Below are 52366 nucleotides of genomic sequence, written 5' to 3' on the forward strand. Positions count from 1 at the left end.
TCATTCACGTACAACTTGTTACTATTATTGTATAAAAAAATTGTCGAAATAACTATCACAATAGCTTACATTTTTATTACATTTTTGTAAGGCTCATTCTAAAGTTTTTTGTTCTCTATTTACTTATATCTATTAGCATTTAAAAACAAGCTAACAACTATATATCACGCGAAGGAAATCCATTAATATACATTTTTCATCCAGTTTTTAACACTCGAAAACCACCTTATTTTGTTCTCTATAAAAAACCACCACAAACTCATATGAACTTCATATTAGCTTCATATACGTATTGTAAGATTATATCGGAATTTGTTGAAAAATTTAGCTAATATATGACTAAACATTAAACTGAATAAATATAAGTCGCTTTTCGAAATTGAAAAAAGGGTGAATAAGAAATGGAAGCTTATAAAATGCACGATTTTATTAATACGAATGTTGAATCTCATCAAAATGAAACCGTTTTTAATTTACAAATATGTGAAACAAATGAATTTGACGTAAGTTTAACAAAATCTACAACGCTGTCTTTTATCGTTTCAAAAAAGAACATTAAGATCGTCACGAGAAAATGGGTTAATTCAAATCAAGAAAGCATGATTGGCAAAAGCTACATCATTCCAACGAAAGCTTTTCACTATTTCTTACCGATTATTTCTGAAACTGAAGATGAACTAAATATTCGAGTTCAAAGTTTTGGACTACATGGTGAGCTTTTATTAAATGAAAGATTACTTATTGATAAAAACAACAAATGTAATACAAAGATTACTACCTTCTTTGAAACATTAGATGAAAATGTCAATCAAGCATTACGAGGATTACAAATTCATTGTATGTAAGACTACTACAATAAATAAAAGGAGAATATAATGAAAAAACTATTATTAAGTGCGCTATTATCATTAGGATTTTTAACTCTTCCATTCACTACTGCAGAAGCAGCTACGACGAAAGATCAGCTTATCGTAAACACAAAAATAAATAAAATGGATTATTATCAAGATGGAAAATTCATAAAAAGTTTCACTGTCGCTACTGGAAAAGCAGCAACACCAACACCTAAGGGTACTTTTCAAATCGTAAATAAAATTAAAAACCGTCCTTACTATACAGGAAAAATTAAAGGCGGCGATCCACGTAATCCACTTGGGGACCGCTGGCTCGGATTAAATATGGCAGGAACTTACGGAACAACGTATGCGATTCATGGAACTAACAATAATCAAGCAATCGGGAAAGCAACAACACTTGGTTGTATTCGTATGTTTAACAATGATATTCACTGGTTATTTGAGCGCGTTCAGCAGCAAGCTACTGTCACTGTAAATTAGCCTAAGAACAAGATTTATGTGTAGCCAAGAATTTTATGTCTTGGCTTATTTTATTTATTCATTTACAGTAGCAAAACAACTGTATTTACATATATAATAAAAATAGATTGCATTCAACATCATCTTAACATTGATAAACATGGATATTAAAATTATACAGTTATAATATTTTATAAATTTTACAATACATACTATAATAGAACTACTGTAATACTGAACTATTCAGTGACACTAAACAATCCCCCTTGCTACTTTCATTACTATTTTATAGCGGGGGCTTATTATATGTATAAACAATCTGAGTCATCCGAAAAATGATGAATTCGAATATTGCAGTAAAAAGCGTTATTTAGGAGGTGTTACTATGACGCATATACTGGTGATTGAAGACAACCCAGATATACAAGAACTTATTCGTGAATTTCTAATGGCACAAAACTTTACTGTTGATGTAGTTGGTGCTGGAACAGAAGGCATTCTTCTTTTCCAAAAAAATTCATACGATCTTGTCCTCCTCGATGTAATGTTACCAGATATAGATGGCTATAGTATTTGCAAAATTATGCGAGGACAATCTGATGTACCAATCATTATGTTAACAGGCTTACATAATGAAGAAAGTGAAATTAAAGGATTTGAGTTAGGTATTGATGACTATATTACAAAACCGTTCCATTACACCGTATTTATAAAACGTGTAGAAGCTGTATTAAGAAGGGCAGCAACAAAGGAAGCAGAAGCTGCAACTATACTACAATTCCATGAATTGATGTTAAATTCTACAGCATATGCCGCTTATGTTCATGGTAATCAAATTGAATTGACTACAAAAGAATTTGAAATTATATATACTTTACTGCAAAATCGGGGAAAAGTACTATCAAGAAGTGATTTGTTGAATAAGGTATGGGGCTATGAACATTATGGTGATGTGAGGGTTATAGATACACATATTAAAAACTTACGAAAAAAATTAGAAATTCCTTATATTAAAACGGTGAAAGGCATTGGCTACAAAATCGAATCGTAGCAAAGACAACATCACCAAAAATATATTCATCAAAACCTTATTATTTTGTATTCTGTTATCACTTTGTCTTTATCAAATTATTTATTTTCTAGCCTCAAATTACGATAAAGATCGTTTGAAAGCTTCTGGAACGCAAACTGCGGAACAAGCGGAATCAGACAAACAAAACGACCAAAGTAAAACAAAGCAAAATAAAGCTGTGTCAGAGAGTAGCCTCTCTAATTTTCAATCTTCTCAAATAGACATGAAAACACTCTCTACAGCCATCAATCATCTTTTGCAGCCTAGCCAAACTGCAAAAGCAAACGAACATGCACAAAATATTCCGGGGAAAAGTAACACAACGTCTTCACTTACAGAAGCGGAAAAGCAAGTTACTAACAATGATGCCTTACATACACAAAATGCGGCAAGTAAAGCAAATGATACACATGATAATCCAAAGTTAACAGATGTGTTGCAGCAGTTAGCTCCACATATTGGGGCGACAATGCTTGCATTATCTCTGCTTGGATCTTTAATCTACGCAAAAATAATCGCCAAACCTTTCCGATATATGAGCGATGCTTTAAAAGATATTATGAATCTTGATTTCTCAGATAAAAAGCTACTTAACAAAAATACAGATCAAACAGATTTTAATTTGCAAGTAGCTGCCTCACAAGTACCTACTATTGTGAAAAATTTACATGAAAGCAATCAAGATTTAAGAAATGAACTCAAGAAGGAACAACAGTTAGAACAATCTCGTAAAGAATTTATGTCTATGATATCCCATGAATTAAAAACACCAATCGCAGCCGTTATGGGACAACTCGATGGCATGATTCACGGAATTGGCGCTTATAAAGATAGAGATAAATATTTAAAACGTTCATATGAGATGATGCAAGATATTAACATATTAACGGAAAAAGTGTCAGAATTATCCAAAATACAAAACCCTCAATTTAAACCAAATTTAAAAGTTATCTCATTAACTAATATTATTGAGGACGTTATAAAGAAAGTAGATTATTTTGTATCTGTAAAACAATTAAATGTTCAATCTAACATTAAACAAGATGCACAAATTTTAGCTGATCCTAAATTTATGCAAACTGCTATTTTTAACATTATTTCAAATGCAATTCATTATACAATTGACCATCAGCATGTATATATAAAACTTTATGAAAAGCCAAACGGTTACGCATTAGAAGTATTAAATACAGGTTCTCAAATTGATGAAGATAAACTTGCCCATTTATTTGAACCATTCTATCGCGCAAATCCTGACAAACATGGCTTAGTACAAGGTAGTGGTCTTGGGTTATATATTGTAAAACAAATATTAGATAAACATCAGTTTCCTTATGGAATACAAAACACACCTCAAGGTGTAAAATGCTCCATTGTATTCCCAAAAGCAATGTAAAACCTACTCTAATTTCATACCCCAAATTCATACTTCGTATGAATGGCGGAATTTTGTAGAGTATCTTACTCTGTTTCGTTCGCCCGTTATCCTTATTTGGATGGCGGGCGTTTTTTATTATTTAAAAGGAGGATTTTTATGGAGAAGTTTAAGTATTCATTACTAGTTTTATTCGGCGCTTGTAGCTACGGCGTACTTTCAACTATTTTTAAACTCGGATTCATCGACGGATTTTCCGCACACCAACTATTAGGAGGGCAATATGTCTTCGGATGGATTGGACTCCTTTTACTCGTTCTGTTCTTTTCACGTCATAAAGTATCAAAAAAACAATTCTTTTCGTTACTAACAGTCGGCACAACAATGAGTATGACAGGTATTTTCTATGCTATTTCCGTAGAAGAATTACCAGCCTCTATCGCTGTCGTTTTACTCTTTCAGTTCACTTGGATTGGTGTAGTCATCGAAGCGATTGCCAACCGGACATTCCCAAGCCGTGAGAAAGTTATATCTATTATTATTTTATTTACTGGTACATTGTTTGCTGGTGGAGTATTTGAAGGTCTTGGACAAAACTTTTCTACGAAAGGTATTATTTTCGGACTATTAGCTGCCGTCTCTTTCTCATTCTATGTATTTGTAAGCGGGCGCGTTGCTACAGATGTTCCGCCTTATACGAAAAGCTTTCTTATGACAACGAGTGCTACTCTTATTGTATGCTTATTTTTCCCGCCTACCTTTTTAACGGACGGCGCTTTACAAGCAGGCCTATGGAAATATGCTTTCTTCCTTGGACTGTTCGGGGTTATTATACCTGTCATTTGTTTTTCAATTGGGGTACCAAAAGTCGGAACGGGACTTGGTACAATATTAGGTGCAGCTGAATTACCAACAGCAATTATCGCTTCTATTACACTTGTTCATGAAGTTGTATCGCCAATGCAGTGGATTGGTATTGTGGTTATATTACTCGGTATTTTCACACCACAACTACTTACTGCTAGGAAAGAAAAAAAACATAATCGTGTTCATAGTGCGTGACAACATCAACTTGTATATAAATGTGAATAAAGTTACGATATGTTAAACTTTATTACTACCTTCAAAATAACATATGATATTGCGGCTATTATTCTCGTAATCCTTGCTGTGCTTTTCTTTTTGAAAGATAAGAAAGAGGGTTATACAGCATAACAAAAGACCTTTCATTTATTTGAAAGGTCTTTTCCTTATATTTCACTTTACCGCTCCATATAACTTCTCTACCTCATGTTCAATTTGTTTTACATCGATTCGCTCAAATAATGGCTGTACATTATCAATTCGGTTTGGCAACGTATTTTGAGGTTCCCAATTTACTTTAACACTCGATAATGTATTTCTAACTCTTTCACTTGAAAACGGTAAAAACGGTTCAAGCAGTTGTGCAAAGTTTGCTATTAGGTAAACACAATTATAAATTGTTTCCTCACATGAAACTGGGTCGTCTTCTCTTTGTTTCCAAGGCTGCTTTTCATCAAAGTATTTATTTGCAAAGCGTACTGCATCAAATATTGTTTCTAGTGCCACCTTAAATTTAGCTTGTTCAATCGCCTCTCCTACACTTTTATATAATCCTTCTACTTTATCTTTCAGCTCTACATCAATACTTCCCTTCGGTACAGTACCACCATAATATTTTTCAATAAACTTTAATGTCCGGTTCACAAAGTTCCCGTATGCACCTAACAATTCACTATTATGACTGTAAATGAATTCACGCCATGAAAAATCAGTATCACGATTTTCTGGTGCGTTAACTGTTAAAAAGTAACGAATAGAATCGGGATTGTAGCGTTCCAATATATCAGGTACCCATACTGCCCAGTTTTTACTTGTCGATAATTTTCTTTTTTCTACTGTTAAATACTCATTCGAAACGATATGACGCGGGATCGCTTCTTCTCCTATTCCAAGTAATACCGCTGGCCAAATGATTGAATGAAACGGAATATTATCCTTACCATGTACATAATATGTTTTCGCTTCTTTATCCCAAAACTCTTGATCATCTTTCCCTGTTTCTTCAGCCCAATTTTTACTCGCCGAATAATATCCTGTCACTGCTTCAATCCATACGTAAATTTTCTTATCTTCATATCCTGCCACCGGAATTGGTACCCCAATTGGTAAATCACGTGACACTGCCCTATCTTGTAATCCTTCCTTTAAATATCTCTCTGTTAATTGAATTGCATTGTCGCGCCATGTTCCTTTCTGCTTTGCAATTTCTACGGCCTCTTTAATTTGCTGCTGAAATTTATGCAATGCAAAATAGAAATGCTCTGTTTCCTGTACTGATGGCGTACTACCACATAACTTACATTTCTTTTCTAACAAATCGAGTGGATCTAAAATAGCGGAACAATCATCGCATTGATCGCCCCTTGCTGCTTCATGACAATGCGGACAAATACCTTCTACATATCGATCCGGTAAAAATTGCGTACACGTTTCGCAATAAGCTTGTTCAACTACTTTTTTATAAATATAACCTTCTTCTAATAGTCGCAAAAAGACTTTTTGAACAGTTTCATGATGATGCTCACTATCTGTACGTGTATAGCAATCATAAGTAAAACCAAGGCTACGAAAACATCGCTCAAACTCTTCGTGATACTTATCAGCAATTTCTTTCACCGTCACACCTTCTTGCTTTGCTCTAATTGCAATCGGTGTTCCATTACAATCACTTCCTGAAACATACAACACATGCTCACCTTTTGCCCTGTAATAACGTGCTAAAATATCTCCTGGTAACAAACTAGCAATGTGTCCAAGGTGTAACGAACCATTTGCATACGGCCAAGCGCCTCCAATAAAAATACTCATCTTATATTCCTCCTTTAAAATATAAAAAGCCCCGCCCTTATCTTAAAAAAGATAAGGGCGGGGCTGTATAAACAGTCGCGGTACCACCTTATTTCGTCAGTCATTCGCATAACTAACCTTAACAAGTACGGAGCTATATGCTCTTATACTGTGGTTTTGATAACGAGTACCAACTCTCGTCGCCGCCTACTATTATCATTTGATAAGTTCAGGACGAAGCTCAAAGGCCATTGTTCAAATGAATATTCTTGCTTCTTCTCAGCTACCGAAGCTCTCTGGAAAGAATGGTTCCATTCTACTTTTCCTTTTCAACGCTTTTATGTATAAAATGTATTTTACGACTTAACAACAGAAAAATCAAACTTTTATTCAAAAAAACAGGAAATCCTACTCATTCACCGAATAACTATACGTTCACAAAAGGAGTGATAAAATTGAATCAAAAACAACTAAGTACTATTAATGAAAAAAGCTGGAACGCAGCTGCTTATGAAGCTTGGACAAATCGCCACGGGGCGCCAGAGGATTATGCGAAAAAGCTCATGGAAGATCCCGTGCGCGAGGTAAATCATTATTTACCTTACATACAATCTCCAAAAGGAAAGCGTATTATTAATTTACTCGGATCAAAAGGAAATAAAGCAGTTGCTCTTGCTCTTTTAGGAGCCGATGTAACAGTTGTAGACATTTCAGCAAGTAATGAAAAATACGCAACCGAACTAGCCGAAGCTGCTGGTGTCTCTATCCAATACATCGTCTCTGATGTACTGGATGTAAATCTTTCCGAATCATTTGATGTCGTATTGCTGGAACTTGGTGTACTTCATTACTTTTTAGATTTAAAACCACTCTTTCATATAATCTCTCACTTACTAAAACAAGATGGGACCTTTATACTACGTGACTATCATCCCGTTTATACAAAATTATTAGGAGTAGATCATCCATCATTTCGAGCAAATGGAAATTATTTCGACGAGGAACTTATTGAAGATGACGTAGCTTATAGCACTCTCCTTACGGGATCACAGAAATACGCTTTACCGAGAACAAAAATTAGGCGCTGGACACTAGGAGAAATAATTACATCAATGGCAGAAACAAATTTCAAGGTTGAAAAATTGATTGAAGAACACGGATCTCATCAAAAGTGGGTTTTCCCTTCTACTGCACCAGAGGGAATTGAAGAGCGTATACCCGGTCTATATACATTAATTGCGACAACATGCAAAAAAGGATCCCTTCACGGATAGGATCCTTTTTTTGCATGCTTACGCATATAAGTTGAGGTTGGAGATTACCATAATTCTGTAGAATAGGACACAAGATATTTCAACATTCGTCTCTGACTTACGTCGTCAAAAAGGGGTATGACCAACATAACGAAGAGTAATGTTTAGTTGATAGTGATAATCGTTATCAACTAATTAGAAGTATACAGGATGTTATTTCAAATTACAATACCATTTCTGATTTTTATTTATGAATTTTTTGATATACAAATGTATACATTTTAAGAACATTTACTCACATTAATCTGCCATATTCCATTATCTGCTATAATTTTCATTGAACAGATTAATAACTTCTTAATTATGTTTTTATTAGTTTCGTTCTCAATATTTATAAATTACAATAAATAGTTTTTCAAAAAAAGGTAGGGGTAACAATGAAATATGTTAGCATTCGAAAAAAACTACTGTTCACACTCTTAAGCATTTCTTCCTTATTTAGTATTGCTCTTATTGTTATTCTTTCATTCGCGATGAATCAAGCAAGTGAAATCGAAACATTAAAGAATGATGTATCGAAAAGAGCAACGATTTTAAAAGAACGTGGCGATTGGTTCCAAGCGCAGGTCGCTGGTTTACAAGAATATTTACTATCACATGACCAAAAAGGATTGGATAAATTCAACCGGGAAGGAAAAAAACTAGCTGATACTAGGGAGAAAGTAACAAGTGATAAAAAACTCCCAGAAGGAATGAAAGAGGCCATTTTAATGGGAGCAAAATGGCGCAGCGTCGTAGATAATGAAGTCCTCCCTCTTGCACGGGAAGGAAAATGGGATGAAGCATCCAAAATTGCTCTTGCTCAAACAGATTATGTAAATGATCTTTTAAGTCGTTTTACTAAATATGCAAATGAAGAAAATGACAAACGGGACGTATTAATTGCTGACGTAGAGTCTTCTTCATCCCTTATTCAATATATTATTTTCTTCTCACTCATTACATGTACATTAACGTCTATTCTATTGGCATGGTGGTTCTCTGGTAAACTCGTTAAACCGATTCGACAAATTGATGCGAAGTTAAAAGAATTAACTTCTCAAGATGGCGATTTAACCGCTAGATTACACGTAACGAGTAAAGATGAAATTGGTGACATCGCAAATTCCTTTAATCAAATGCTTGCTAACTTACAGCGTATAATAAAGCAAGTTCAACAAACATCAACAAGTGTAAAAGAAGCTTCTGAAAATGTGTTTATCGAAACAACTGCTTCTATGGAAAATACCGCAAAAACTAAAGAGACTATGAATGCTCTTGAGCACAATATTCGTTCACAAGTTTCTAGCATTGAAGAAAGTTCAACCGCAATGGATGATATGGCAACGAGTGTTCAGCGCATTGCACAAGCTGCCTCTTCTGCCGCTAGCCTAGCTGTTACAACTTCTGAAAAAGCAGATGATGGAAATAAAGTCATTGAAAAATCTATTACACAAATGCATACAATTAACGAAGCTGTTAACGCTACATCACAAGTGGTAGAGCGACTCATTACACATACGAATCATATTGATACTGCACTTCAATCTATTTCTAATATTGCCGAGCAGACGAATTTGCTCGCTTTAAATGCTTCTATTGAAGCGGCCCGTGCTGGTGAACACGGAAAAGGATTCGCTGTTGTTGCCGATGAAGTACGAAAACTTGCTGAACAATCTCAGCTAGCAGCAAATGACATTAACCATTTACTTCATCAAATTCAAGCGGACACAAAAATAGCAAATGACATGATGACACAAGGTCAGTCAGAGGCTTCTGAAGGAATTACAGTCATTCGTACCGCTGGATCTTCATTCTCAGAAATTGTTAATCACATTAACAATTTCTCTACACAAATACAAGAAATGTCTGCAACTGCTGAAGAAATGGCCGCAAGTTCTGAAGAAATGAATGCAGCTTTAAATAATATCGCTTCTATTTCAAATGAAGTTGCTGCCGAAACATCGAAAACAGCAACTTCAGCTGGTGACCAAGTAAACAAAATGAGTGTCGTTGCTAAAAAATCATCAGAAATGAAAACAATTGTGCAAGAACTTGAAGTGCTCGTTTCTCATTTCAAAACAAATAGTTAAAATGAAAATTTCATTTATACTTCTACGAACTCTAAATTGTTAGAAAGAGCGATTTAGAGTCTCTCTTTTTTCACGCTAAAATATCTCTTTCTATCTCCCATTCTGTCTGCTATAATTCCTAAAGGAAAGAAGAAAGCTTTATTCCAGATGGAGTAAAGCTTTCTTTCAATTTTTTACATTAATTAATTAATTCTAATACTAAGATTTTACAAGGAGGATTTTTATCATATGAATTTTATTAGCATTCGAAAAAAACTAATGTTCATGATGGGAATGATTTGCGCTTTATTCGGCATCGCCTTAGCTTTTATTTTATTCTTTACCATGGATCAGTCTCATAAAGCTGAAACATTACAAAAAGAAATTTCTCCTCTTGCAACAGAATTGAAAGAGCGCGGAGACGCTTATCAAGTACAACTTTCTGCTTTAAGAGGTTATTTACTACAACATGATCAAGTCGAATTAGACAAGTTTAATGAGATGAGTAAACGTCTTGAAGATACAAAAGGGCAACTTCTTTCTAACCCTAACACTTCTCAGTCCGTGAAAAGCACAATGGAATTAGGATCCACTTGGAGAAAGTTCATTGAAGAGAAAGTATTCACTCTTGCAAAAGAACAAAAATGGGAAGAAGCTTTACAAGTAGCTTCTACAGAGAATGGCACTGTTTATAAAGTAATCGGTGATTTCACAAATTACAGTAATGAACAAGCTAAATTACGTGAACAATCTATTGAAAAAATCGATCAATCTTCACTACGAATTGAATATGTTGTCTTCTTATCACTTGTTATTTGTATTGTAACTGCAATTATTCTTGCATGGTGGTTCTCTGGTAAGCTTGTAAAACCAATTCAACAAATTGATACTAAACTAAAAGAATTAGCCTCTCAAGAAGGCGACTTAACAGCCCGTCTACAAGTAAATAGCAATGATGAAATCGGTGCAATTGCATCATCGTTTAATAAAATGTTAGAAAACCTGCAACATATCATTAATCGTGTTCAAAAAACATCTGTAGAAGTACAAACAGCTTCTGAAAATATGCTAGAAAAGACTAATACATCACGCGAGGCAACAATAAGAGTTCAAAGCTCGATGTCCAACTTAAATTCAAGTATTCAATCGCAAACTTCTAGTATGGAAGAAAGCTCGACTGCGATGGATGATATGGCAATAAGTGTTCAGCGTATCGCTGAATCTGCTTCATCTGTAGCCGAACTTGCTGTAGCTACATATGAACACGCTAACGATGGAAGTACTGTTATCCAAAAATCTGTTTCACAAATGACAACGATACATGAAGCTGTAAATGCTACATCAGAAGTAGTCGAACGTCTAATCACCCATACGAAATATATTGATACAGCTGTACAATCTATTTCTAATATCGCTGAACAAACAAATCTACTTGCTTTAAATGCTTCTATTGAAGCGGCTCGTGCTGGTGAACAAGGAAAAGGATTTGCTGTCGTAGCTGATGAAGTTCGTAAACTTGCGGAACAATCAAAAACAGCGGCAAAAGATATTAACCAATTGCTTCATCAAATTCAAAATGATACGGAAACTGCTAACTCTATGATGTCTAAAGGTCGTTCTGAAGCATTTGAAGGCATTACTGTCGTTCGTGAGGCTGGTACTTCTTTCACAACAATTGTTGAACAAGTAAATAAAGTATCAACTCAAATGCAAGACATATCAGCAACTGCTGAAGAAATGGCTGCAAGCGCTGAAGAAATGAACGCTTCACTTAATAACATCGCTTCTATTTCAAATGAAGTATCTAGTGAAACAGCCGCAACGGCACAATCTGCTGAACAGAAAGTCATTGTGATGAATGAAATGACTCTCACTGCAAAACAAATGAAACAAACAGTTGAAGAATTAGATCAGCTTGTATCTCATTTTAAAACTGAATAGCTTTTCAAAAAAATATTCCTCTCTCAGAGAGGAATATTTTTTTGAGCTCATTTCCTGCACTTATCCCGCATATCCGTTATAATGAGAACCGATATCATTAATATTTAGGGGGTGCTACACATGTCACAACAAGCATTTGAAGAAAAGTTATATGCCAACTTAGAAGCTGTTATTGACCCTGAATTAGGTGTTGATATTATCAATCTCGGATTAGTTTATGACGTTACAGCGGATGAAAATAATAATGCTGTCGTTACAATGACAATGACTTCTATCGGTTGTCCAATGGCTGGCCAAATCGTATCAGACGTTAAAAAAGTATTATCAACGAACGTACCTGAAGTAAATGAAATAGAAGTAAACGTTGTATGGAATCCGCCATGGACAAAAGAACGTATGTCACGTATGGCAAAAATTGCATTAGGTATTCGTGATTAAATAAGAAAAAGACCTGACAATCCAGTCAGGTCTTTTTTCTCTTATTATTTTACTCCTACAGCGTCATAAGCTTTCGTTACAGCTTGTACCTCTTTAGAGTTTTTACCGAATAAATCTTCTGCTGATTGAAGTGCAGCTTGGCGCATCATTTTGAAATCAGAGTTTGCAGTTAAATATTTTGTAAGAGCACGATAGTAAATTTTTTCTGTTGCTTCACGGCCCACTCCAGTTACTTTCACATTGTAATGCGTGCCGCCCTCAGAAACTAAATACGCCGCCTTATTGTTAATACTACTGTTAATATGAACGCCGCCATTATCAGCTGTTCCAGTATAACGTTTATTGTAGTGATCTGGGTAACCTTCACCTGGTTTTAATGGGTTTGGAATAGATGCTGGATCCTTTAGAGAACGAAGTGCATCACCAGGTTTACCAGGTGTATAAATATCAGCACCTAAATCCCAGCTCTTCTTCTCAACCATGACGCCCATAATATCAGATAACGATTCATTTAACGCTCCTGATTCATTTTTATATACAAGGTTTGCTGTATGTTCAGTTACAGCATGCGTTAATTCGTGGCCAATAACATCTAGCCCTGCTGATAATGGAATAAATGTCTTACCATCTCCATCACCATACATCATTTGCACACCGTTCCACGCTGCGTTATTCCAAGATTCACCTACGTGAACAGCAGAAATAAGTTTTGCACCTTTATCATCGAAAGAGTTACGGTTAAATGTCTTTTTATAATAATCATATACTTTTCCTGCATTCACATGCGCATCAACTGCCGCTTTATCTTCGAAGAACTTAGATTTACTTCCAATTTCTTCTCCTGTATATCCAAGAATTTGTGAGAATAAATTAAACCAGTCTTCGTTCATATTCTCTGCATCAAATGTATGGACACCTTGTCCTCGTGTACCATCAAATAAGTTGAACGCTCCTGTTTTCGTATCTTGAGCAATTTCAAATGATTGTCTAGCACCTAATACTCCGTAACCAAATCCAGTAATGTTATCTACAGCATTATATTTCTCAATAACATTTCCATTTGTTGCATCAACAAAGTAATGCCAATATCCTGGAGCTGGTTTCGAAACCGACGCTTTTACAAGATATGCAAGATAGTATTGACCATCTTTTTCATACACATATAAATCTTTTTTCACACCATCATAATTCTTTACTTTACCAATTTCTTTCTCAATATTAGCTTTTGCAATCGTTTCTGCTTGTTCCGCACTAATACTTGCAGATGCAGGAATATTTTTATCATCTAAACTCGGAATAACTTGTCCGAAAAATGCTTTTACATTGTTCTCTTTATCAAGCGTAACCGTTTGATCTGAACCATACACAGGAATGTTATTATGCTTCTCAACTAACTTCACATGTGTTGTACCAGACTCAGCATCTTTTTCTTCACCAACGATATTGAAATGTTTGTCAATATTTCCTGCTAGTTTAAACATATCTTTTTTACTCTCTAAATATTGAAAGACCGTCTCTTTTTTATCTAGTCCTTCCGGCGCTTTCCATTCTTCACCTATGTAAGCTGGTGTTTTAAACTCTTGGTGATACTGGATTTTTTGCTCTTCTGCTTTCGTCGTAGTTGCTCCAAATGCCCCAAACCCACTTGCGATAACAGTTAATGCTAATGCTGATGAAATTACTTGCTTTTTCAATCTAACACTCCCCATTTCCCTAAAAGTTTTTAACACCTTTATAAATATTCTGAATAATCTTTCCAATACCTGCTCTCAAAAATTGAGAAAGTTTTTTCTGTTAATTTAACTCACACAAAAAAGGATATCGTTTTCGATATCCTCTTCCCTATAACTTTTCATCTCGCTATTCACATACTTAAAACCGCCATGGGTTAAAGTTTCACTTTATTCCATTTTCATTTCAATCGCTAAGTAGTGAGAGCTTTCTTTCGCTTGAATGTGAATATCTTCTACAGTCTCCGCTGCATCACGCATTACGAGTGTTTCACCGTTTACAACGCTGCTACCTTCAATTTGTACAAGGTACAATTGACGTCCTTCTTTAACAGGAAAATAAATTTCTTTACCAGCTTCTAATGATAAAGAATATAAATTTGCATCTTGGTGAATATGAATTGGTGCATCTCCATCAGAAGGAGATACCATATGGAACCACTCATTTTCACGTTTACTCCAATCAAATTTAAACTCACCATAGTTTGGTTTATGACCGTCGCGGTCTGGTAAAATCCAAATTTGCAATAAACGTAATGTTTCACTTCCTAAGTTATGCTCACTGTGAAATACACCAGTACCTGCACTCATATATTGAACATGCCCACGCTCAATTGTCCCGCGGTTCCCCATACTATCTTCATGTGTTAATTCACCATCTATAACGTAAGAGATAATCTCCATATCACGGTGCGGATGCATATCAAAACCAGTTTGTGGCGCTATTAAATCATCATTCATAACACGTACTGCTCCAAAATTCATGTTGTTTGGATTATAATAATTTGCAAAGGAAAAATGAAAATGTGTATTTAACCAACCGTGATTTGCTCTTCCCATATTTTTATAATCAACTTTTCTAAACATATCCTTCACCTCATATTATCTCAAAATCGAGATATTTATTTTTAATTTTATCACTGCAACTTCTTCAGTAATTCTAATAATTGTTTTTGTTCTTCTCTATTTAACTTATCAAATTGCTCTGCTTGAAATGTTTCTTGCGGCGGGACTATTTCTTCATATAGAACCTTTCCCTTTTCTGTTAATGAAATATATTTCGTAGTACCTTCTTGTTCACGCTGAATCCAATCTAGTTGCTCCATCTTATTTAAAAGTTGAGTAACATTTCCTTTCGTAACAAACAACTTATTTCCAAGTTCTTGCTGCGTTAAACGATCGTTTTCTCCAATTTGAACTAATACATCAAACTGAGCGGCAGATACATTCCACTTTTTCAAATGCTGATTCGTCTCACGAATACTTCTATTATAAAAGCGTGATAAACGAAACCATAATAGTACTCCAAGTCTTTCCCCTGCTTTCATTCCATCACCTCGCTCATTTGATACTATTAGTTTAGAACTAAACTTATTAAAGGTAAACTACTTATTTTTAATTAGCAATAAATAAAAGCACAGTGATTTTTCTCCACTATGCTTCAGATTAAATTTCTATTTTTATATTCATCTAGCTTCCTCTCCGCGAAATGCCTCGCATCTTTCTCAATCCATCTTTCTTCGTATAGTTCATTTCCAACATATAGTACATCGTCCTTATGCTGCATCGCATGCCTGAATTCATGCAATAGCGTTTTGAGCACTTGCTCATACTCTTCCCACATACAAACGAAAATTAATTGTTTTTCTTTATGATAAAAACCACCTACTGGGAATAAAAACTCCTCTTCTTCTTCTCCTAATGATAAAAGTACATGATTCGCATCACACGTATCACAAAAAATAACTGGCGTTGCACTTACTTCAATAAGAGAAAACAAATCATTTCTTAACTTTTTGATATCCCAAGGAAGCTCCGAATCCAACACATACCAATTCTCAACTTGTTGATATACATTTTGAAACTGGAGTTCCATTTCTCAATAATCCCCTTCCTAAACTCCCTTTTCCTATATGTATGCCACAATATGTAAAATATTAAACATATCCTTCTCTAACAAATAACAGCCAGTTATTAATTTCCCATAAAAAAAGGAATCTATTTAACTATAGATTCCTTCACGATAATACCTTATATAAAATCTGACCTTACACGTCAATTGTTTAAAATTTAGCTATTCTTTGTATCCCACTTAAAGATTTTATTTAAAAATTTATATACATTCTTTGACTCTTTGGTCAGAAGTGGACCTAAGATCGATAGTATAAGCACGTATAGTGCTGAGAATGGTTTCAGTACTGACATTAAACCACCGGCGATGCCAATATTAGCCATAATGATTGAGAATTCTCCTCTTGAAACGATTGTTAATCCAATATTTGTTGATGCTTTATGAGATAATCCAGCTTGTCGTCCCGCAATCATCCCTGCTACAAAGTTTCCGATTATCGTCAGAAGTACAGCACCTAACGTTAACCATATTGCTCCGCCCAATGAAAACGGATCGATACTTAATCCGAAACTGAAGAAGAAGATAGCTCCGAAGAAGTCTCTAAATGGAACAACAAGATGTTCAATTCGATCACTATGCTCTGTCTCAGAGAAAACTAACCCTAAAAGAAGTGCCCCGATTGCTTCTGCAACGTGAATTGTTTCTGAAAAACCTGCAATAAAGAACAACGAAGCAAATACTACAATAATGAAAATTTCATCCGAACTAATATTAAGCAATTTATTTAATAACGGCGTCGCCTTTCTAGCTACAATAAAGAATAGAAGCATATATCCTAAAGCAATTCCAATTGAGGTAAGAGCGCCTAGGAAGGAAGCATGATCCCCTAGAACTAAACCAGAGACAACTGATAAATATACAGCAAGGAATATATCTTCAAACATAATAATTCCTAAAATTAATTCGGTTTCATTATTACCAGTTCTTCTTAAATCAACTAATACCTTTGCAACGATAGCACTAGAAGAAATCGTAATAATACCCGCAATAATTAAGATTTCGAGTAACGGGAACCCCATTATAAATCCGTATAATAATCCTAGTGAAAAGTTAATCAAAATATAGATTGTTCCGCCAATCGCGATAGAACGTCCAGATTTAATTAGTTTTTTCATCGAAAACTCTAATCCCAGATAGAAAAGAAGGAACAGAACGCCAATCCTTCCAAGGAAGGATATCACACTTGCACTTTCAATAAATTTGAGATCGATAACACCTATTGTCGGCGCGTGCGGCCCTACTAACATGCCAAGAACAATTAGAAAAGGAATTACTGAGAATTTAAACTTTCCAGCGATTACCGCCGCAATTGCTACTAAAACTAAAGCTGTACCAACTTCAAAAATTAAAGTATCCATCTAGTCAGTCCCCCTATTCGAAAGTAATTCATTAATAATCTTTTTAATTTCTTCTCTCTCACCAGAAACTACAAGCATATCTCCTTCTTCAATCACCGTGTCTGGACCTGGATTAAATAGCTTTTTCATATTCTTTTTCATAACTGCAATTATTGTTACGCTATATGTTTTTCTTATTTCAAGATCACCAATTGTTTTTCCAATTGCTGGCGCTGCATTCTCCACTTTGAACCACTCAATTGCTAAACCTTCAAAGACCATCTCAACATTTTCTAGTGCCCTAGGCTTATATACCATCCCGCCTAATATTGCTGCAATTTGTCTTGCCTCTGAGTCGCGCAATGAAATGCTTGATAGACTTTCTTCATGGTCTGAATCGAAATGATACATTTCTCTACGTCCATCATCATGAATGACGATCACCATCTTTTCGTTACCTTTCGTAACGATTTGAAATTTATAACCAATACCCGGAAGTTCACTTTCTCTAATATTCATATTTAGCTCCTCCATAACTTCTTTATTTAAATTTTCTGTTTTTCTGTCTTTTGTTCATCCAATCAATTTTAGAAATTCTAACCATTCAGGATACCTATGACTTGGAAATCTTTTATTGTAATAATAAGTGGCTCCTAAAAAGATACTTAAAGATGTAATGATAAAAAATAAATTACTTCTTATTTTCAAACTCTTAAGACTTACTTTCAATAAAGATTCTTCTTTCAAATTATCCCCTCTTTTTCGCTTTAAATTTAGTTTTTTAAAATGTAAATAATTCTAAAAATATTACGATGTAACATAATCATAACACAAAACGCATTTAAGTAACATGATTTTTTAGAAAAATTGATTCTGGTATATTTTTTGCATATAATTTTCTTATTACGAAAAAAAGGAAGTGTATTATATGGTTGATATCTTTAGCAGATTCCTTGAAGTAACGAATAATATTTTGTGGTCATATATTCTTATTGCAATGCTAATCGGCTTCGGTCTTTATTTCTCTTTTAAATTAAAATTTGTCCAAATTACTCATTTCGGTGAAATGGTCAGTTTAATTAGTAAAGGGTTCAATCGAAAAGAAAAGAAAAAAGATAGCGTCTCTCCATTCCAAGCATTTTGCTTAAGTGCAGCTGCACGTATTGGTATCGGGAACTTAGCTGGTGTAGCACTAGCAATTTCAATGGGCGGACCTGGCGCAATATTTTGGATGTGGTTTATCGCCATTATCGGTGCAGCTACTAGTTTTGTAGAATGTACTCTCGCACAAATTTATAAAGTAAAAGACGGACGTGGATTCCGTGGTGGTCCTGCTTACTATATGGAAAAAGGCTTAAACAAGCGCTGGATGGGTATTTGGTTTTCACTTCTCATTACAGTTGCATACGGATTAATCTTCAACTCAGTACAAGCAAATACAGTAACAATAGCGTTTGAAAATGCTTTTGGACTAGAGCGAACTATCGTAGGAGCTGTATTGGCTTTATTAGTTGCTGTTATTATTTTTGGTGGTATTAAAAGCATTTCACGTATTACAGAATTGATTGTTCCTCCAATGGCAATCATTTATATCGGCGTAGCTGCTTTTGTCGTTATTAACAACTTCAATATGTTACCAAGCATTTTCATGGAAATATTTAACGGCGCATTTGGTTTAGACCAAGCTATCGCTGGTGGTATTGGAGCAGCAATCAAATTCGGAATTCAGCGCGGTTTATTCGCGACAGAAGCAGGTATGGGTAGCTCTCCTAACGCAGCTGCAACATCAGATGTATCTCATCCTGTAAAACAAGGACTTGTTCAAGCATTAGGTGTTTTCGTAGATACATTCTTAGTATGTACATCAACAGCATTTATCGTATTATGTTCTGGACTTTACAAAGGATCAAATTTACAAGGAATTGAATTAACACAACAAGCATTAAGTTCACAAATTGGATCGTGGGCTAGCACTTTCTTAGCGATTATTATTTTCCTATTCGCTTTCAGTTCTTTACTTGGAAACTACTATTATGGTGAAACAAATATCGCATTCATTAAAGAAAGCAAAACATGGCTAATGATTTATCGTGTTGCAGTTGTAGGAATGGTTTTCTTCGGATCAACCGCTGCCCTTCAAACAGTTTGGAGCTTAGCTGATTTATTCATGGGACTAATGGTACTCACAAACTTAATTGCCATCTCATTCCTTAGCAAATTTGCCTACTCAGCATTAGTAGACTATATAAAACAAAAGAAACAAGGAAAAGATCCTGTTTTCGTCGCGAGTTCTATCCCTGGCTTAAAAAATACAGAGTGTTGGGATGGGCAAGATTTAGAAGAGAAGAAACAAGCTATATAATAATTAAAAGCGGATGCGGCTCGTTCAGAATGTGAGGAGGATGGAGCTTTTGACGTAGAGGCGCTCTTTGCCTCGCAGGAAGAAGCGAAGCCACCGAACATTCTAGCCACTGGAGCTATATATCAAATAAAAAATCCCTATTACTTCACAGTAATAGGGATTTTTTATTTACAACAGTTCATAATTTGTTCAAATTAATTCCAGCAAAAGGGTTGATTTATACAAATTACTAGATTATAATAATTATAAATTAGTAATTCATATAAAATAATAACTCAAGAGGAGATTGATCATAATGAATACACAAGTAATCGAAGCATTAAACAAACAAGTAGCAAACTGGAGCGTTTTATTTACAAAACTACACAACTTCCATTGGTACGTAAAAGGACCTCAATTCTTCACACTACATGAAAAATTTGAAGAGCTTTACACAGAATCAGCTACTCACATCGATGAAATCGCAGAACGTATTTTAGCAATTGGCGGCAAACCAGTAGCAACAATGAAAGAATACTTAGAACTATCTTCTATTCAAGAAGCAGCTTACGGAGAAACTGCAGAAGGGATGGTCGAAGCAATCATGAAAGACTACGAAATGATGCTAACTGAACTGAAAAAAGGCATGGTAATCGCTCAAGAATCTGACGACGAAATGACATCTGACCTACTACTAGGCATCTACACAGAACTAGAAAAACACGCTTGGATGCTACGTGCATTCTTGAATCAATAATAGATTAAAAGCAGAAGCGGCTCGCTCAGAATCGCAGGACATTGGAGCTCTCGACCTTGAAGCGCTTTTTACTTCGAGCGAGAGAGCGAAATGACCGGAGATTCTAGCCGCTGGAGCTGGATATCATTTAAAGCGGAAGCGGCTCGTTCAGAGTCGCTTTTTTTCTATGGGGTTGTCATGCATATTAGTACATGAAATTTATATCAGCGATTTTCCAATTATATCGACTTACCGACAAATCACGACAATATTAGCCCCCCCCCTCTCCTCTACTTTTATCAATATATTACAATCCCTTTTATCCCGCATTAACGGGCAGTAAGATCCCCACCTCAAAATTCAGCGAAAGCAAAGAAGATGGGCGGTGGATCAACTGCCCATAAAAGCCCGATTGGTGAGGGCTAATAATCAGTGGGGGATGCCCCCACTGATTAAAGTTTCACTTTATGTTAAAATATAGGTAACACCCTTTAGTAAACTAGATCCAAAAAAGCTTTTCCATATTCATCATTTACTACTTAAATGGCGGGAGTGGTTCAGTTGAAAGACTACTTAATTAGAGCATTTTTTGCGTTAATAACAGTTGGGATTCTCTTACTTATAGCTAATATTTTCAATATACGTGTCGAGGTTAAAGACTATGCTTTCCTCGTTGTTGTAGCTATTGGTGGCGGTTGGGGTGGCTGGTACCTGTATAAAAAACAAAGTAATCAAAATGATAAAGGCATTCCGAAATAATATGGAATGCCTTTTTTCTCTAATACATAATTAAGCTTAAACCACTAATAAAAGCAGTCCCCAAAAACATCATACAACCCATATTCTATAGTAAATAAAAAGAATTCATTTTGAATATAGAAATAGTCCAAAATCTTGCATAACAGAGGTATGCCCCATTTGCCGCAACATTGTGGCTATATTCCCACGGTGATATGCTCCGTGGGTGACGACGTGTAGTATTGTTTCAGAAACCGTCGTATCCAGGAGCCCAGCATACGGATTATCAACCTCAAACACTTTTTCATAATCTTGTTGACTACTTAAAAGTTCTTTATATCGTTTAGATAATTCATAAAAACTAGTTTTCATTTCCTCAATATTTTTTGTTTCTAGCTGTTCTTTCAATTGGTCTGTGTGTACCATTGCATCACTCATACTTTTGCCAGAAATGATCTCGAGCCATGCTAAATCTGTGAGGTATATGTGAGACATTACTTTTGCCACCGAAGAAAAACCACTCTTAACTTCCTTATGGAAAATGTCTTGCGGTAGTTCTTTTAAGCGATTTAAAATAACTTCATTTGCCCATAAGTGGTAGTTATACATTTTTAATACAGAACGACCCATGCCCATTTCTCCTCCAAATTTCATTTTAATGATTAGATTATGATACATAGCTGCTTAAAAATTCCCAAAGGATTACATCTATAAAATTTATTCTGATTACGATTAAAAAAACCTCTATTAACTTCATAAAAACATTCGCCATCTTCCACAATCTGACCCTTTAACGGAACAATTCTATGTCACTCAATAATTCCTTACTCACCGTTTATTCAGATGTTCTTTTTTTAAGTCAGCAAAACATACCTCCATCTACTTCCCCTCTTCCAACGATTTCACATCTCGCTATCAATATATTTAACCAAATTAAAAACACATGTCTTTTTGCGATAAAAAGACATGTGTTTCCAAAATCCACTATAAAAATGTACTATGATAACTGCTTCCACTTTGTCCCCAAAACAGGACGCTCATAATTTTGTATTTCATGAATTAATTTATCTGCCGTCTCAGCTGAAACGATCAACTCTTTATTCGATGGGTTCATAAAGCCTTCTTCCGCTGCGCGATCAACCATTTGCAGAATTGGTCCGTAGAAGTCTTTAATATTTAATAAACCAACTGGCTTATCATGTATACCAATTTGTGACCAACATACAACTTCAAATAGCTCTTCAAATGTTCCGTATCCGCCTGGTAATGCAATGAAAGCATCCGCAAGCTCTGCCATTTTTGCTTTACGTTCGTGCATCGTTTCTACTTCAATTAATTCTGTTAATCCTGTATGAACGATTTCACCACGGAATAAACCACGCGGCATAACACCTGTTACACGTCCACCTAAACGAAGAACTTCGTTTGCTACTTCTCCCATTAATCCAACGCATGAACCGCCGTATACAAGCTCATAATCGTTCTCAACAAACATTTTCCCTAACTCTATTGCCTGCTCCTTAAATTCTGGTCTTTTCCCTAAATTTGAACCTGCAAACACACAAATCTTTCTCATTCCTACACCCCGAAACTATATATTGTTATGATACAATGGGTATTGTACAACATATTGAAGGGATGAGAAAGAAATGGATATCGTCGCATTTCAAAGATGGGTGGAGGAATTTTACGAAAAACGAAGCTGGTCACAGTACAACTCCTTTATTCGCTTAAATTTCTTAACTGAGGAAGTTGGGGAAGTTTCACGCGTTGTTCGCGCAATTGAAATCGGTCGTGATCGCCCTGATGAACAAACAAAAACACAAGAAGAGCTAAAACAAGAACTAAAAGAAGAACTTGGTGATGTACTATCTAATCTTATTATTCTTTCACAAAAATATGATTTGGATTTACAAGACATTATGGAAACACACGTCACAAAGCTTTCAAAAAGATTCGAAACATCTAAATGAGAACATTATCAATTGTGATATAATGTTCTTGTCAAAATAATAAGGGGGATTTTATGTTATCTAAAAAATTGCACGACGCACTAAATGAACAAATGAATTTTGAATTTTACTCTGCCCACGCTTATATGGCAATGGCTGCTTACTGTACAGCGGAAAGCTACGATGGATTCGCTAACTTTTTCCTTGTACAAGCTGAAGAAGAGCGTTTCCACGCAATGAAGCTTTACAACTACATTAATGACCGCGGCGAGCGCGCTATTATTACTGGATTTGATCATCCTAATAACGAATATGATTCTGTATTGAATGCTTTTGAAGTAGCACTTGAGCACGAGCGTGAAGTAACGAAGCGCATTTATCACTTATCTGATATCGCTTGGGATGAGCGTGAGCATGCAACAATTACATTCTTAAAATGGTTCGTCGATGAGCAAGTAGAAGAAGAATCTTCATTTGATAGCATCATCCAAAAATTAAAACGTATTACAAGCGATTCAAACGCATTATTTATGCTAGATGCTGAATTAGAGAAACGTACATTTACGCCTCCAGCTGAGTAGTATTCCAATCACCTTAATGAATGTATTAAGGTGATTTTTTATTTTCTCTTTAGCTTAAAATCACCTTAAATTTCCTCATATTTGACATAGTGCCAACTATAAAATGGTATTATTTTCAATATAAAATGATATAAAAGGAGAGAAAAAATGAATCAACGTGTAGAAGTTGTTGATGCAATGCGTGGTTTTGCTTTATTTGGTATTTTACTTGTTAATATAACATTAATTCAATTCGGGTTCTTCGCTAATGAAAAACCATCCTATATATTTGGCGGACTCGATAAAGGTGCTAATTGGTTTATTCAATTTTTTGGCACACAAAATTTCATTTCTTTATTCTCTTTTTTATTTGGTCTTAGCATTATTTTGTTACAAAAAAGCATTGTCGCAAAAGGAAAAAAGTTTTCCCCTACATATTTACGTCGTATTCTTATTCTTTTACTACTAGGTTTTATTCACGGCGTGCTCATTTGGTCAGGGGATATTTTATTCTCATATGGCCTCATCGGGATTTTCTTACTGATGTTTATAAACAGAAAGCCAAAAACATTATTAATTTGGGCAACTATTCTACTCGCACTCCTTACACTTATGACTTATTCAACTGACCCAAATACAAATGTTACTGATTTTGCTCCTTATATTGAAAAAGAACATAAAGTTCATGAGACTGGAAGCTATATGGATCATGTCAACTTTAGGTTAACTGAAAATCCTTTCGAATATATAGGCATTGACGGTTTCTTCGGATTAACCTTTATAACACTTTTCACACTCATTTTCCTATCTCCACTCTTCTTAATCGGTATGTACGTAGGAAAAAAAGGATGGTTATTTGAGATTGATAAGCATATCTCTGCTGTCAAAAAGGTCTGGATTCTTACTGGTATTTTCTCTTTTACAATCAAAACTTCAGCTATGTTCGTTAAACATCCTATTTTACTTATGTTACAAGACGGCCTTACACCAGTAACCATGACCTTCTTTTACGGAAGCACAATTATTTTATTATTCCATTACAAAAAAGCAACCCGTCTACTAACATATATGGCCAATATGGGAAAAATGTCGGTTAGTAATTACTTAGCCCAGTCTATTATCACAACAACAATTTTTTACGCATACGGCTTTGGCTTATTCGGTAAAATAGGATATTTCTTCGGTATTCTTTTAACGATTGGAATCTATACAATTCAATTATTTGTTAGCACATATTGGCTGCGAAAATATCGAATGGGTCCTGTTGAGTATATATGGAGGCTTGGAACTTATTTGGAGAAACCACAATTTAAAAGAGACTTAGATAGAGCAAGTTAAATAAAAAAGCAATGAGCCTACGCTCATTGCTTTTCTTAATTTATTAAAGCATAACCCCAACGATAATCGCTGATAATATACTTACTAACGTTGCACCGTATACAAGTTTTAATCCGAATGAAGATACAACGTTTGCTTGTTTGCCATCGATACTCTTCGTTGCACCTGCGATAATTCCGATTGATGAGAAATTCGCAAATGATACAAGGAAGATAGATAAAATACCTACTGTACGAGCTGATAAATCACCAGCTACTTTTCCAAGGTCAAGCATTGCAACGAATTCGTTCGTTACTAATTTCGTTGCCATAATTTGTCCTGCCGTTAGCATCTCTGATGTTGGAATACCCATTACGAATGCTAATGGTGAGAAAACATATCCTAAAATGCTTTGGAATGTGATTCCGAAAATTGAATCGAATACACCGTTAATTGCTGTAATTAATGCTACGAAACCGATTAACATTGCCGCTACTGTTACAGCGATAGAGAAACCAAGCATAATATATTCGCCTAACATTTCAAAGAATGTTTGTTTTTTATCTTCTTGTAATTCTAAAATGTCGTCTTCTTCTTTTACGTCATACGGATTAATAATATGAATGATAATAAATCCACTAAATAAGTTTAGTACAAGTGCTGTTACTACATATTTTGGATCAATCATCTTCATATAAGAACCAACGATTGACATCGAAACTGTTGACATTGATGATGCACAAAGTGTGTATAAACGATTTTTCGGTAATTTGCTTAATTGATCTTTTACTGTAATAAATACTTCACCTTGGCCGACAATTGCCGCTGCTACTGCATTATATGATTCAAGTTTTCCTAAACCGTTAATTTTACTTAATACGAAACCGACCGCACGAATGATAATCGGTAAAACTTTAATATGTTGTAAGATCCCGATTAATACTGCTAAGAAAATAATTGGTAATAATACCGTTAAGAAGAATGGTGCTTGTCCATCATTTGCTAGACCACCAAATACGAAATTAACCCCTGCTTCCGCAAATTTTAAAATAGCGCCAAATCCATCTGCAATCCCTTTTACTAATACAAATCCGACCTTTGTATTTAGTAAGAAATACGCAAGTACCAATTGAATGACAAGCATAAGTGCAATTGGTTTATATTTAATTTTCTTACGATCTGAACTGATAAGGAACCCTAGTACAAATACTACAAGTAAACCGACTAGAAACATTACGATTTTCATATGTGAATCCTCCACTTCTCCCACGAGTTATCGGTCGTATAACGTATAACGAATGACGTCTGACCATTGATGTTAAAAAAATTTAAAACCCCTAAATATTATTCAACTGTTTTCTAAAATCAGTAAGCGTTTACATAAATTGCAATTTATAAAAGGTAGCTTCTTCTCTCCTACCATACTTGAAAGTCTGAAATTGATACCACCTACAAATCAAATTGTAAGCGTTATCTAATCGAAATGCAATATAAATTTTAAAAGATTTTTATATGTTAATATATTCCTAACTAATTGGTTTTTTCATGCAAATTTACCATAAAAAATAGCCCTAGCTATAAGCTAGGGCCATCTTTGTTTATAACATAACACCAACGATAATCGCGGATAAAAGACTTACTAATGTCGCACCGTATACAAGTCGTAATCCGAATGATGAAACAACGTTTGATTGGTTTTCATCGATCCCTTTCGTTGCACCTGCAATAATTCCGATAGATGAGAAGTTCGCGAATGATACAAGGAATACAGAAAGAATACCAACTGTACGAGCTGATAAATCACCAGCTACTTTTCCTAGATCAAGCATCGCAACAAACTCGTTTGATACTAATTTTGTTGCCATAATTTGTCCCGCTGTTACCATTTCTGCTTGCGGGATACCCATTACGAATGCTAATGGAGAGAAAATATATCCTAAAATAGCTTGGAATGTAATACCGAACACTGAATCAAACAAGCTATTGATTGCTGTAATTAATGCTACGAAACCAAGTAACATTGCTGCTACCGTAATCGCAATCGTGAAACCAAGCATAATATATTCGCTTAACATTTCAAAGAATGACTGTTTTTTCTTATTTTCTAACTTCAGTGTATCTTCTTCTTCTGTAATATCGTACGGGTTAATAATATGAATGATAATGAAACCACTAAATAAATTTAATACAAGTGCTGTTACTACATATTTTGGTTCAATCATTTTCATATAAGAACCAACGATCGACATCGATACTGTCGACATGGAAGATGCACATAGTGTATATAAACGATGTTTTGGGATTTTACTTAATTGATCTTTTACTGTAATAAATACTTCTGCTTGCCCAACAATTGCGGCCGCTACTGCATTATATGATTCTAATTTTCCTAAACCATTTACTTTACTTAGCATAGTACCAATAGCACGAATAAATATCGGTAAAATTTTAAAGTGTTGCAGAATTCCGATTAACACTGCAAAGAATACGATTGGTAATAAAGCTGTTAAGAAGAATGAAACCTCTCCTTTATTAACAAGACCACCAAATACGAAAACGATTCCAGATTCCGCGTATCCAAGAAGCGCTCCAAATCCATCTGAAATTCCTTTTACTAAAATATAACCAATTGGCGTATTTAATAAGAAATACGTTAACGCTAGCTGAATAACAAGCATAATTGCGATTGGTTTATACTTGATCTTCTTACGATCAGAACTTATAAGAAAGCCGAGTACGAATACAACTAGTAGTCCTACAAGAAACATAACAAACTTCATTAATAAAATCCTCCATTTAACTCTTCATTAACGTTGAACGTCTGACTACTCAAAACAAGGAATAATCCGAACTTTCCATTTCTCCTCCAAAACCTTCAATTGGATATGAAAAACCATAAAATCTCTTGTCTCAAAGCCATTTTCCATTCTAACACAAATTATAACTCACATCCGCATTTTTCTTAAAAAAATACATTTTATTATAAAACACTCATTAATGTTCGTATTTTCCCTCTTCCTTTAGTTTATCACCATAAAAAAAACGAGCATCAAATTTCTCTGATGCTCGTTCCTTTTTATTATACAGCTTTTTCTTTATCTGCTACTGCTGGCTTGTCCCAGCACTCTGTATTGTTTAAACCCGGAATAGACTCCGCATAAAAGACAGGATCTTTTCCTTGTTTCTTTTGTTTTACGTAATCTGATAATGCCGCAAAAGCATACTTAGAAAGGAATACAATCGCCACTAAGTTAATAATAGCCATGATACCCATGAATAAATCTGCTAAGTCCCAAACAATTTGAATTGTTGCTACAGAACCTAACATAACCATACCAAGTACCGCGATTCGATAAACATTTAGTAAAACTTTACTTCCATTTAAAAACTCAATATTTGTTTCACCATAGTAGTAGTTACCTACTAATGAACTAAATGCAAACAAGAAGATTGCAACTGCTACAAATATAGAAGCCCACGGTCCGATATGTTGACTTAATGCTTGTTGCGTTAATTGAATTCCGTTTAAATCAGCCGCTCCAGGCACATCTGATAATAAAATGATAAATGCTGTACAACTACAAATTAATAATGTATCTGTAAATACCCCTAAAGTTTGAATGAAACCTTGTTTAACTGGGTGCGTTACGTTTGCAGTCGCAGCTGCGTTTGGCGCACTACCCATACCTGCTTCATTTGAGAATAATCCACGTTTTACCCCTAGTAAAATCGCAGCTCCTAATCCCCCGCCCACTACTTCTTTAATTCCGAAAGCATGTAAGAAAATTTCTTTAAATACATATGGAATTGCCGTAATGTTTGTTACAACAACGAATAATGCCACTGCTACATATATAATTGCCATTACTGGAACAATCATTTCAACCGCACGTGCAATACGTTTTACTCCGCCGAAGATAATGATTGCAAGTAAACCAGCCATAAACAGACCTACAAACTTACCATCTGTGTTAAATGCTCCATCAAAAGCCGCGGCTACTGTGTTTGACTGCACGGCGTTGAAAATTAATCCGAAACTAACTGTTATTAGAACAGAGAAGACAACTCCTAGCCAGCGTTTCTTTAAACCCTTTTCCATATAATACGCTGGACCACCGCGGAATGCGTTCCCATCTTTCACTTTATAAATTTGCGCTAATGTGCTCTCTACAAATGCAGAAGCACCCCCAATTACCGCGATTAACCACATCCAAAATACCGCTCCTGGTCCACCTGCTGAGATTGCGATAGCTACACCAGCTAAGTTACCAGTACCTACACGAGAAGCTGTACTCATACAAAATGCTTGGAATGACGATACACCACTTTTTTCTTTTTGCGCTTTTCTTGTTTTTGAACTCGCTCCATCCCCAAGTAAACGAATCATTTCTCCAAAGTAACGTATTTGAACAAACTTTACTCGGAAAGAAAAATAAAGCCCAAGTCCAATTAGCATTGCAATAATAATATATGACCAAAGAACATTATTTATATCCCCAATAACACTAGTTAAAAAATCCATCATTGCGTTCCCCCTCTTCATAACACTAAGAAGATTATATTCTAAAAACTTTTAACAATCAAGAATTTTCGACAAGAAATGTAAGGTTTTATAACATGAAAATGTTAACAATTATAACATCCGTATTTTTTATAAAAATTATATTAATCATCTTTTAGCCTTAATATCATTAATTACAACAAAAAAACGAGCATCGAATTCATCTCGATGCTCGCCTTTTTATTATACTGCTTTTTCTTTATCTGTTACCGCCGGCTTATCCCAACACTCTGTGTTCGTTAAACCAGGAATAGAATCTGCACTGAATACCGGATCTTTTCCTTGTTTCTTTTGTTTCACATAGTCCGCCAACGCAGCATACGCAAATCGGCCAAGAAGTGTAATCGCAATTAAGTTTGTGATTACCATTAGACCCATAAATAAGTCTGCCATATTCCATACAACTTGAAGCGTCGCAATAGAACCGAATAATACCATTCCCACTACCGCAATACGGTAAATCGTTAACCAAGTTTTACTTTGCTTAATAAACTCAATATTCGTTTCACCATAATAGTAGTTTCCTAGAAGTGAACTGAAAGCAAATAAGAAAATGATAATCGCTAAGAAGCTACTTGCCCATGGGCCAATTTGTGAACTTAATGCATTTTGCGTTAATTCAATACCTTCTAAATTTGTTGCTTTATATGCACCAGAACATAGTACGATAAACGCTGTTGATGTACATACTAAGAACGTATCTACTAAAACACCGATTGTTTGAATAAATCCTTGTTTCGCTGGATGCGTTACATCAGCTGTTGCAGCCGCGTTTGGCGCACTACCCATACCTGCTTCATTCGCAAATAATCCGCGCTGAATACCAAACTTCATTGCAGCACCGATACCGCCACCTACAGCTGAATCTAAACCAAATGCCCCTTTAAAGATTTCTGTAAACATATCCGGTATTAAATAATAATTTTTAATAACGACGAAAATTGCTACTGCAATATAAATAAGCGCCATTGGCGGAACGATCATTTCAGACATACGCGCAATACTTTTTACACCACCAAAAATAATAACCGCAACTAATACCGCTAACACAATCCCAACAACGTAACGCTCAATACCAAAAGCATTTTTAAATGCTAATGTAACTGTATTTGCTTGTACAGAGTTGAAAATTAATCCGTAAGTAATTGTAATTAGAATAGAGAACCAAATTCCCATCCAACGTTTATTTAAACCTTTTTCCATATAATAAGCAGGACCACCACGGAAGCCACTGCCATCTTTTATTTTATAAATTTGCGCAAGCGTACTTTCTACGAAACTTGAAGACGCCCCAATAATCGCAATAACCCACATCCAAAATACAGCTCCAGGTCCTCCCATAGAAATAGCTAGCGCTACACCAGCTAAGTTCCCGATACCAATACGAGCTGCTGAACTCATACAAAATGCTTGGAATGACGATACACTTCCCTTTTTACGTGTCTTTCCAGTTAATCCATCACTCATTAATCGAACCATTTCCCCTAAATGAGTAATTTGTACGAATTTCAATTTAATAGAAAAATAAAGACCTAAACCAATTAACATTGCAATAAGAATATATGACCAAAGAATTGTATTCGTTGACGAAACAAATTGCTCTAAAATATCCATACAATTAACCCCTCCTTTTCTCCATAAAACGAATTATATTTAAAAAACATTTAAAAATCAACATTTTTCGACAATTTACGCTTTTCCAAATGTTAGTGATTTATAACGTAACAATCTTTTTATGACTCTCCTCCCTCTAACTGTGCATACTAAAACAAAAAGTAAATCTACAAACTACCCCATTGACAAAAACACCAACCTGTAACTATAATGATTACATCAGGTTGTAACAAACCTTATTACAACAAATTCATTTACTTTCAGATATACACTTTAACAAAACACTTTGGAGGGATTTATTATGAAAATCGGAATCATCGGAGCAACTGGTAAAGCAGGAAGTCGTATTTTAAAAGAAGCATTAGATCGCGGACATGAAGTAACTGCAATCGTAAGAAGCGCTGCAAAAATTACAGAAGAAAATATAAAAGTTTTAGAGAAAGATGTATTCGCTCTGACATCTAATGACCTACAAGCATTTGACGTAGTTGTAAATGCATTCGGCGCTCCAGGAGGCGAAGAACACCTTCACGTAGATGCAGGAAATGTACTAATTGAAGCTATGAAAGGTGCGCCAAATACAAAATTACTTGTAGTTGGCGGCGCTGGAAGCTTATTTGTAGACGCAGAGAAAACAACACGCGTATTTGATACGCCAGGTTTCCCAAATGAATACCTTGCAACAGCTCAAAACCAAGGTAAAAACTTAGAAATCTTGCAACAAACTAAAGATATTACTTGGACATTCATCAGCCCTTCTGCACTATTCGCATTAGGAAAACGTACTGGTTCTTATACAGCTGGAAAAGACAACCTTCTTGTTAACTCAAAAGGTGATAGCTACGTAAGTTACGAAGATTTCGCAGTTGCAGCACTTGATGAAATCGAAAATCCAAAACACGTAAACGAACGCTTCACAGTAGTTTCTGAAGCTGAGTAATAGAAAAAAATGCGCGTAGATCCAATATCTACGCGCATTTTTTATTACAATATTCCCTTTACTAGTTCTAATCCACTTTGAGTGATTTTAAATGCAACTTCTGCTGAGGCTACTTGTTCTGCTAACTCATTCTTTTTATACCATTTCAGACGACTTGGTTCTGCATGATACACTTTTACAACATCCCCATACTCAAATGGAGTACCATTTACTTGTTCTGCAAAATTCTTTGAGGTTTCTTGACCGTCTGCTGATATATGCTTTTTCTCATTTCCATTTTGATCGTAAATCGCAAAACCTAAATACTGTTCATTCACAAAACGATAATGAATCACATCATTCGTAAATGTTGCATGTAATTTCTTTTCGTCATGATTTAACGTAACAATAGAACGTGTAACATTGGACACACCTTGATACACCAGGCTATCTCCATACGTCACTTCAATCGGTACTTCTGTTATTGTCTTATTCCCAAAACGATCTTTCGTCTCTACTTTTACTTTTTGCTCACCGAGTTTCATTGTGTCTGGTTTCTCTACAAATCCAATTACTTCTCCGTCTTTTACTTCAACAAAGTTTTTCACTTCTAACTTTTCAGCATCTGTTCCGATTACTACTTTTTGCTGTACTGCCTTTACTTCTTGTAGAGCTTCTATTCTTTCAAAACCTTTTTCTGTTACTTTAAAGAATAATTCTTTTTCTACTTTCGCCTTACCTTGACCAGTAAAGTTATTATTTTGATACCAATTAAATCGATCCGATTCTGCATGATACACTTTTACAACGTCACCGTATTCAAATTCTAAGCCGTTAATCGCTTTTGCAAACTCTTTCGTGTTTTCAACACCTTTTACAGTCGCTTTCTTCTTCTCTATTCCTTTTTGATCTAATAATGTAAATTCAAAGTACGTTTCTTCTTTAAAATAATGGTGCACCGGATTCGAATCAGCTGTCGTACTGAATTTTTTCTGATCATGTTGCAATGTTACAATCGATTTAATATCAGTACTATAATTTAGCCCTTTAAATACCAAGCTATCTCCATACGTTACTTCTAGTGATACTTCCGTTACTTCCTTATTCCCGAAACGATCTTTCGTTTCTACCTTTACTTTTTGTTCTCCGATTTTTGATGTATTTGGTTTCTCTACAAATCCAATTACTTCTCCGTCTTTTACTTCAACAAAGTTTTTCGCGTCTAACTTTTCAACTTCCGTTCCAATTTCTACTTTTTGCGGCACTGGTGTTACTTCCTGCTGAGCTGCCATTCTTTCGAAACCTTGTTCCGTAATTTTAAAGAATATTTCATGAACGCCATACTGTGCATCCACGAATTCATTCTTTTTGTACACTTTAAATCTATCAAATTCTCTTTGATATACTTTTACTATGTCGCCATATTCAAAAGCCATTCCATTGAATTGTTCTGCGAATGCTTTCGTATTTTCAGACGCTTTTACAGATACTGCTTTCTTCTCTTTTCCAACTTTATCGTATACAGCCATTTCCATATACTTCTCGTCTGCAAATGAAGTATGCATTTTACCTTCTGAATCTGTTGTACCGAATTTCTTCTCTTGATGATTTAACGTTACAACCGATTTAATGTTTGTTCCTCCGTAACTTGTACCAAAGAACATAATGCTATCACCGTAAATTACTTCTAATGACACTTCCGTCACTTGCTTATTTCCAAAACGATCTTTCGTTTCTACTTTTACTTTTTGTTCACCGATTTTTGATGTATTCGGTTTTTCTACAAAACCAATTACTTCTCCATCTTTTACTTCAACAAAGTTTTTCGCGTCTAACTTTTCAGTGTCTGTTCCGATTACTACTTTTTGCGGTACTGCTGTTACTTCTTGTAAACTTTCCAGCTTTTCAAAACCTTTTTCTGTAAGAGTAAAGAATCGGTCCTTTATAATCTTACCTTCACCTTGACCAGCTAACTCATTTCCTTTATACCAAGTCAACGTGTGCGGTTCTGCATTGTATACTTTCACTACATCCCCATATTCAAACGAGAGACCATTTAATTCTTTTATAAAGGATTCTGCATTTTCTACTCCCTTTACTTCTAGATGCTTTTTCTCTTTCCCGTCTTTATCATATAAAGCAAATTCAATGTACGTCTCATCCTTGAAGTATGTATGCACTGCACGGTTTGTTCCAGTTGCCGTAAATTTCTTCGCATCGTGCTGTAAAGTTACGACCGCTTTTAAGTTACCTATGTCTGTATAATTTAACCCTCGGAATACCAAGCTATCTCCATACGTAACTTCCAATGGAACTTCCGTTACTTTCTTATTTCCAAAACGATCTTTCGTCTCTACTTTTACTTTTTGTTCACCGATTTTTGATGTATTTGGTTTTTCTGCAAAACCACTCACTTCTCCATCTTTTACTTGTACGAAGTTTTTCGCTTCTAACTTTTCAGCATCTGTTCCGATTACTACTTTTTGCGGTACTGCTGTTACTTCTTGTAAACCATCTTTAAATTCGAACCCTTGCGGAGTGATTTGGAATAATTTTTCTTTTTTATTTTTAGCATTTCCTTGATCTACAAGTGCGTTATTTTGATACCACTTCAAACGGTCTGGTTCTGCATGGAATACTTTTACTACATCACCATATTCAAAATCCAATCCATTTAGTTCAAGCGCAAATCGTTTTCCATTTTCTTGCCCTTCTGCCGATACACTTTTCTTTTCAATCCCATTTCGATCATATACCGTTAAGCCCATATATTCTTCTTTTTCAAAACGGTAATGTATTTTATTATTAGTAAAGTTTACATTTAATTTTTTTTCATTGTGACGAAGCATCACTGTCGACATTACTTCATTTGAAAGTCCTTGAAAAATTATACTGTCACCATAAACTCCATTAACTTGGACAGGAATTGAATTTTTATTTCCTTTTTCATCCTCAATTTCTACTAACACTTCCTGTTTTCCACTCTCTAATTTAGGCCATACAATCTTACCTGTTACTTTTACATTCTCACCTAAATTTTGAACGAGCTTACTTGCTTCATTCTCATCAGACTCTGTACCAACTACAAGGTTTTGCACCTCATTAGCAGGTTCACCATACGGAACCTTATACGGTTCAACTTGCTTTTCACGAATATCATTACTATCTGTAGCTTTCCAGATTTCCTTCTCTAATTTAGGTAACTTTAATTTTTCTATTTTCTCTCTAATATCATTATTTGGCGTTAATCCCCATTCCTCAAAGAAAGGAATTAAATTTTGCCCTACCACTTTTGATGTCATATAAACAAACATTTGCTTTTTCTCTTCATCAGACGCGGGTATTTCACTCTGTGGTAACAAACGATAAGCTTGATGTAACCTAGGATAGAAATGTTCTCCATACACTATATTTAATTGCCAAAACATTGTAAGAGGATTAATGTCATCAATGATCCTTTCTGCTTTAGGCTTCTCTAAATATTCAAATGAGTTTTTATAGTGCTCATCCATTTCTAATCGGTTCCCTAACGCCTTTTGAACGGCTAATGAGTAAATATTTACTGTGACTTCGCTTACTTTAGACCACTTCCAAGGTGCTTGCTGATGTAAGTGTCCAACTTCATGCCATGGTCCCCATCCATCCTTTTCAAGCACTTCTATATCTAAAACTCTATTCATTGCGCTTGGAATATACCCTGTATGATAATTTGTCGCAAACATAAAGTCATCTTCAGGATTCCGTTTTTCAACAAACTGAACATAATGAGTTGGAGATTTTGCAACCCCAACACCGTCCTCAGATAATCCTGCCACTGCGTTTTCCAAACGAATAATCTTATCGTGTAATTTCATTAGCTCTGTTGGATCCGTATTCTTCATATATTCCTGCACAGAATCGTAAGTAGTAGTAATTAAGCTTCTCTCATCTTTTAATTCAACTGCATAAGGATCCTTATATTTTTTTAACATTTCATCCCAATCTTTTTTCGTATGCTTACCTAAAATAAACAAAGGGAAGTGGCTACCACCATTCGTAACTGAAGCTGTTACATTACCTTCGCTATTCATATTGTAAAAATATAAAATACCGCCTCTTGGGGATGAAATAACGTTTTTCCCTGGTTTTAAATCAAACTCTTCTGGACCCTTTTCATCATAAGATCTTGTTCCTATGAAAGCTTGAAGAGACTGCGTTCCTTTTATGTCGATTGTAATCTCTTCATTTGGCGCTGCATAAATTCCAGTCGGCTCATTAGCAGAAAGTTTCCAAGTAACTCTTAAACGGTTATTTTCTTCTTCCACGCTACCGTTCCCCGGCAACTGAAACGTTCTCTGCTCAAACTTATTCTCTTTAACCTCTTCTAAATTCCCACCCTTGTTCTCTTCCAAAGGCGCCGCATATCCTTTTGATGCTTCGAAAGCTACTGGTGATAATAATGTAGATATACATATGCCAGCTACTAATACCCTACTCGTCTTTTTCTTCGACATAATCTGTGTCCCCTATTCTTTTTGTAATGCAAACCACCATAGATATATTCATTTACTGCAAAATCAATCTATCTTTATACAACCATTTAAAATACACAACAAAACTTCGCTTACCAATACCACTTACCTTTATTCCCTATATGTATTCGCTTTCTTATATAACAAAAATTTTAAAGTCTAAAATTCCTCCTCATCTTTCTCTATGTTTTATGATGAGTTCTCCTTTTTTCATCGCGGGATAATGATAAGAAATACATTTTAATAGGTATTGTTGTCTATACATGAAAAATGTGTATAAAAATATCGTTTTTTTACAATTCATTCATAGGCATCCATCTATGGACAGTTTTTCCAAAGTGAATTGTACACGATTTCTTTCTTGTTAGATAGACATTTCAATTAGATTAATATTACAATTTCATGAATTTAATCCAAAAATCTTAATGTTTAGATTTCTAACTTTAATGCTATTTTAGAATAAAAAACCCGCCTGAAAGATACTAATCTTCCGGACAGGTTTTTATTAATCCAACATACGTTTCATTATAAATCCTTTTCCGTGTAACCACTCATCCTCAATTTCACCTGTTAAATGGAACCCAATTGATTCATATAATTTTTGCGCAAGTTTGTTTTCTGGATGTATGCTTAAATACATAACTTTGCAATTATATTCTGTTGTAAAATGCTCCATTAACAAACGCAATAATGGTTTTGCATACCCTTTTCCTTGGCATGCACTATCGATGACAAATTGATTTAAATATACAGCCTTTTCTTCTTCCTCAAACCAGCCATACATTGCATACCCAATAGGTATATCACCATCATACAGACCTACGGAAACCGCATCTTCTTTATATTTTGTTTCAGCATCAACTAAACAATTTTTAACTGTACTTTCAATAAATTTATGCTGCTGTTCTGTTACTTTTAAGTTAGCAATTTCATGCCGATTTTCTGTCGTTATTTCACAAATACGAAGTTTCATTTTTCATCTCTCTCTCTAATTTCTTGTTTCATTATACCGTACTGATCAAAACATTAATGCTGGCGATGTAAGAAATCCGAAGCATGCAAACAAGAACATATATTGTAGCAATACAAGAAAATATATTTTCCTCCATAATTTTCTTTCACTTGAATTTAACCTTTCAAAAAATATCCCCACTCGTTTTTCTAATATAATAATTTGATATATGTACACATTAAGTCCAAACGGTAAAAGGAAACTAAGCCCTCCCCACCACCAAGACTTTTCATACTTATACAGAAGGATCGCTATATAGACTTGTGAGATAAAAAGAAATAGAGCAATCGCTATAAGTACTATCGTTAACATTACAATATCTTTATCGATTATAATCCCCTCCTTTTTACATCTACAAATAACCACCAAACCGTACATTGTAAAAGCGTCAGCCATATAATGAAAAGTACCGAAGATCCATTCATTGCATATACAAACTGTCTTACTAAAGATAATGGCTCTGTAAATAAATGAATCGAATGGAAACGCAAAAACCTTCCAATAAATATCCCGATACTAGAAAGTAATATAAAAACAAAGAGCATACCTTTTCTCCATTTCGTCTGTAAAAGATTGTTCACTTGTTTCAGCATAAGAATGTAATAATAAATTGCGATTATGACTCCACTTGTTAATACAAAAAAGTTTTTCCACTCTTCCAGTACTAGCCCTTTTTTATAATTAAACTCATATATATTTAAATGAATTAAATCTGTTACTACATAAAACACATTCGGTGATAGTAGTATGAAAATAATATAAAATAGGCTACTCACCGGTATTTCACTTTTCTGTTTCACTTTAAATAATGGCAATAAAAAAGAAAGTTCTAGTGCTGCAAAGGCAAGGAACATATTCAAAATCATAAACGAGTATTTTATATCAAAAATAATTAAAATAGACAGGTAAATAAAAAAACTAATTCGCGCCTTTGAACGTTCATTCACGGTGTATCTCCCCTTATATATCGTAAATTATTTCTTAATTTTAACAGCATGTTGCAAAAACTATAATCTAGATACATTACAGCAACCTTACAAAAATGTAAGCATACAAAAAAAGCACTGGAACATACCAGTGCTTTTCTTTAATCTTTTATCTTTTATCTTGATTTGGTTTATGTGGTTCGTTTGGAGTATACGGTTTATTTGGTTTATTATCATGACCATTTGCTTTTTTCCAACTTACCGCCAACTCTGGACTTGTTTTTTCTTCACTACGCTCAAGTAATACAACTGCATTTTGAATTGTCGGTGTTCCTTTATGAGCAATCCCTTGTAATTTCGTTAAATTTCCTGATACTTTAAAGCTAAATCCACCCGCTGGTGTTTGTTTCGGAATTAAAATGCGGAATTTCTCTCCTACATTAAATTCAGTTTTCGCTTCGCCTTTTTCATTTGCAAATTTCGCGCCTTCTGGAGCACCTGTTGCTTGCACCTTATACGTTCCACTTTTCGCATTTGTTTCTACTGTATATAACCCTGTTTCAAAGAAATCATTTTTCAATACTGCTTGTTGTTCTTCTGATGGTACTACACTCATCGTAATTTCTTGTAGTTCTTCACTAGCGTTTGCTTTCGCAACGATATCTTTCGTTACTTTTTCTACATTTTTATTACGGAAATCTAAATCGTTAATATCAATTTGTTTTAACGCATTCCACACCGCAAGCTGCGTTGCGTAATGTGCCTCTCTCCAATCGGAAACACCTAATTCTTGTGGGCTCTTCTGTGGATACCCGTTTAATAGTACACGGTATACGTTAATATCTACTTTACCCATTTCAGGTAAATCTTGGCCGCTCGGAGATTTCAAATCTACATTTAAGCAAAAAGCAATTTTTCCATCTGCTGTTTTAATAAGCTCTGTTCGAATTGGTTTTTTCTTTGACTTACTATAACTCCAATCCATTTGATACTTCGTGTGATCCATAACCTCTGCGGATGCCTTTTGAAGTGGGAATAATAAGTTCGCAAATACAAATAAAACACTCAAAAAAGCGGCCATTAGCTTGAACGATCGTTTTATATTCATGTCTACAACCCCTTATAAAATAACAAATTTACTACTATGTATTATTTAGTTAGAAAAGTTTTTTATGCATAGACAAAACAAAAAAGAGTGCAAACTTTTTTGCACCCTTTGAACTTACCTCTATTAGAAATCAAAGTTATCAGGATCTGGACCAACGCGGTGGTTCTGATTTAAAGCATCAATCTTTTCCATATCTTCTTTTGTTAATTCGAAGTCGAATATATTAGCATTCGCAATAATACGCTGTTCTTTCGTTGATTTCGGAATCGTTACAACTTCATTTTGAAGATCCCAACGTAAAATGATTTGCGCTGTTGTTTTACCGTACTTATCAGCAACTTCTTGTAAAGTTTCATTATCTAATAATTGCCCTTGCATAAGTGGTGACCATGCTTCCATTTGGATTCCTTGTTCTTTACAGAAAGCTTGTAGTTCTTTCTGCGTTAAACGCGGGTGATACTCTACTTGGTTAATCATCGGCTTAATTTCCGCACCTTCCAGTACGTCTTTCAGATGATGGATTTGGAAGTTACTTACGCCAATTGCACGCACGCGTTCTTCTTTATAAAGTGTTTCTAACGCTCTCCACGAATCTTTATATTTCCCTTCAACAGGCCAATGGACAAGATATAAATCTAAATAATCTAGTTCTAATTTTTTTAAGCTCTCTTCGTATGCAGCAAGTGTCGTTTCATATCCTTGATCTGCGTTCCACACTTTTGAAGTAATGAATAAATCTTCTCGAGAAATTCCTGCTTCTTTTATACCAGCGCGAATGCCTTCTCCAACTGCTTTTTCATTTCCATAAATCGCAGCTGTATCAATGCTACGGTATCCTTCTTTAATGGCTACTTTCACAGCCTCTACAAGTTCCGGTCCATCTTCTACTTTAAATACACCTAAACCGAACCAAGGCATTTCCACACCGTTATGCAATGTTGTTTTACTTTGTAAATTTTTCATTATATTTTTCTCTCCTTTATTTTGCTTGATCTCTTTTTTCTAAGTTCATACTCCAAGCTGTTAAAATAACAGCGCCTACTACCATAATGCCGCCTACCCAAGCTGTATGAATTAATCCTAACGAGTTCGTTACAATACCGCCCAAATAAGCCCCAAGAGCAATTCCTGCGTTAAATGCTGCAATATTCATTGCTGATGCGATATCAACGGCACTCGGCACGAAACGCTCAGCCAATATAACGACATACACTTGTAGTCCTGGAACATTCATAAACGCGAATAGCCCCATAAAAATAATTGTGATAAGCCCCGCTACTTGAAACGGCGCTGTAAATGTTAATACGAATAATACAATTGCTTGAATAAAGAACATGTAAAATAGTGCACGAATTGGATTATGATTCGATAATTTTCCGCCGACCATATTCCCAATCGCAATTGCAATCCCGTACACTAACAAAATGATTGTAACGGTACTCGATTTAAATCCTGTTACTTCTTGTAATAGCGGAGATAAATACGTAAATGTTACGAATGTTCCTCCGTATCCTAATGCAGTAATGACGAAAACAAGTAAGAGTCTTCCGTTCGTGATAAGTTTGAATTGATCACGAAATGATACTCGTGTACCCTTTTTTAAGTTAGACGGAATTAACATGCTGTTTGCGACTAAGGCAATAATTCCAATGACCACAATCACCATAAAAGATGCTCTCCAGCCAAATTGTTGACCAATAAACGTTCCAATTGGTACACCTGTAATCGTCGCAACGGTTAAACCAGTAAACATAAATGCTATTGCACTAGCACGTTTATTCTCTGGTACAAGTGCAGCCGCAATTGTGGATCCGATCGACATAAAAACGCCATGTGCAAACGCAGAGACAACCCTCGCGATAAGTAACACAGTAAAACTTGTTGCTACCGCTGCAATCCCATTACCGATAATAAAGACAATCATAATCCACATTAATAATGTTTTTCGCGACATACTAGCAGTTAGCGAAGTTAAAACAGGAGCACCGAATGCTACCCCTAATGCATATAAAGAAACGGTTAAACCCGCTGTTGTAACAGAAACATGTAAATCTTCCGAAATAGATGGTAATAAACCGACACTAATAAATTCGGTTGTACCAATTCCAAACGCACTAATTGCTAGTGCTAATAAAGCAAACATACTTCTTCGATTCGTCTGTACCGCTGAAGAAGATACTGTATATGAATTCAATTGAACTCCTCCTTAATGCGAGAAATCCAATCATAATAGTGTGATAAAAAGGCCTTTTTATCTTCTACAAAAATAATGTTACTGCTGATATATGCTATTATGAATGGCTTCACTCTTTTTTTGAAGAACGCACTTTAAAGTACGATAGGTACCAAAAAGTAACATAGGCACTTTTTAGTACCGTACTACTCATTTCCCTCTTACGTATGCTATTATGGAACATATTCAACATGATAAAAAGTACGTACTTTAAAGTGCTATAGGTACTTTTTAGTAACATTTAAATTATTTGGCTTCTTTTGTTGGAGAACTGAAATCTACATTCATCAAAGGAGATTTTTATATGAAGAAATATAATATTCCCGTTGAAGCGACTTTAGAGGTTATCGGCGGAAAATGGAAAGTCGTTATTCTTTGCCACTTAACGAAAGGTACAAAGAGAACGAGTGAATTAAAACGTCTCATGCCTGGTATTACACAAAAGATGTTAACACAGCAATTACGCGAATTAGAAGAAGACGGAGTTATTCAAAGAAAGGTATACAATCAAGTACCACCGAAAGTAGAATATTCTCTTACAGACTACGGTTGGTCTTTAGAATCCATTCTTGATTCTCTTTGTACTTGGGGCGAATGCCACCTTGAAAAAAGCGGTAACACATCAATGCTAATTACAGAAGGTGAACAATAAAAAAAGGAAAAAATGAACATAAATTTGTCCATTTCCTCCTTTTTTTCTTTATATATATGTACATTTTTAAGATAGATAAAATAATTTATGCGCTTTCATGCCTTGTCAGTACTAGGTTACAGAATCAATATCAAATAATTAGGAATCATTTTTATGTTAACATACGTGTATATAGTATATAATATAGGATATATATTATATACACTTTCCGATAAGGGAACTTTCCATTATGCGGACAAGCCATGTATCGGACAGTTCATAAATAATAGGTAGGACATTATGGTTTTGGATTTATGATTTCAGCTTACTTGCTGTCATAAATTTAAAGGCATTTTATTGTGCTTTGTGAAACTTTGTATAAAGTTTCATAAGCGTTTACTATCTTACCTATAAAAAATAAGAGTATTGCTATCGTAAAGGAGAATTGGAGATGCCAGAAACTATGACTCAAACAAAGCCAGAACAAGAAACTGTACAAATTTCTGCTAGCCAAGGACAACTTGATGTACTTGATCAGTTGTTAAAACCTGAGGTACAAGAATCATTAACAACACTAGTAGAACAGCTTCCAAAATTAACTGAGCTTGTTAACATTTTAACTAAGTCTTATGACTTCGCTCAAACTGTTGCTACTGATGAAGTATTAAAAAGCGACACTGTTAGTGCAATCACAGAGCTTGTAGAACCTGTAAAAGATACAGTGAAAAGCATGGCTGCAACTGCTATCGAAGCGAAAGATCGTGCTGATGAAAGCAACGAAGTTATCGGCCTGTTCGGTCTATTAAAATTACTAAAAGACCCACAAGCACAAAAAATGTTCCGCTTTGTGAACGCATACCTTCAAATTAGTGCAGAACGTAACAATAAATAATTTAACTTATAACAACAATTAGTAAAGACGGGGGATATCATACTATGTCAAAACAAATTGTCATCTTAGGCGCTGGTTATGGCGGTCTTCTTGCCGCTTTAAACGTACGTAAATATTACAGCAAATCAGAAGCACAAGTTACAGTGATTAACCAATACCCAACGCACCAAATCATCACTGAACTACACCGCCTTGCAGCTGGTAACGTTGCTGAGCAAGCAATTGCAATGCCACTTACAAAGCTTTTCAAAGGTAAAGACATCGATCTTAAAATTGCAACAGTTGAGTCATTCTCAGTTGATAGCAAAGAAATCAAACTAGCTGGTGGCACTACTTTATCTTACGATGCACTTGTAGTTGCTTTAGGAAGTAAAACTGCTTACTTCGGTATTCCAGGACTAGAAGAAAACAGCATGGTATTAAAATCTGCTGCTGATGCAAACAAAATCTACAAACACGTTGAAGACCGTATTCGTGAATACGCTAAAACGAAAAACGAAGCTGATGCTACAATCGTAATCGGTGGTGGCGGATTAACTGGCGTTGAGCTAGTTGGTGAGCTTGCTGACATTATGCCTAAACTTGCAAAAAGCCACGGCGTAAATCCAAAAGAAGTTAAACTTCTTCTTGTTGAAGCAGGTCCAAAAATCCTTCCAGTATTACCAGACCACTTAATCGAACGTGCAACTGCTAGCTTAGAAGCACGCGGTGTTACATTCTTAACAGGTCTTCCTGTAACAAACGTTGCTGGTAATGAAATCGACTTAAAAGACGGTCAAAAAATCGTTGCTAACACATTCGTTTGGACAGGCGGCGTACAAGGTAACCCATTAATTGGTGAATCAGGTCTTGAAGTAAACCGCGGTCGTGCAACTGTTGATGCACATCTACAATCTACTTCTCACAAAGACGTATTCGTTGCTGGAGACAGCGCTGTTGTCTTCTCTCCAGACGGTCGTCCATACCCACCAACTGCACAAATCGCTTGGCAAATGGGTGAGTTAATTGGATACAACTTATACGCAGCACTAGAAGGCAAAGCATTCGAAGAGTTCGCACCTATCAACTCTGGAACACTTGCTAGTCTAGGACGTAAAGATGCTGTTGCTACAATCGGAGCAAGCAATACTCCGCTTAAAGGTTTACCAGCATCATTAATGAAAGAAGCAAGTAACGTTCGTTACTTATCACACATTAAAGGTCTATTCAGCTTAGCATACTAATCTGAATATAAGCCCGAATCATGCCCTGCATGGTTCGGGCTATTTTTATCCCGCTATTTGCGGGCTGATAATCAGTTTGGATGAACAAAATCCCCCACTGATTAAAGTTTCACTTTATCCGTAATTTTCTCTAACTTATTTATTCGGCAAAAGAATAATATAACCTCTTTAATTATCAAAATATACTGACTTTTTTTATGTCAAAATTGTGTATATGAAAAGAGCGGAAGTAGATATCTTCCCTACTTCCGCTCTTTCACAAGAACTATTCTCCTAATTCCACTAAGCTGTAGTTCTTCTTCCCTTTACGAATAATGATGAATCGTCCATCAAATGAATTTTCTACAGTAACATCCCTACTGACATCCGTTACTTTTTCACCATTCATAGATATAGCCCCATTATTAATATCTTCACGCGCTTGACGTCTAGAAGGTTCAATTCCTAAATCAACTAGCCACTCTACGATATTTTTCGTCTCTTTTGAAGATTGGAATGTCGGCATCTCTTTAAAGCCTTGTTCAATTTCATCAGCTGTTAACGACTTAATATCTCCGCTAAATAACGCTGCTGTAATTTTAACTGCCTGTAAAAATGCTTCTTCTCCATGAACGAATTTCGTCATTTCTTCCGCTAATACTTTTTGTGCTTCACGTTTATGAGGCTCTGTTTCTACCTTCGCTGCTAATTCATCAATTCGCTCTTTCGTTAAGAACGTAAAGTATTTCAAGTATTTAATTACATCACGGTCATCTGTATTCACCCAGAACTGGTAAAATTCAAACGGTGTTGTCTTTTCCGGATCAAGCCAAATAGCACCACCTGCTGATTTACCAAACTTCGTACCATCTGATTTTAATAATAATGGAATCGTTAATCCGAATACTTTCGCTTCATGACCTTCTAACTTACGAATTAAATCTAAACCACTCGTAATATTTCCCCATTGATCACTACCACCAATTTGCAATTGAACATCTTCTTTTGTGTATAAATGATGAAAATCCATCGCTTGCAAGATTTGGTACGTGAATTCTGTGAAAGAAATCCCTGTATCTAAACGACTTGCGACAATATCTTTCGCTAACATGCTATTTATGCTAAAGTTTTTTCCGTAATCACGTAAAAACTCGATAATGTTTATTTTATGTGTCCAGTCATAGTTATTTACCATCTTCACTTCGCTATTCCCGCCAAAGTCAAATAGATTTTTCATTTGTGCTGTTAACGCATCTACATTATGCTGCACCACTTCTAACGTTTGTAGTTGACGCTCGGATTGGCGACCACTCGGATCACCAATTGTCCCTGTTGCCCCTCCGATTAAAATAACCGGATGATGGCCAGCTAATTGAAATCTTTTCATCATCATGAACGGAATTAAATGTCCAATATGCATACTATCACCAGTCGGATCCACTCCGCAGTATAGTGAAATCTTTTTCTCTTCTACTAACTTACGTAAACCTTCTTCATCTGTCTGTTGATTCACAGCACCGCGCCATTCTAATTCATCAATAATATTCATCTTTTGTCATCCCCTTTATTTTTTTGAAAACAAAAAAGCCCCTATGTCTACGATAGACATAGGGACGATTATTCACCGTGTTACCACCCAGTTTGCATAAATAGCATAGCTATTCATACCACTCTTAGCAATAATATCGATTGCTAGTCCGCTTAGCGTTACCTAAGATACTCCAGAGTGTAATTCACAAGTTTGTTTGTGCTAGGTTCCAGCAATCCCTAGCTCTCTTTGATAACAGTGACAAACTGCTACTGGGCTCTTTCAACGTATAATTTATTTGTTAAATTATTAGCCATTATATTGAATCAAAATCAAATTGTCAACAATACCCAAATGTTATTTCGAAATAATTCATACTTTTATACGTTTTTTATTCAAAGATTACTGTAGATTTTCTCCAATAATCCTTACTTCTCTCTCTAATTTCACACCGAATTTTTCTTCAACTGTCTTTTGTACAAAATGAATTAAATCGATATAATCTTGTGCAGTTCCGTTATCAACATTCACCATAAATCCAGCGTGTTTTAAAGAAACTTCAACTCCGCCAATTCGCTTACCTTGCAGTCCTGATTCTTGAATAAGCTTACCCGCGAAATTATTTGGTGGACGCTTAAATACACTGCCACATGAAGGATACTCTAAAGGTTGTTTTGACTCACGTTTAAACGTTAAATCATCCATTTTTTCTTTAATTTCTTCACGCACACCTTCTTGAAGCTCAAATCTCGCTTCAAGAATAATGTAATGGTTGTTCGCAAATACACTCTTACGATATCCAAATTCAAATGCTTCTTTCGTTAAAGTACGTAGCTCTCCATCACCTGTCATTACGACAGCTTCTGTTAATACAAACGATACTTCACCGCCGTAAGCACCAGCATTCATATATAACGCTCCGCCAACTGAACCTGGGATACCACAAGCAAACTCAAGACCCGTTAAATTATGATCTAATGCAATACGTGATACATCAATAATTGCTGCACCACACTGTGCTACAATCGTCGTTCCTGTTACAGTAACACCTGTAATATGAATTAAACTTACTGTGATTCCACGAAGACCACCGTCTTTAATAATAACATTCGATCCGTTTCCTAAAAACGTAACTGGAATATTGTATTGATTCGCATACTTTATAACTTCTTGAATTTCATCATAATTCGTAGGAGAAACGAACACATCCGCTTTCCCGCCCACTTTAATATGCGTATGATTCTTTAACATTTCATCTTGCTTCACATGACCTTCAGGCAATACTGTACTTAAATATTTATAAACCTCGTGCATATTCATTTTACGATTCCTCTATTTCTATAATCTTTTTATCCCGCTATATACGGGTCCATAATATCCCCACGTAAAAATGCATTACAGAACAACAGCTAACGTGGTGAATACAGTGTACATAAAGCACACCTATAAACCTCTTAAATTATAAGAGGTTCCACTCATATTAAAATATATATCGCATAATAAAGCAACCCAAATGGGCTACTAAACTTGACATGTAACCATATAGACAACAATTTGTAAAATATATAGGCTTTTCAAAGTAATACCCTTCAATATCTTACTATACCATACGAAAGAAAAGTGGTATTTTTTTGTAATCTTTACTTTATTTTCATCAATAAAAAAGAGCACATCCCACAGAATGTGCCCTTTCTATACTTTTTAACTTATTTTTCGTTCTCTTCTTTTTCCTTATCAAACCATAATAGCTCATCGTCATCAACTTCACCATTATAATTGATTAGAATCTCTTCTCCCGCTTTTATATCTTTGTAAGCAAAGAAGTTAAACGTATGATTCTCGAAGACAATATCATACGTTGCATTCGGATTATATGCATGATTAAATAACATGCCGTATCCTAACAGGAATGCCGTATGATTTACCCCATACTCAAATGCGTAGTCAGCAAGTAACGTTTTCTCAATGTGTTCATGCTGTTCATTCGGATAAGAGATAACTGGTGCTGAGTGTATCAACTCACCCTTTTTAATATCACGAGTTGCAAATACACCTCTATTAAATTCTCCATCACTAAGTTCAGAAGTCTTAACTTCAATCATATGCGTCACCTATATATTTCTTTCTTCGAAGTATTTTTCTCCTTAAGCTTGGCAGAAAATGCGGAGAAAAGCAATTAAATTCCTACCAAGTGGTCTTTTTCATCGATATTACTTTTCTAAAATATCTTCTAGCAACTTCACTTGCTCGCTAACAGTATGTAACGTCTTCACCGATGTATCATTTCGATGCTTTTCTTCTTCAACACTCGCTAACACTTCTTCCGTAGCTGCAGAAGTTTGTTGAATTACGTTAGAAGCATGTGTAACGTCCTTTACGATATTCGTCGTTTTAGCTTGGAAACTTTCTTGATGACCAACAATCTCCCTCATTACATCATTAATCGCATCAATAAACTTCCCTAAATCCGTTACATTCGTCAAAACACTTGCTAACATTTCGTTACATTCTTCTTGTACTCTTTCTGACTTCTCTACCTGCACTTCTACTTTACTTGCTTGATTACTAAACTCCTTCAAAATCCCTTGAATTCTCCCCGCAGAACGATTCGATTCTTCAGCAAGCTTTAATACTTCATTCGCTACAATAGCAAAACCTTTTCCATGCTCGCCTGCCCTTGCAGCTTCAATATTTGCATTTAAAGCTAGCAAACTCGTCTGACTTGAAATATTCGTGATTACATCTACAATTTCATTAATTTGTTTCGATTGTGTCATTAATTCTCTAAATATCGTTCCTGATTGTGAAACAACATCATTTAAACTTCTCATGTTAGCTTCAAAATTTCTTAAAGTATTTACACTACCCTTTGAGATTTCCAAACTTTTATCAACACGCATCGACGCATTTCTTACTTGAGAGATGATTTGGTCAATATTTCCCTCCATATCATTCAATACTTCTACTGAACGTGACATCATCTCTGATTGCGATTGAGTTCCCACTGCTACTTCTTCAAAAGCAAAGTTAATTTCACTCATTGACTCCATCGATGTATTCATATTTTGTCTTAAATGATTGAAATTACTATCTAACTTCACAACAGTTTCCTCAATAAGCCTTTGCGTTTCTTCTAACTCCTGAGCTTTCTTCATCACCGCTTGCTTCTCATCCCTTAAACGAGCCAAAAGATTAGAACCAATCTTTGTGACACCCCACATAGCGATCGTTACAATCGCTAACAAGCTTGCGAAATTTGCAGCTTCAGATGACGCTGTATACGCAAAAAATTGATTTGGCCAATAACTACAAAGTATAAATGTAACAACAACTGCTACCCCGCCAAGAATTAAAATAAGACGTTCACTCAAATAAATAAGTGAAACCGCTAATGTAAAATAGACCATTTGAAATACAGCTGGGCTTTCATTAAATGCTTGTACCATAATGAAAGACATAATAAGTAGCATACATGTCATGATGTATTTATACATTGCTTCCATACTTTCTATAAAAGTAAGCAGCGTTCCAAATACTACGATAGAAATACCACACATCCAAAATGCTATTGCTCTCTCTGTAAAAATATATCCGTAATACCCAATCGCTATTATCCCAAGGAAGAAACTACACATCGTGATAAATAGCAATAAATGATTTTTTTGTGATTCTTTCTCAAGGTTAGAAAAACAAGTTCTCTTTAACCACTCCATATATGAAGCCCCACCTTCTACTCATACGTATCGATTACTTCAGCTTGAATACCGCACTCACTGGGTTATGATCGCTATTTTCAAACTTCAAATCTTTCCCTTGTACATTTACAATTTCAACATTCGGTGAAACGATAAAGCCATCAATAATCGTGACGAAATTTTCACCTTCCACATATTTCTTCACATCATCTCTCACAGTCATAACAGACGGATCTACAGCCCACTTAAAGCCACCATCAGTAAAGTCCTTTGGTAACTCTACTAACCACTCAGGACGCTCTTTCACGAACTTCGGATCACTTAACTGAGCGTTAGAAATTAATTGATTCCAGTCTCCGCCCATTATTACATAATCACCATTTTTATAATGCTTGTTCATATATTCTTTTAAATACTCCACTTGCTGCTTTCTAATTTTTCCGCCTTCATCATAAGCAGACAAATGTAAATTTACGAGTCTAACAAATTTCCCATTATTAACAGGAATTTTATGTTCAACAATCGCTCGGTCTAAATCAAATAAACGCTTTGGCCACGGCTCCATTCCAGGAAGCTGAAATCTCTTCGCTGTTTGAACCGTATATTTAGAAAATGTACTTAATCCAGCTTCAGCATATCCCATTGGACTTGTGATTGGTACAGGAACCCATTTTGTATCATAGTTCTTTCCGAACGAAGAAGCATAATCAGGTAGTCCTTTTTTCAAAAATTCATGCCCATTTACATCAAATGATCGCATTGATTTTATATCTATTTCTTGTAATAGCACAAAATCACTATTCTCATTTTGTAAAAACGAAAGCATATTCTTTAAGTTAGTTTCCGTTTGTTCTTTACTACTTGAACCAGATCCTTTTCCCCCATCCATAAAGAAGTCTTGATCCTTATCTAGTCCAGCATATCCAATATTAAATGTTGTAACTTTAAATTCATTTCCATGCGCAATTACGCGCTCCTTATTGTTTTCCACCTTCAAGCTTATAACATCAGCCGGCTGTTCTTTTGTAAGTGTCATATAAGCTAAAAACCCACCTACAACTCCCACACCTACTAAAATACATATAAGTACTATTTTTAATAACTTTTTCAAACAAACGACTCCTTTTCTAAAACATACGATTTTACTTTTCTTTATTTTCAGTTAAATAAAAAAATGACAGACATACGAAATATTTTATCACACTGAAAACCTTATATCACTATATTTAGTTTATGAGTAAGGATTCCTTATCTTAAACTATTATATAAATACAAAATGCACCAACTTCTCCACTGGAAATTAAACGCAATGTTTAGTACACTATATGTAATAATCATAGGTGATGGAGTTCGCCATAACCGCTGCTTAGCTAATGACTCCTACCAGTATAACTACTGGTAGGAGTCTATTTTTTTGAGCAAGCTATTTAAAGAGGTGAGAAAATTGATTTATATTATCGTTGGCATCGCTGGCATATTAGGAGCCCTTTCCCGCTATTATTTAGGTCTTACTATTCATACATTTTGGCATCATTCTTTTCCATTAGCTACATTACTCATTAACTTAGCCGGCTGCTTCTTATTAGCATGGCTAACTACGTATATCGCCCGGCTAAACATCTTACCTTCAGAGGTTATCACAGGCATCGGGACTGGATTCATCGGTTCCTTTACGACGTTTTCAACATTTAGTGTAGAAACTGTGCAATTAATCAATCATTCTGAATGGAGCACGGCTTTCTTATATGTATCATGTAGCATACTTGGCGGCCTCATTATGTCTGGACTTGGCTATACACTTGGGGATTTCTTAATTAAGAAACATCTTACGGAAGGTGATTACTCATGATGGGAGCTTTATTAGTCGCAACAGGAGGGTTTTTCGGTGCGATTACACGATTTGCAATTAGCAATTGGTTTAAAAAAAGAAATAAAACACCCTTTCCAATTGCTACATTCCTTATTAATATAACAGGAGCATTTTTACTCGGGTATATAATTGGCAATGGAGTCTCTACAGAATGGCAATTATTATTAGGAACTGGATTTATGGGCGCATTCACCACATTTTCGACACTTAAATTAGAGTCCATTCAGCTTCTCAATCGCAAAAAAATTTACACATTCCTTTTATATTTAAGTACTACTTACATAATTGGTATCCTATTCGCATTCCTTGGAATGAAGCTCGGTGGAATATAAAAAAGCGACTCTATTGAGTCGCTTTCTTTCATAAGAAGTATGTCCCGCCATATGGAATGGAAAATAAAGTGAAGGCTAATAATCTGATATGATCCCCTTATAGTAGACAGGAAAAAGAAAGCACATTAACCTGTTTACTATGGAGGGGATTTTTTCATGGGAAAAATTAGAGTCACTTACGATGTAGAATTTAAGAAACAAGCTATAGATTTATACTTAAAAGAAGGCATGAGCTATAAAACCATTGCGAAAGAATTAGGTATTCATCACTCGGTTGTAAGTCGTTGGGTGAAACACTTTGAAGCTGAAGGAATCAAAGGACTAGAAGAAAA

General features: G+C 35.2%; 47 protein-coding genes, 1 riboswitch and 2 other annotated features. Of the genes, 22 read left to right on the forward strand and 25 right to left on the reverse strand.

From position 1 onward, the window contains the following. Positions 1 to 401: 401 nt before the first annotated feature. From AC1DS7_RS21975 to AC1DS7_RS21995, 5 genes are all read left to right on the forward strand, one after another. Positions 402 to 845 (forward strand): DUF3978 family protein, encoded by a 444-nt coding sequence (locus tag AC1DS7_RS21975; protein WP_002034632.1) that lies wholly within the window; start codon positions 402 to 404, stop codon positions 843 to 845. A 30-nt stretch (positions 846 to 875) separates the two neighbouring features. Further along, a complete protein-coding gene (locus tag AC1DS7_RS21980) occupies positions 876 to 1337 on the forward strand; it encodes a L,D-transpeptidase (protein ID WP_002015973.1) in 462 nt (153 codons plus the stop codon). A 364-nt stretch (positions 1338 to 1701) separates the two neighbouring features. Then, a complete protein-coding gene (locus tag AC1DS7_RS21985) occupies positions 1702 to 2367 on the forward strand; it encodes a response regulator transcription factor (protein ID WP_000148832.1) in 666 nt (221 codons plus the stop codon). After that, positions 2345 to 3784, forward strand: a complete 1440-nt coding sequence (locus AC1DS7_RS21990) for a sensor histidine kinase (protein ID WP_215587038.1) — start codon at positions 2345 to 2347, stop codon at positions 3782 to 3784. Before AC1DS7_RS21985 ends, AC1DS7_RS21990 begins: the two co-directional genes overlap by 23 nt. A 138-nt stretch (positions 3785 to 3922) precedes the next feature. Then, positions 3923 to 4825, forward strand: a complete 903-nt coding sequence (locus AC1DS7_RS21995) for an EamA family transporter (RefSeq protein WP_002015976.1) — start codon at positions 3923 to 3925, stop codon at positions 4823 to 4825. A 195-nt stretch (positions 4826 to 5020) separates the two neighbouring features. Here AC1DS7_RS21995 and metG read toward each other — a convergent pair whose 3' ends face one another. Next, positions 5021 to 6655, reverse strand: a complete 1635-nt coding sequence (metG, locus tag AC1DS7_RS22000) for a methionine--tRNA ligase (protein ID WP_201034471.1) — start codon at positions 6653 to 6655, stop codon at positions 5021 to 5023. A gap of 50 nt (positions 6656 to 6705) precedes the next feature. Next, positions 6706 to 6976 (reverse strand) — a binding site (T-box leader). Between the two features lie 113 nt (positions 6977 to 7089). On the opposite strand from metG, the gene AC1DS7_RS22005 reads away from it, so the two are divergent. From AC1DS7_RS22005 to AC1DS7_RS22020, 4 genes are all read left to right on the forward strand, one after another. Then, positions 7090 to 7908, forward strand: a complete 819-nt coding sequence (locus tag AC1DS7_RS22005) for a class I SAM-dependent methyltransferase (RefSeq protein ID WP_476999212.1) — start codon at positions 7090 to 7092, stop codon at positions 7906 to 7908. 416 nt (positions 7909 to 8324) lie between these two features. Further along, on the forward strand, positions 8325 to 10019 hold the full coding sequence (locus AC1DS7_RS22010) for a methyl-accepting chemotaxis protein (RefSeq protein WP_476999213.1): 1695 nt from the start codon (positions 8325 to 8327) through the stop codon (positions 10017 to 10019). Positions 10020 to 10247: 228 nt separating this feature from the next. Next, positions 10248 to 11939 (forward strand): methyl-accepting chemotaxis protein, encoded by a 1692-nt coding sequence (locus AC1DS7_RS22015; protein WP_215587040.1) that lies wholly within the window; start codon positions 10248 to 10250, stop codon positions 11937 to 11939. Positions 11940 to 12059: 120 nt separating this feature from the next. After that, entirely contained in the window at positions 12060 to 12377 is a 318-nt protein-coding gene (locus AC1DS7_RS22020; RefSeq protein WP_002015982.1) for a metal-sulfur cluster assembly factor, read from the forward strand. A gap of 44 nt (positions 12378 to 12421) precedes the next feature. Here the strand turns inward: AC1DS7_RS22020 and AC1DS7_RS22025 are convergent, their stop codons facing one another. The 6 genes from AC1DS7_RS22025 to AC1DS7_RS22050 form a co-directional block, all read right to left on the reverse strand. Further along, positions 12422 to 14071: a M4 family metallopeptidase gene (locus AC1DS7_RS22025; RefSeq protein WP_133059872.1), complete on the reverse strand. Its 1650-nt coding sequence runs from the start codon at positions 14069 to 14071 to the stop codon at positions 12422 to 12424. A gap of 207 nt (positions 14072 to 14278) precedes the next feature. After that, the gene (locus tag AC1DS7_RS22030; protein ID WP_061673689.1) at positions 14279 to 14974 is read right to left on the reverse strand and encodes a pirin family protein; all 696 of its coding nucleotides are present in this window, start codon (positions 14972 to 14974) and stop codon (positions 14279 to 14281) included. Positions 14975 to 15024: 50 nt separating this feature from the next. Continuing rightward, positions 15025 to 15435: a MarR family winged helix-turn-helix transcriptional regulator gene (locus AC1DS7_RS22035; RefSeq protein WP_476999214.1), complete on the reverse strand. Its 411-nt coding sequence runs from the start codon at positions 15433 to 15435 to the stop codon at positions 15025 to 15027. Positions 15436 to 15548: 113 nt separating this feature from the next. After that, complete coding sequence (locus AC1DS7_RS22040) at positions 15549 to 15983, reverse strand: DUF3920 family protein (protein WP_215588604.1); 435 nt, start codon at positions 15981 to 15983, stop codon at positions 15549 to 15551. A gap of 194 nt (positions 15984 to 16177) precedes the next feature. Continuing rightward, positions 16178 to 17377: a cation:proton antiporter gene (locus AC1DS7_RS22045; protein ID WP_002015987.1), complete on the reverse strand. Its 1200-nt coding sequence runs from the start codon at positions 17375 to 17377 to the stop codon at positions 16178 to 16180. Continuing rightward, complete coding sequence (locus AC1DS7_RS22050) at positions 17378 to 17875, reverse strand: cation:proton antiporter regulatory subunit (protein ID WP_002015988.1); 498 nt, start codon at positions 17873 to 17875, stop codon at positions 17378 to 17380. Positions 17876 to 18284: 409 nt separating this feature from the next. On the opposite strand from AC1DS7_RS22050, the gene AC1DS7_RS22055 reads away from it, so the two are divergent. From AC1DS7_RS22055 to AC1DS7_RS22065, 3 genes are all read left to right on the forward strand, one after another. After that, positions 18285 to 19718: an alanine/glycine:cation symporter family protein gene (locus AC1DS7_RS22055; protein WP_215588605.1), complete on the forward strand. Its 1434-nt coding sequence runs from the start codon at positions 18285 to 18287 to the stop codon at positions 19716 to 19718. A 295-nt stretch (positions 19719 to 20013) separates the two neighbouring features. Beyond that, complete coding sequence (locus AC1DS7_RS22060) at positions 20014 to 20454, forward strand: Dps family protein (protein WP_002034654.1); 441 nt, start codon at positions 20014 to 20016, stop codon at positions 20452 to 20454. 540 nt (positions 20455 to 20994) lie between these two features. Then, positions 20995 to 21192: a hypothetical protein gene (locus AC1DS7_RS22065; RefSeq protein WP_000656312.1), complete on the forward strand. Its 198-nt coding sequence runs from the start codon at positions 20995 to 20997 to the stop codon at positions 21190 to 21192. A gap of 105 nt (positions 21193 to 21297) precedes the next feature. Here AC1DS7_RS22065 and AC1DS7_RS22070 read toward each other — a convergent pair whose 3' ends face one another. Both AC1DS7_RS22070 and AC1DS7_RS22075 read right to left on the reverse strand, forming a co-directional pair. Further along, positions 21298 to 21801, reverse strand: a complete 504-nt coding sequence (locus tag AC1DS7_RS22070; protein ID WP_476999215.1) for a DinB family protein — start codon at positions 21799 to 21801, stop codon at positions 21298 to 21300. Positions 21802 to 22168: 367 nt separating this feature from the next. After that, positions 22169 to 22747, reverse strand: a complete 579-nt coding sequence (locus tag AC1DS7_RS22075; protein ID WP_476999216.1) for an LOG family protein — start codon at positions 22745 to 22747, stop codon at positions 22169 to 22171. A gap of 73 nt (positions 22748 to 22820) precedes the next feature. Between AC1DS7_RS22075 and AC1DS7_RS22080 the strand changes: the two genes are divergently transcribed. From AC1DS7_RS22080 to AC1DS7_RS22090, 3 genes are all read left to right on the forward strand, one after another. After that, the gene (locus AC1DS7_RS22080) at positions 22821 to 23144 is read left to right on the forward strand and encodes a MazG nucleotide pyrophosphohydrolase domain-containing protein (protein WP_002034656.1); all 324 of its coding nucleotides are present in this window, start codon (positions 22821 to 22823) and stop codon (positions 23142 to 23144) included. A 53-nt stretch (positions 23145 to 23197) separates the two neighbouring features. Continuing rightward, on the forward strand, positions 23198 to 23704 hold the full coding sequence (locus AC1DS7_RS22085) for a ferritin (RefSeq protein ID WP_107887247.1): 507 nt from the start codon (positions 23198 to 23200) through the stop codon (positions 23702 to 23704). 147 nt (positions 23705 to 23851) lie between these two features. Beyond that, a complete protein-coding gene (locus tag AC1DS7_RS22090) occupies positions 23852 to 25021 on the forward strand; it encodes a DUF418 domain-containing protein (protein WP_088293145.1) in 1170 nt (389 codons plus the stop codon). 43 nt (positions 25022 to 25064) lie between these two features. Here the strand turns inward: AC1DS7_RS22090 and AC1DS7_RS22095 are convergent, their stop codons facing one another. The 4 genes from AC1DS7_RS22095 to AC1DS7_RS22110 form a co-directional block, all read right to left on the reverse strand. Continuing rightward, complete coding sequence (locus tag AC1DS7_RS22095) at positions 25065 to 26246, reverse strand: NupC/NupG family nucleoside CNT transporter (protein ID WP_061690049.1); 1182 nt, start codon at positions 26244 to 26246, stop codon at positions 25065 to 25067. A gap of 352 nt (positions 26247 to 26598) precedes the next feature. Next, positions 26599 to 27780: a NupC/NupG family nucleoside CNT transporter gene (locus AC1DS7_RS22100; protein WP_002089478.1), complete on the reverse strand. Its 1182-nt coding sequence runs from the start codon at positions 27778 to 27780 to the stop codon at positions 26599 to 26601. Positions 27781 to 28079: 299 nt separating this feature from the next. Beyond that, positions 28080 to 29522 carry an alanine/glycine:cation symporter family protein gene (locus AC1DS7_RS22105; protein WP_033708503.1) on the reverse strand — a complete coding sequence of 481 codons (1443 nt, stop codon included), beginning with the start codon at positions 29520 to 29522 and terminating at the stop codon, positions 28080 to 28082. A 222-nt stretch (positions 29523 to 29744) separates the two neighbouring features. Beyond that, positions 29745 to 31175: an alanine/glycine:cation symporter family protein gene (locus tag AC1DS7_RS22110; RefSeq protein ID WP_012261958.1), complete on the reverse strand. Its 1431-nt coding sequence runs from the start codon at positions 31173 to 31175 to the stop codon at positions 29745 to 29747. Between the two features lie 301 nt (positions 31176 to 31476). Here AC1DS7_RS22110 and AC1DS7_RS22115 point away from each other — a divergent pair, with 301 nt between their 5' ends. Continuing rightward, a complete protein-coding gene (locus tag AC1DS7_RS22115) occupies positions 31477 to 32115 on the forward strand; it encodes an NAD(P)-dependent oxidoreductase (protein WP_159147230.1) in 639 nt (212 codons plus the stop codon). A gap of 44 nt (positions 32116 to 32159) precedes the next feature. On the opposite strand, the gene AC1DS7_RS22120 is transcribed toward AC1DS7_RS22115, so the two are convergent. The 7 genes from AC1DS7_RS22120 to AC1DS7_RS22150 form a co-directional block, all read right to left on the reverse strand. Continuing rightward, complete coding sequence (locus AC1DS7_RS22120) at positions 32160 to 36587, reverse strand: putative mucin/carbohydrate-binding domain-containing protein (protein WP_476999217.1); 4428 nt, start codon at positions 36585 to 36587, stop codon at positions 32160 to 32162. 523 nt (positions 36588 to 37110) lie between these two features. After that, positions 37111 to 37578 (reverse strand): GNAT family N-acetyltransferase, encoded by a 468-nt coding sequence (locus AC1DS7_RS22125; protein ID WP_002143693.1) that lies wholly within the window; start codon positions 37576 to 37578, stop codon positions 37111 to 37113. 45 nt (positions 37579 to 37623) lie between these two features. Continuing rightward, a complete protein-coding gene (locus AC1DS7_RS22130) occupies positions 37624 to 37929 on the reverse strand; it encodes a hypothetical protein (protein WP_012261960.1) in 306 nt (101 codons plus the stop codon). A gap of 17 nt (positions 37930 to 37946) precedes the next feature. Continuing rightward, positions 37947 to 38564 carry a DUF1361 domain-containing protein gene (locus tag AC1DS7_RS22135; protein WP_002143694.1) on the reverse strand — a complete coding sequence of 206 codons (618 nt, stop codon included), beginning with the start codon at positions 38562 to 38564 and terminating at the stop codon, positions 37947 to 37949. Between the two features lie 148 nt (positions 38565 to 38712). Continuing rightward, the gene (locus AC1DS7_RS22140) at positions 38713 to 39651 is read right to left on the reverse strand and encodes a thioester domain-containing protein (protein ID WP_016102243.1); all 939 of its coding nucleotides are present in this window, start codon (positions 39649 to 39651) and stop codon (positions 38713 to 38715) included. A gap of 123 nt (positions 39652 to 39774) precedes the next feature. Further along, positions 39775 to 40614: an aldo/keto reductase gene (locus AC1DS7_RS22145; protein ID WP_002068247.1), complete on the reverse strand. Its 840-nt coding sequence runs from the start codon at positions 40612 to 40614 to the stop codon at positions 39775 to 39777. 16 nt (positions 40615 to 40630) lie between these two features. After that, positions 40631 to 41794 (reverse strand): MFS transporter, encoded by a 1164-nt coding sequence (locus AC1DS7_RS22150; RefSeq protein ID WP_195743483.1) that lies wholly within the window; start codon positions 41792 to 41794, stop codon positions 40631 to 40633. Positions 41795 to 42188: 394 nt separating this feature from the next. Here AC1DS7_RS22150 and AC1DS7_RS22155 point away from each other — a divergent pair, with 394 nt between their 5' ends. The 3 genes from AC1DS7_RS22155 to AC1DS7_RS22165 all read left to right on the forward strand — a co-directional run bounded on the left by AC1DS7_RS22155 (position 42189) and on the right by AC1DS7_RS22165 (position 44630). Then, positions 42189 to 42536, forward strand: coding sequence for a winged helix-turn-helix transcriptional regulator (locus AC1DS7_RS22155; RefSeq protein ID WP_000760478.1), 348 nt, complete (start codon positions 42189 to 42191; stop codon positions 42534 to 42536). A 430-nt stretch (positions 42537 to 42966) separates the two neighbouring features. Then, a complete protein-coding gene (locus AC1DS7_RS22160; protein ID WP_002016003.1) occupies positions 42967 to 43407 on the forward strand; it encodes a DUF1641 domain-containing protein in 441 nt (146 codons plus the stop codon). A 44-nt stretch (positions 43408 to 43451) separates the two neighbouring features. Further along, positions 43452 to 44630: an NAD(P)/FAD-dependent oxidoreductase gene (locus AC1DS7_RS22165; RefSeq protein WP_002016002.1), complete on the forward strand. Its 1179-nt coding sequence runs from the start codon at positions 43452 to 43454 to the stop codon at positions 44628 to 44630. A 265-nt stretch (positions 44631 to 44895) separates the two neighbouring features. Here the strand turns inward: AC1DS7_RS22165 and tyrS are convergent, their stop codons facing one another. The 5 genes from tyrS to AC1DS7_RS22190 all read right to left on the reverse strand — a co-directional run bounded on the left by tyrS (position 44896) and on the right by AC1DS7_RS22190 (position 50943). After that, positions 44896 to 46158, reverse strand: coding sequence for a tyrosine--tRNA ligase (gene tyrS, locus AC1DS7_RS22170; protein ID WP_016102246.1), 1263 nt, complete (start codon positions 46156 to 46158; stop codon positions 44896 to 44898). Positions 46159 to 46215: 57 nt separating this feature from the next. Further along, positions 46216 to 46432: a binding site (T-box leader), on the reverse strand. A gap of 107 nt (positions 46433 to 46539) precedes the next feature. After that, the gene (gene murB / locus AC1DS7_RS22175) at positions 46540 to 47457 is read right to left on the reverse strand and encodes a UDP-N-acetylmuramate dehydrogenase (RefSeq protein ID WP_002034675.1); all 918 of its coding nucleotides are present in this window, start codon (positions 47455 to 47457) and stop codon (positions 46540 to 46542) included. Positions 47458 to 47843: 386 nt separating this feature from the next. Continuing rightward, on the reverse strand, positions 47844 to 48239 hold the full coding sequence (locus AC1DS7_RS22180; protein WP_000573650.1) for an SET domain-containing protein: 396 nt from the start codon (positions 48237 to 48239) through the stop codon (positions 47844 to 47846). A gap of 108 nt (positions 48240 to 48347) precedes the next feature. Then, on the reverse strand, positions 48348 to 49850 hold the full coding sequence (locus AC1DS7_RS22185; protein ID WP_002034679.1) for a DUF4077 domain-containing protein: 1503 nt from the start codon (positions 49848 to 49850) through the stop codon (positions 48348 to 48350). 34 nt (positions 49851 to 49884) lie between these two features. Beyond that, the gene (locus AC1DS7_RS22190) at positions 49885 to 50943 is read right to left on the reverse strand and encodes an endonuclease/exonuclease/phosphatase family protein (RefSeq protein ID WP_476999218.1); all 1059 of its coding nucleotides are present in this window, start codon (positions 50941 to 50943) and stop codon (positions 49885 to 49887) included. Positions 50944 to 51162: 219 nt separating this feature from the next. After that, positions 51163 to 51222: riboswitch (Fluoride riboswitch) on the forward strand. A 54-nt stretch (positions 51223 to 51276) separates the two neighbouring features. On the opposite strand from AC1DS7_RS22190, the gene crcB (AC1DS7_RS22195) reads away from it, so the two are divergent. The 3 genes from crcB (AC1DS7_RS22195) to AC1DS7_RS22205 all read left to right on the forward strand — a co-directional run. Continuing rightward, positions 51277 to 51681, forward strand: a complete 405-nt coding sequence (gene crcB, locus AC1DS7_RS22195; protein ID WP_174411853.1) for a fluoride efflux transporter CrcB — start codon at positions 51277 to 51279, stop codon at positions 51679 to 51681. After that, positions 51678 to 52034 (forward strand): fluoride efflux transporter CrcB, encoded by a 357-nt coding sequence (gene crcB, locus AC1DS7_RS22200; protein WP_012261966.1) that lies wholly within the window; start codon positions 51678 to 51680, stop codon positions 52032 to 52034. Before crcB (AC1DS7_RS22195) ends, crcB (AC1DS7_RS22200) begins: the two co-directional genes overlap by 4 nt. Before the next feature lie 228 nt (positions 52035 to 52262). Next, on the forward strand, positions 52263 to 52366 hold a 104-nt coding region (locus AC1DS7_RS22205; RefSeq protein WP_476999219.1), incomplete at its 3' end, for a helix-turn-helix domain-containing protein.

The organism is Bacillus sp. P4_E1, from assembly GCF_056401715.1.

Excerpts from the sequence above, each read along its gene's own strand:
- AC1DS7_RS21975 (WP_002034632.1), top strand. The coding sequence starts at position 402 with ATGGAAGCTTATAAAATGCACGATTTTATTAATACGAATGTTGAATCT.
- AC1DS7_RS21980 (WP_002015973.1), top strand. The coding sequence starts at position 876 with ATGAAAAAACTATTATTAAGTGCGCTATTATCATTAGGATTTTTAACT.
- AC1DS7_RS21985 (WP_000148832.1), top strand. The coding sequence starts at position 1,702 with ATGACGCATATACTGGTGATTGAAGACAACCCAGATATACAAGAACTT.
- AC1DS7_RS21995 (WP_002015976.1), top strand. The coding sequence starts at position 3,923 with ATGGAGAAGTTTAAGTATTCATTACTAGTTTTATTCGGCGCTTGTAGC.
- metG (WP_201034471.1), bottom strand. The coding sequence starts at position 6,655 with ATGAGTATTTTTATTGGAGGCGCTTGGCCGTATGCAAATGGTTCGTTA.
- AC1DS7_RS22010 (WP_476999213.1), top strand. The coding sequence starts at position 8,325 with ATGAAATATGTTAGCATTCGAAAAAAACTACTGTTCACACTCTTAAGC.
- AC1DS7_RS22015 (WP_215587040.1), top strand. The coding sequence starts at position 10,248 with ATGAATTTTATTAGCATTCGAAAAAAACTAATGTTCATGATGGGAATG.
- AC1DS7_RS22020 (WP_002015982.1), top strand. The coding sequence starts at position 12,060 with ATGTCACAACAAGCATTTGAAGAAAAGTTATATGCCAACTTAGAAGCT.
- AC1DS7_RS22030 (WP_061673689.1), bottom strand. The coding sequence starts at position 14,974 with ATGTTTAGAAAAGTTGATTATAAAAATATGGGAAGAGCAAATCACGGT.
- AC1DS7_RS22035 (WP_476999214.1), bottom strand. The coding sequence starts at position 15,435 with ATGAAAGCAGGGGAAAGACTTGGAGTACTATTATGGTTTCGTTTATCA.
- AC1DS7_RS22040 (WP_215588604.1), bottom strand. The coding sequence starts at position 15,983 with ATGGAACTCCAGTTTCAAAATGTATATCAACAAGTTGAGAATTGGTAT.
- AC1DS7_RS22045 (WP_002015987.1), bottom strand. The coding sequence starts at position 17,377 with ATGGATACTTTAATTTTTGAAGTTGGTACAGCTTTAGTTTTAGTAGCA.
- AC1DS7_RS22050 (WP_002015988.1), bottom strand. The coding sequence starts at position 17,875 with ATGAATATTAGAGAAAGTGAACTTCCGGGTATTGGTTATAAATTTCAA.
- AC1DS7_RS22055 (WP_215588605.1), top strand. The coding sequence starts at position 18,285 with ATGGTTGATATCTTTAGCAGATTCCTTGAAGTAACGAATAATATTTTG.
- AC1DS7_RS22060 (WP_002034654.1), top strand. The coding sequence starts at position 20,014 with ATGAATACACAAGTAATCGAAGCATTAAACAAACAAGTAGCAAACTGG.
- AC1DS7_RS22070 (WP_476999215.1), bottom strand. The coding sequence starts at position 21,801 with ATGGGTCGTTCTGTATTAAAAATGTATAACTACCACTTATGGGCAAAT.
- AC1DS7_RS22075 (WP_476999216.1), bottom strand. The coding sequence starts at position 22,747 with ATGAGAAAGATTTGTGTGTTTGCAGGTTCAAATTTAGGGAAAAGACCA.
- AC1DS7_RS22080 (WP_002034656.1), top strand. The coding sequence starts at position 22,821 with ATGGATATCGTCGCATTTCAAAGATGGGTGGAGGAATTTTACGAAAAA.
- AC1DS7_RS22085 (WP_107887247.1), top strand. The coding sequence starts at position 23,198 with ATGTTATCTAAAAAATTGCACGACGCACTAAATGAACAAATGAATTTT.
- AC1DS7_RS22090 (WP_088293145.1), top strand. The coding sequence starts at position 23,852 with ATGAATCAACGTGTAGAAGTTGTTGATGCAATGCGTGGTTTTGCTTTA.
- AC1DS7_RS22095 (WP_061690049.1), bottom strand. The coding sequence starts at position 26,246 with ATGAAAATCGTAATGTTTCTAGTCGGTTTACTTGTAGTATTTGTACTA.
- AC1DS7_RS22100 (WP_002089478.1), bottom strand. The coding sequence starts at position 27,780 with ATGAAGTTTGTTATGTTTCTTGTAGGACTACTAGTTGTATTCGTACTC.
- AC1DS7_RS22105 (WP_033708503.1), bottom strand. The coding sequence starts at position 29,522 with ATGGATTTTTTAACTAGTGTTATTGGGGATATAAATAATGTTCTTTGG.
- AC1DS7_RS22110 (WP_012261958.1), bottom strand. The coding sequence starts at position 31,175 with ATGGATATTTTAGAGCAATTTGTTTCGTCAACGAATACAATTCTTTGG.
- AC1DS7_RS22115 (WP_159147230.1), top strand. The coding sequence starts at position 31,477 with ATGAAAATCGGAATCATCGGAGCAACTGGTAAAGCAGGAAGTCGTATT.
- AC1DS7_RS22120 (WP_476999217.1), bottom strand. The coding sequence starts at position 36,587 with ATGTCGAAGAAAAAGACGAGTAGGGTATTAGTAGCTGGCATATGTATA.
- AC1DS7_RS22125 (WP_002143693.1), bottom strand. The coding sequence starts at position 37,578 with ATGAAACTTCGTATTTGTGAAATAACGACAGAAAATCGGCATGAAATT.
- AC1DS7_RS22130 (WP_012261960.1), bottom strand. The coding sequence starts at position 37,929 with ATGTTAACGATAGTACTTATAGCGATTGCTCTATTTCTTTTTATCTCA.
- AC1DS7_RS22140 (WP_016102243.1), bottom strand. The coding sequence starts at position 39,651 with ATGAATATAAAACGATCGTTCAAGCTAATGGCCGCTTTTTTGAGTGTT.
- AC1DS7_RS22145 (WP_002068247.1), bottom strand. The coding sequence starts at position 40,614 with ATGAAAAATTTACAAAGTAAAACAACATTGCATAACGGTGTGGAAATG.
- AC1DS7_RS22150 (WP_195743483.1), bottom strand. The coding sequence starts at position 41,794 with ATGTTTGCTTTATTAGCACTAGCAATTAGTGCGTTTGGAATTGGTACA.
- AC1DS7_RS22155 (WP_000760478.1), top strand. The coding sequence starts at position 42,189 with ATGAAGAAATATAATATTCCCGTTGAAGCGACTTTAGAGGTTATCGGC.
- AC1DS7_RS22160 (WP_002016003.1), top strand. The coding sequence starts at position 42,967 with ATGCCAGAAACTATGACTCAAACAAAGCCAGAACAAGAAACTGTACAA.
- AC1DS7_RS22165 (WP_002016002.1), top strand. The coding sequence starts at position 43,452 with ATGTCAAAACAAATTGTCATCTTAGGCGCTGGTTATGGCGGTCTTCTT.
- tyrS (WP_016102246.1), bottom strand. The coding sequence starts at position 46,158 with ATGAATATTATTGATGAATTAGAATGGCGCGGTGCTGTGAATCAACAG.
- murB (WP_002034675.1), bottom strand. The coding sequence starts at position 47,457 with ATGAATATGCACGAGGTTTATAAATATTTAAGTACAGTATTGCCTGAA.
- AC1DS7_RS22180 (WP_000573650.1), bottom strand. The coding sequence starts at position 48,239 with ATGATTGAAGTTAAGACTTCTGAACTTAGTGATGGAGAATTTAATAGA.
- AC1DS7_RS22185 (WP_002034679.1), bottom strand. The coding sequence starts at position 49,850 with ATGGAGTGGTTAAAGAGAACTTGTTTTTCTAACCTTGAGAAAGAATCA.
- crcB (WP_012261966.1), top strand. The coding sequence starts at position 51,678 with ATGATGGGAGCTTTATTAGTCGCAACAGGAGGGTTTTTCGGTGCGATT.